This is a genomic window from Rhizobium sp. 16-488-2b, assembly GCF_017741815.1.
Taxonomy (GTDB): domain Bacteria; phylum Pseudomonadota; class Alphaproteobacteria; order Rhizobiales; family Rhizobiaceae; genus Rhizobium.
Window position 1 is genome coordinate 55,772 of the sequence record NZ_JAGHMF010000016.1, and the last position, 56,195, is coordinate 111,966.

At 62.7% G+C, this 56,195-nt stretch carries 57 protein-coding genes, 1 tRNA gene and 1 pseudogene (2 of these 59 running past the window's edge); 27 read left to right on the forward strand and 32 right to left on the reverse strand.

Annotated features, from left to right (window positions below):
• The 3 genes from xdhA to xdhC form a co-directional block, all read left to right on the forward strand.
• Positions 1-1,239, forward strand: the 3' portion of a protein-coding gene (gene xdhA, locus J5286_RS16020; protein WP_209191256.1) for a xanthine dehydrogenase small subunit. It extends 228 nt beyond the left edge of the window; only the last 1,239 of its 1,467 coding nucleotides appear in the window; its start codon lies off the left edge, out of view; it ends in the stop codon at positions 1,237-1,239.
• A 217-nt stretch (positions 1,240-1,456) separates the two neighbouring features.
• On the forward strand, positions 1,457-3,796 hold the full coding sequence (gene xdhB, locus J5286_RS16025; RefSeq protein ID WP_209191257.1) for a xanthine dehydrogenase molybdopterin binding subunit: 2,340 nt from the start codon (positions 1,457-1,459) through the stop codon (positions 3,794-3,796).
• 292 nt (positions 3,797-4,088) lie between these two features.
• Positions 4,089-4,907, forward strand: coding sequence for a xanthine dehydrogenase accessory protein XdhC (xdhC, locus tag J5286_RS16030; protein WP_209191258.1), 819 nt, complete (start codon positions 4,089-4,091; stop codon positions 4,905-4,907).
• On the opposite strand, the gene J5286_RS16035 is transcribed toward xdhC, so the two are convergent.
• The gene (locus J5286_RS16035) at positions 4,880-5,071 is read right to left on the reverse strand and encodes a hypothetical protein (protein ID WP_209191317.1); all 192 of its coding nucleotides are present in this window, start codon (positions 5,069-5,071) and stop codon (positions 4,880-4,882) included. The genes xdhC and J5286_RS16035 overlap by 28 nt on opposite strands.
• A 125-nt stretch (positions 5,072-5,196) precedes the next feature.
• Between J5286_RS16035 and J5286_RS16040 the strand changes: the two genes are divergently transcribed.
• Positions 5,197-6,102 (forward strand): LysR substrate-binding domain-containing protein, encoded by a 906-nt coding sequence (locus J5286_RS16040; RefSeq protein WP_209191259.1) that lies wholly within the window; start codon positions 5,197-5,199, stop codon positions 6,100-6,102.
• Here J5286_RS16040 and J5286_RS16045 read toward each other — a convergent pair.
• Positions 6,096-6,457 (reverse strand): annotated as a pseudogene (locus J5286_RS16045) (hypothetical protein). The gene J5286_RS16040 and the pseudogene J5286_RS16045 sit on opposite strands and share 7 nt — an antisense overlap.
• Before the next feature lie 201 nt (positions 6,458-6,658).
• Here J5286_RS16045 and J5286_RS16050 point away from each other — a divergent pair.
• The 4 genes from J5286_RS16050 (at position 6,659) to guaD (ending at position 10,281) form a co-directional block, all read left to right on the forward strand.
• Positions 6,659-7,135: a hypothetical protein gene (locus J5286_RS16050; RefSeq protein ID WP_209191260.1), complete on the forward strand. Its 477-nt coding sequence runs from the start codon at positions 6,659-6,661 to the stop codon at positions 7,133-7,135.
• Positions 7,136-7,203: 68 nt separating this feature from the next.
• The gene (puuD, locus tag J5286_RS16055) at positions 7,204-8,448 is read left to right on the forward strand and encodes a urate hydroxylase PuuD (protein WP_209191261.1); all 1,245 of its coding nucleotides are present in this window, start codon (positions 7,204-7,206) and stop codon (positions 8,446-8,448) included.
• Positions 8,445-8,930, forward strand: coding sequence for a hypothetical protein (locus tag J5286_RS16060; RefSeq protein WP_209191262.1), 486 nt, complete (start codon positions 8,445-8,447; stop codon positions 8,928-8,930). Before puuD ends, J5286_RS16060 begins: the two co-directional genes overlap by 4 nt.
• Before the next feature lie 43 nt (positions 8,931-8,973).
• Positions 8,974-10,281 (forward strand): guanine deaminase, encoded by a 1,308-nt coding sequence (gene guaD / locus J5286_RS16065; RefSeq protein ID WP_209191263.1) that lies wholly within the window; start codon positions 8,974-8,976, stop codon positions 10,279-10,281.
• On the opposite strand, the gene J5286_RS16070 is transcribed toward guaD, so the two are convergent.
• On the reverse strand, positions 10,278-10,874 hold the full coding sequence (locus tag J5286_RS16070; protein WP_209191264.1) for a dihydrofolate reductase family protein: 597 nt from the start codon (positions 10,872-10,874) through the stop codon (positions 10,278-10,280). The two genes, guaD and J5286_RS16070, sit on opposite strands and share 4 nt — an antisense overlap.
• A gap of 98 nt (positions 10,875-10,972) precedes the next feature.
• Positions 10,973-11,809 carry a LysR family transcriptional regulator gene (locus J5286_RS16075; RefSeq protein WP_209191265.1) on the reverse strand — a complete coding sequence of 279 codons (837 nt, stop codon included), beginning with the start codon at positions 11,807-11,809 and terminating at the stop codon, positions 10,973-10,975.
• A 97-nt stretch (positions 11,810-11,906) separates the two neighbouring features.
• On the opposite strand from J5286_RS16075, the gene J5286_RS16080 reads away from it, so the two are divergent.
• The 4 genes from J5286_RS16080 (at position 11,907) to J5286_RS16095 (ending at position 14,750) form a co-directional block, all read left to right on the forward strand.
• Positions 11,907-12,875 carry a quinone oxidoreductase family protein gene (locus J5286_RS16080; protein WP_209191266.1) on the forward strand — a complete coding sequence of 323 codons (969 nt, stop codon included), beginning with the start codon at positions 11,907-11,909 and terminating at the stop codon, positions 12,873-12,875.
• A 93-nt stretch (positions 12,876-12,968) separates the two neighbouring features.
• Positions 12,969-14,111, forward strand: coding sequence for an alpha-hydroxy acid oxidase (locus J5286_RS16085; protein WP_209215361.1), 1,143 nt, complete (start codon positions 12,969-12,971; stop codon positions 14,109-14,111).
• A 43-nt stretch (positions 14,112-14,154) separates the two neighbouring features.
• Positions 14,155-14,343, forward strand: a complete 189-nt coding sequence (locus J5286_RS16090) for a type II toxin-antitoxin system HicA family toxin (RefSeq protein ID WP_209191268.1) — start codon at positions 14,155-14,157, stop codon at positions 14,341-14,343.
• A 2-nt stretch (positions 14,344-14,345) separates the two neighbouring features.
• Positions 14,346-14,750, forward strand: coding sequence for a type II toxin-antitoxin system HicB family antitoxin (locus J5286_RS16095; RefSeq protein WP_209191269.1), 405 nt, complete (start codon positions 14,346-14,348; stop codon positions 14,748-14,750).
• A 24-nt stretch (positions 14,751-14,774) separates the two neighbouring features.
• Here J5286_RS16095 and J5286_RS16100 read toward each other — a convergent pair whose 3' ends face one another.
• The 11 genes from J5286_RS16100 to J5286_RS16150 all read right to left on the reverse strand — a co-directional run bounded on the left by J5286_RS16100 (position 14,775) and on the right by J5286_RS16150 (position 21,470).
• Positions 14,775-15,053 carry a type II toxin-antitoxin system Phd/YefM family antitoxin gene (locus J5286_RS16100; RefSeq protein WP_209191270.1) on the reverse strand — a complete coding sequence of 93 codons (279 nt, stop codon included), beginning with the start codon at positions 15,051-15,053 and terminating at the stop codon, positions 14,775-14,777.
• An 83-nt stretch (positions 15,054-15,136) separates the two neighbouring features.
• Positions 15,137-15,877 carry a metallophosphoesterase family protein gene (locus J5286_RS16105; protein WP_209191271.1) on the reverse strand — a complete coding sequence of 247 codons (741 nt, stop codon included), beginning with the start codon at positions 15,875-15,877 and terminating at the stop codon, positions 15,137-15,139.
• A 3-nt stretch (positions 15,878-15,880) separates the two neighbouring features.
• A complete protein-coding gene (gene uraH / locus J5286_RS16110) occupies positions 15,881-16,237 on the reverse strand; it encodes a hydroxyisourate hydrolase (protein WP_047506311.1) in 357 nt (118 codons plus the stop codon).
• Positions 16,234-16,734 (reverse strand): ureidoglycolate lyase, encoded by a 501-nt coding sequence (locus tag J5286_RS16115; protein WP_209191272.1) that lies wholly within the window; start codon positions 16,732-16,734, stop codon positions 16,234-16,236. The genes uraH and J5286_RS16115 overlap by 4 nt, the downstream gene beginning before the upstream one ends.
• Position 16,735: 1 nt before the next feature.
• Complete coding sequence (locus tag J5286_RS16120; protein ID WP_209191273.1) at positions 16,736-17,098, reverse strand: HepT-like ribonuclease domain-containing protein; 363 nt, start codon at positions 17,096-17,098, stop codon at positions 16,736-16,738.
• Positions 17,095-17,388: a nucleotidyltransferase family protein gene (locus J5286_RS16125; protein ID WP_209191274.1), complete on the reverse strand. Its 294-nt coding sequence runs from the start codon at positions 17,386-17,388 to the stop codon at positions 17,095-17,097. Before J5286_RS16125 ends, J5286_RS16120 begins: the two co-directional genes overlap by 4 nt.
• Positions 17,389-17,478: 90 nt before the next feature.
• Complete coding sequence (locus J5286_RS16130; protein WP_209191275.1) at positions 17,479-17,769, reverse strand: nucleotidyltransferase family protein; 291 nt, start codon at positions 17,767-17,769, stop codon at positions 17,479-17,481.
• Positions 17,770-17,826: 57 nt separating this feature from the next.
• Positions 17,827-18,324: a 2-oxo-4-hydroxy-4-carboxy-5-ureidoimidazoline decarboxylase gene (uraD, locus tag J5286_RS16135; protein WP_111562964.1), complete on the reverse strand. Its 498-nt coding sequence runs from the start codon at positions 18,322-18,324 to the stop codon at positions 17,827-17,829.
• Positions 18,324-19,247 carry an allantoinase PuuE gene (gene puuE, locus J5286_RS16140; RefSeq protein ID WP_209191276.1) on the reverse strand — a complete coding sequence of 308 codons (924 nt, stop codon included), beginning with the start codon at positions 19,245-19,247 and terminating at the stop codon, positions 18,324-18,326. Before puuE ends, uraD begins: the two co-directional genes overlap by 1 nt.
• 98 nt (positions 19,248-19,345) lie before the next feature.
• Positions 19,346-20,068: a DUF1045 domain-containing protein gene (locus J5286_RS16145; protein ID WP_113012093.1), complete on the reverse strand. Its 723-nt coding sequence runs from the start codon at positions 20,066-20,068 to the stop codon at positions 19,346-19,348.
• Positions 20,069-20,291: 223 nt separating this feature from the next.
• Entirely contained in the window at positions 20,292-21,470 is a 1,179-nt protein-coding gene (locus J5286_RS16150) for an NAD(P)/FAD-dependent oxidoreductase (RefSeq protein ID WP_209191277.1), read from the reverse strand.
• Here J5286_RS16150 and mnmC2 point away from each other — a divergent pair.
• The gene (gene mnmC2, locus J5286_RS16155; RefSeq protein ID WP_209191278.1) at positions 21,469-22,209 is read left to right on the forward strand and encodes a tRNA (5-methylaminomethyl-2-thiouridine)(34)-methyltransferase MnmC2; all 741 of its coding nucleotides are present in this window, start codon (positions 21,469-21,471) and stop codon (positions 22,207-22,209) included. The genes J5286_RS16150 and mnmC2 overlap by 2 nt on opposite strands.
• Positions 22,210-22,222: 13 nt before the next feature.
• Here the strand turns inward: mnmC2 and J5286_RS16160 are convergent, their stop codons facing one another.
• Complete coding sequence (locus J5286_RS16160) at positions 22,223-25,441, reverse strand: response regulator (protein ID WP_209191318.1); 3,219 nt, start codon at positions 25,439-25,441, stop codon at positions 22,223-22,225.
• A gap of 278 nt (positions 25,442-25,719) precedes the next feature.
• Here J5286_RS16160 and J5286_RS16165 point away from each other — a divergent pair, with 278 nt between their 5' ends.
• Positions 25,720-26,091 carry a hypothetical protein gene (locus J5286_RS16165; protein ID WP_209191279.1) on the forward strand — a complete coding sequence of 124 codons (372 nt, stop codon included), beginning with the start codon at positions 25,720-25,722 and terminating at the stop codon, positions 26,089-26,091.
• Between the two features lie 353 nt (positions 26,092-26,444).
• Positions 26,445-28,127 (forward strand): DEAD/DEAH box helicase, encoded by a 1,683-nt coding sequence (locus tag J5286_RS16170; RefSeq protein WP_209191280.1) that lies wholly within the window; start codon positions 26,445-26,447, stop codon positions 28,125-28,127.
• A gap of 71 nt (positions 28,128-28,198) precedes the next feature.
• Here the strand turns inward: J5286_RS16170 and J5286_RS16175 are convergent, their stop codons facing one another.
• Entirely contained in the window at positions 28,199-29,098 is a 900-nt protein-coding gene (locus tag J5286_RS16175; protein WP_209191281.1) for a DMT family transporter, read from the reverse strand.
• 355 nt (positions 29,099-29,453) lie between these two features.
• Between J5286_RS16175 and J5286_RS16180 the strand changes: the two genes are divergently transcribed.
• The 3 genes from J5286_RS16180 to J5286_RS16190 are packed head-to-tail and all read left to right on the forward strand — an operon-like array spanning position 29,454 to position 32,646.
• A complete protein-coding gene (locus J5286_RS16180) occupies positions 29,454-30,863 on the forward strand; it encodes a circularly permuted type 2 ATP-grasp protein (protein WP_018897244.1) in 1,410 nt (469 codons plus the stop codon).
• Between the two features lie 4 nt (positions 30,864-30,867).
• Positions 30,868-31,809 carry an alpha-E domain-containing protein gene (locus tag J5286_RS16185; protein WP_112943882.1) on the forward strand — a complete coding sequence of 314 codons (942 nt, stop codon included), beginning with the start codon at positions 30,868-30,870 and terminating at the stop codon, positions 31,807-31,809.
• Between the two features lie 12 nt (positions 31,810-31,821).
• The gene (locus J5286_RS16190) at positions 31,822-32,646 is read left to right on the forward strand and encodes a transglutaminase family protein (protein ID WP_112982974.1); all 825 of its coding nucleotides are present in this window, start codon (positions 31,822-31,824) and stop codon (positions 32,644-32,646) included.
• Here the strand turns inward: J5286_RS16190 and J5286_RS16195 are convergent.
• The 11 genes from J5286_RS16195 to chvE form a co-directional block, all read right to left on the reverse strand.
• Positions 32,600-33,511 carry a transglutaminase-like domain-containing protein gene (locus J5286_RS16195; RefSeq protein WP_209191282.1) on the reverse strand — a complete coding sequence of 304 codons (912 nt, stop codon included), beginning with the start codon at positions 33,509-33,511 and terminating at the stop codon, positions 32,600-32,602. The two genes, J5286_RS16190 and J5286_RS16195, sit on opposite strands and share 47 nt — an antisense overlap.
• 99 nt (positions 33,512-33,610) lie before the next feature.
• Positions 33,611-34,486, reverse strand: a complete 876-nt coding sequence (locus J5286_RS16200) for a transglutaminase family protein (protein ID WP_209191283.1) — start codon at positions 34,484-34,486, stop codon at positions 33,611-33,613.
• Positions 34,487-34,551: 65 nt separating this feature from the next.
• Positions 34,552-34,770 carry a hypothetical protein gene (locus J5286_RS16205; protein WP_296434711.1) on the reverse strand — a complete coding sequence of 73 codons (219 nt, stop codon included), beginning with the start codon at positions 34,768-34,770 and terminating at the stop codon, positions 34,552-34,554.
• 121 nt (positions 34,771-34,891) lie between these two features.
• A complete protein-coding gene (locus tag J5286_RS16210) occupies positions 34,892-35,365 on the reverse strand; it encodes a VOC family protein (protein ID WP_018897240.1) in 474 nt (157 codons plus the stop codon).
• A 102-nt stretch (positions 35,366-35,467) separates the two neighbouring features.
• On the reverse strand, positions 35,468-35,722 hold the full coding sequence (locus J5286_RS16215) for a hypothetical protein (RefSeq protein ID WP_209191284.1): 255 nt from the start codon (positions 35,720-35,722) through the stop codon (positions 35,468-35,470).
• 168 nt (positions 35,723-35,890) lie between these two features.
• A complete protein-coding gene (gene araD / locus J5286_RS16220; protein WP_209191285.1) occupies positions 35,891-37,630 on the reverse strand; it encodes an L-arabinonate dehydratase in 1,740 nt (579 codons plus the stop codon).
• Between the two features lie 63 nt (positions 37,631-37,693).
• Entirely contained in the window at positions 37,694-39,127 is a 1,434-nt protein-coding gene (locus J5286_RS16225; protein ID WP_209191286.1) for an aldehyde dehydrogenase family protein, read from the reverse strand.
• Between the two features lie 83 nt (positions 39,128-39,210).
• A complete protein-coding gene (araD1, locus tag J5286_RS16230) occupies positions 39,211-40,206 on the reverse strand; it encodes an AraD1 family protein (protein ID WP_209191319.1) in 996 nt (331 codons plus the stop codon).
• Between the two features lie 126 nt (positions 40,207-40,332).
• Positions 40,333-41,541: a multiple monosaccharide ABC transporter permease gene (gene mmsB / locus J5286_RS16235; protein WP_209191287.1), complete on the reverse strand. Its 1,209-nt coding sequence runs from the start codon at positions 41,539-41,541 to the stop codon at positions 40,333-40,335.
• Positions 41,538-43,076 carry a multiple monosaccharide ABC transporter ATP-binding protein gene (mmsA, locus tag J5286_RS16240; RefSeq protein WP_209191288.1) on the reverse strand — a complete coding sequence of 513 codons (1,539 nt, stop codon included), beginning with the start codon at positions 43,074-43,076 and terminating at the stop codon, positions 41,538-41,540. Before mmsA ends, mmsB begins: the two co-directional genes overlap by 4 nt.
• 100 nt (positions 43,077-43,176) lie before the next feature.
• A complete protein-coding gene (gene chvE / locus J5286_RS16245) occupies positions 43,177-44,241 on the reverse strand; it encodes a multiple monosaccharide ABC transporter substrate-binding protein (protein ID WP_018897233.1) in 1,065 nt (354 codons plus the stop codon).
• A gap of 243 nt (positions 44,242-44,484) precedes the next feature.
• Here chvE and J5286_RS16250 point away from each other — a divergent pair, with 243 nt between their 5' ends.
• Positions 44,485-45,516, forward strand: coding sequence for a LysR family transcriptional regulator (locus tag J5286_RS16250; protein WP_449090016.1), 1,032 nt, complete (start codon positions 44,485-44,487; stop codon positions 45,514-45,516).
• A 74-nt stretch (positions 45,517-45,590) separates the two neighbouring features.
• Positions 45,591-46,118, forward strand: coding sequence for a hypothetical protein (locus tag J5286_RS16255; protein WP_209191289.1), 528 nt, complete (start codon positions 45,591-45,593; stop codon positions 46,116-46,118).
• On the opposite strand, the gene J5286_RS16260 is transcribed toward J5286_RS16255, so the two are convergent.
• Positions 46,119-46,385 (reverse strand): hypothetical protein, encoded by a 267-nt coding sequence (locus J5286_RS16260; protein WP_209191290.1) that lies wholly within the window; start codon positions 46,383-46,385, stop codon positions 46,119-46,121.
• A gap of 167 nt (positions 46,386-46,552) precedes the next feature.
• On the opposite strand from J5286_RS16260, the gene iolG reads away from it, so the two are divergent.
• Positions 46,553-47,545, forward strand: a complete 993-nt coding sequence (gene iolG / locus J5286_RS16265; RefSeq protein ID WP_209191291.1) for an inositol 2-dehydrogenase — start codon at positions 46,553-46,555, stop codon at positions 47,543-47,545.
• Positions 47,546-47,840: 295 nt separating this feature from the next.
• Positions 47,841-48,986 (forward strand): acyltransferase family protein, encoded by a 1,146-nt coding sequence (locus tag J5286_RS16270; RefSeq protein WP_209191292.1) that lies wholly within the window; start codon positions 47,841-47,843, stop codon positions 48,984-48,986.
• On the opposite strand, the gene J5286_RS16275 is transcribed toward J5286_RS16270, so the two are convergent.
• Positions 48,983-50,197, reverse strand: coding sequence for an ROK family transcriptional regulator (locus tag J5286_RS16275; protein ID WP_209191293.1), 1,215 nt, complete (start codon positions 50,195-50,197; stop codon positions 48,983-48,985). The genes J5286_RS16270 and J5286_RS16275 overlap by 4 nt on opposite strands.
• 229 nt (positions 50,198-50,426) lie before the next feature.
• Between J5286_RS16275 and xylF the strand changes: the two genes are divergently transcribed.
• The 3 genes from xylF to J5286_RS16290 all read left to right on the forward strand — a co-directional run bounded on the left by xylF (position 50,427) and on the right by J5286_RS16290 (position 53,844).
• Complete coding sequence (xylF, locus tag J5286_RS16280; RefSeq protein ID WP_018897226.1) at positions 50,427-51,467, forward strand: D-xylose ABC transporter substrate-binding protein; 1,041 nt, start codon at positions 50,427-50,429, stop codon at positions 51,465-51,467.
• Positions 51,468-51,719: 252 nt separating this feature from the next.
• Entirely contained in the window at positions 51,720-53,030 is a 1,311-nt protein-coding gene (locus J5286_RS16285; RefSeq protein ID WP_018897225.1) for a sugar ABC transporter permease, read from the forward strand.
• Positions 53,031-53,043: 13 nt separating this feature from the next.
• Entirely contained in the window at positions 53,044-53,844 is an 801-nt protein-coding gene (locus J5286_RS16290) for an ATP-binding cassette domain-containing protein (protein ID WP_026282772.1), read from the forward strand.
• A gap of 58 nt (positions 53,845-53,902) precedes the next feature.
• Here J5286_RS16290 and J5286_RS16295 read toward each other — a convergent pair whose 3' ends face one another.
• Positions 53,903-54,664: a tetratricopeptide repeat protein gene (locus tag J5286_RS16295; protein WP_209191294.1), complete on the reverse strand. Its 762-nt coding sequence runs from the start codon at positions 54,662-54,664 to the stop codon at positions 53,903-53,905.
• A gap of 171 nt (positions 54,665-54,835) precedes the next feature.
• On the opposite strand from J5286_RS16295, the gene J5286_RS16300 reads away from it, so the two are divergent.
• A tRNA-Arg gene (locus tag J5286_RS16300) sits at positions 54,836-54,912 on the forward strand.
• A 51-nt stretch (positions 54,913-54,963) separates the two neighbouring features.
• Positions 54,964-55,461, forward strand: coding sequence for a hypothetical protein (locus tag J5286_RS16305; protein WP_209191295.1), 498 nt, complete (start codon positions 54,964-54,966; stop codon positions 55,459-55,461).
• Here J5286_RS16305 and J5286_RS16310 read toward each other — a convergent pair.
• Positions 55,395-56,195, reverse strand: the 3' portion of a protein-coding gene (locus J5286_RS16310) for a DUF1254 domain-containing protein (RefSeq protein ID WP_209191296.1). It continues 714 nt past the right edge of the window; 801 of the gene's 1,515 nt are visible here — the last part of the coding sequence; its start codon lies beyond the right edge, outside the window — the gene reads right to left on this strand; its stop codon occupies positions 55,395-55,397. The genes J5286_RS16305 and J5286_RS16310 overlap by 67 nt on opposite strands.

The window sequence follows — 56,195 nt, forward strand, 5'->3', positions numbered from 1 at the left end:
CTGAACGCCACCCATGTCGTCAGCGTCGAGCATCTGGCCGCGAAAGACGGTACGCTGCATCCGGTGCAGCAGGCGATGGTCGACTGTCACGGCTCGCAATGCGGCTTCTGCACGCCCGGCTTCGTCATGTCGATGTATGGATTGTGGCTCGCAAACAGCAATCCCGACCGTGCCGAGATCGAAAAGGCGCTGCAGGGCAATCTCTGTCGCTGCACCGGCTACGAGCCAATCGTCAAGGCCGCCGAACAGGTGGCGAGGACGCGGCCGAGCGCGCTGTTCGACCCGCTGGAACGCACCCGCTCCGACATCGTCGCAAGACTGTGGGCGATGCAGGGATCAGGCACCATCTCGATCACCTCCGGCGAGGACCGTCTGCTGGTGCCAGGCTCGCTGGAAGCGCTGGCACGCATTCTGGCCGACGAGCCGAAGGCAACCATCGTTGCCGGCTCGACCGATGTCGGGCTTTGGGTGACCAAGCAGATGCGGGCGCTGAACCCCGTGGTCTTCATCAATCATCTCCAGGAATTGCAGACGATCACCTCTGGCGAAGGCGGCATCACAATCGGCGCCGGCGTGACCTACACCCGCGCCTTCGAGACTATCGCCAGCAAGGTCCCGACGCTCGGCCGGCTGATCACCCGCATCGGCGGCGAGCAGGTGCGCAACATGGGTACGATCGGCGGCAACATTGCCAACGGTTCGCCGATCGGCGACAGCCCGCCGCCGCTGATCGCGCTCGGCGCCACCGTCAAGCTGCGCTCGACGGAGGGCACGCGCATGCTGCGGCTGGAGGATTATTTCATCGACTACGGCAAGCAGGACCGTCGCCCCGGCGAGTTCGTCGAAAGCCTCTTCGTGCCCTACCCGGCCGAGGACACGCATTTCGCCGTCTACAAGATCACCAAGCGCCGCGACGAAGACATCACCGCCGTGCTCGGCGCCTTCTATCTGACGCTCGACGAGCAGGGCGACGTCAACGATGTGAGAATAGCCTTCGGCGGCATGGCCGGCACGCCGAAGCGCGCCCGCGCCGTCGAAAACGAACTGATCGGCCGCCCGTGGAATGAGGAGACGATCGAGGCGGTGAGAGACGCCTTCGACAGCGACTTCCAGCCGCTTTCGGATTGGCGCGCGACGTCGGAGTATCGGCAGATGACGGCGAAGAATTTGCTGACGCGGTTCTATCTGGAGACGACGGGCACGCCGGCCGAGCTGCGGCGGTTCGAGGAGGTGGCGTGATGGGGTATGATTTGTACCGTTGTGCCGTGCAGCCCCCTCATCCGACCCTTCGGGCCACCTTCTCCCCTATGGGGCGAAGGGAAGATGGAGCGAGCGCCCGGCCACGAGTCTCTTCTCCCCAACGGGGAGAAGGTGCCGGCAGGCGGATGAGGGGGCCACTCGGCACAACATCAACCCCCATCCTCACATCAACACCCACCACAGGAGGCAACCCCTGATGGACAAGTCTGCCTTCCCCGACCCCACCTTCATCATATCCGGCCCGATGCACGCCTCGCGCCGCCATGACAGCGCCCACAAGCACGTCACCGGCATGGCCGATTACATCGACGACCTTCCGGAACCATCCGGCCTGCTCCACGGCGCGCTCGGCCTGTCGGACCGGGCGCATGCCGAGATCGTCAGCATGGACCTTTCCGAGGTCGCCGCCACCCCCGGCGTCGTCTGGGTCTTCACCGGCAAGGACGTGCCTGGGATCAACGACGTCAGCTCCAACGGCAGCCACGACGAGCCGCTGCTGGCCGAAACCAAGGTCGAGTTCCACCAGCAGCCGATCTTCGCCGTGATCGCCGAGACCCGCGATATCGCGCGCCGCGCCGCCCGCAAGGCGAAGATCGAATATCGCGATCTCGCCCACTGGAGCGACATCGACGGCGCTCTGGAAAACGGCGGCGCGCTGGTCACCAGTCCGATGACGCTGAGCCGCGGCGAAGCGAAGAAAGAGATGGCAAACGCCGCCCGCCGGCTGAAGGGCCAGATGCGGATCGGCGGCCAAGAGCACTTCTACCTCGAAGGCCAGATCGCCATGGCCATTCCCGGCGAGGACGACGAGGTCGCGGTCTGGTCCTCGACGCAGCACCCGAGCGAGATCCAGCACATCGTCGGCCATGTGCTCAACATCCCCTCCAACGCCGTGACGGTGAACGTGCGCCGCATGGGCGGCGGCTTCGGCGGCAAGGAAACGCAGGGCAACCAGTTCGCGGCACTCGCCGCCATCGCCGCCAAGAAGCTGAAACGATCAATCAAATTCCGCCCCGACCGCGACGAGGACATGGCGGCCACAGGCAAGCGCCACGACTTCATGGTCGATTACGAACTCGGCTTCGACGAGGAAGGCCGCATCCACGCGGTCGACGCCACCTATGCGGCCCGCTGCGGCTTTTCTTCGGACCTGTCAGGCCCGGTTACCGATCGCGCGCTGTTTCATGCCGACTCAAGCTATTTCTATCCGCATGTGCACCTGACCTCGAAGCCGCTCAAGACCCACACCGTCTCCAACACCGCCTTTCGCGGCTTCGGTGGGCCGCAGGGCATGCTGGGCGCCGAGCGCTTCATCGAGGAAATCGCCTATGCCGTCGGCAAGGACCCGCTTGATATCAGAAAACTGAATTTCTACGGCCAGCCCGGCTCCGGCCGCACGCTGACGCCCTATCACCAGGAGGTCGAGGACAGCATTCTGGACCGGATCGTCGGCGAGCTCGAGGAGAGCGCCGATTATCAGGCGCGACGCCGAGAGATCATCGAGTTCAACCGCGACAGCCGCTACATCAAAAAGGGCATCGCGCTGACGCCGGTAAAGTTCGGCATCTCCTTCACGCTCACCGCCTTCAACCAGGCCGGCGCCCTCGTCCATGTCTACCAGGACGGCTCGATCCACCTGAACCATGGTGGCACCGAGATGGGCCAGGGCCTCTACACCAAGGTGGCGCAGGTTCTGGCCGACAGCTTCCAGGTCGATATCGAGCATGTGAAGATCACCGCGACGACGACGGGCAAGGTGCCCAATACGTCGGCGACCGCCGCCTCCTCCGGCACCGATCTCAACGGCATGGCGGCCTATGACGCCGCCCGCCAGATCAAGGAACGCCTCGTCGCCTTCGCTGCCGAGAAATGGGACGTCCCGGTCTCCGACATCGCCTTCCTGCCCAACCGGGTGCGCGTGGGCAACCAGGAAATCCCCTTCCCCGACTTCATCCGCCAGGCCTATTTCGCCCGCGTCCAGCTGTCGGCGGCCGGCTTCTACAAGACCCCGAAGATCCACTGGGACCGCGCCGCCGGAAAGGGCACGCCGTTCTATTACTACTCCTACGGCGCCTCCTGCACCGAGGTCTCGATCGACACGCTGACCGGCGAATACCTGATCGACCGCACCGATATCCTCCACGACGTCGGCCGCTCGCTGAACCCGGCCATCGACATCGGCCAGGTCGAGGGCGCTTTCGTGCAAGGCATGGGCTGGCTGACGACGGAAGAGCTCTGGTGGGACGCCAAGGGGCGCCTGCGCACCCACGCCCCCTCCACCTACAAGATCCCACTCGCCTCCGACCGGCCGAAGATCTTCAACGTCAAGCTGGCCGAATGGTCCGAAAACGCCGAACAGACCATCGGCCGCTCCAAGGCCGTCGGCGAACCACCCTTCATGCTGGCGATCTCGGTGCTCGAAGCGCTGTCGATGGCTGTGGCGAGTGTGGCGGATTACAAGGTCTGCCCGAGGCTGGACGCGCCGGCGACGCCGGAGCGGGTGTTGATGGCGGTCGAGCGGATGAAGGCGGTATGACTGGGAATGCGGGGTTTGGTGGGTTTGCTGGGCTCGCAGGATTTGCTGGCCTTGCGGGCGTGGCACACCCCCCTCTGCCCTGCCGGGCATCTCCCCCACAAGGGGGGAGATCGACTCGTGGCAATGCTTTCGCAGACGTTGAGGGTAGAGCGAGCGGCCGCCCCCAGCCAATCTCCCCACCTGTGGGGGAGATGCCCGGCAGGGCAGAGGGGGGTATCACACCCACAAACCTAACCTTCATAAACTCCGCCCAGACCAGCCTCACCCCGACAATCCCCCCGGTCATCCCACAATGACCACCCTCCCCCAATTCCTCGCCACCCACCCCGACACCATCCTGATCGACATCACCGGCACCCAGGGCTCCACCCCGCGCGAGACCGGCACCTTCATGATCGTCTCAGCCGACACCATCTGGGGCACCATCGGCGGAGGCCAGTTCGAGTTCATGGCGATCACCAACGCCCGCAAGCTTCTGGAGGGTGCCGACGGCCGCGAGATGATGGACATCCCGCTCGGCCCGGAGATCGGCCAGTGCTGCGGCGGGCGCACGCAGCTCAGGTTTCGCCGCGTGACGGATGCCGTGATCCGCGAGCTGGAGGAACGGCGCAGCGATGAGGCGGAGCGGCGGCCGGAGGTGTGGCTGTTCGGCGCCGGCCATGTCGGGCGCGCGCTCGCGACAGCGCTTTCGCCGCTGCCGCTTGATGTCACCGTGATCGAGACCCGCGAGGAGGAACTCGCGCATCTGCCTGATGGTATCAACGCCCGCCTCGTCGCCATGCCCGAAGCGCTGGTGCAGGAGATGCGCGCGGGCGCCGTCGTCGTCATCCTCACGCATGACCATGCGCTCGATTTTTTAATCGCCCGCGAGGCGCTCGCCCGCGCCGATCTCGCCTATACCGGCATGATCGGCTCGGCCACCAAGCGCGCTACCTTCTCAAGCTGGCTGCAGCGCGAGGCGGGTGGCGAGAGAGCGTGGATGGAGCGGTTGACGCTGCCGATCGGCGGTCAACAGGTGCGCGACAAGCGGCCGGAAGTGATCGCCGCCATGACCGCGGCCGAAATCCTGACCGCGCTCGCCGCCTACCGTGTCCGCGCATCCTCGATATAGGGATCGCGCCCGTCCATGAAGCCGAGGTCGCGCTTGACGCGATCCGGCATGCCCTCAAGATCCAGCCGGTCCGGCCGCGCCAGACGCACGGCAAGCGCTCGCAACAGATGCGCCAGCCGCTCGAAAGCCCTGACATGGGTCGGTTCGGCCACCTGTTGGGCCATATGTTCGTTGGTTACGCAAGCCATGACATCACCTCGATAATCTGATCTGATGACTTGCAGATTGCGCCGATTAATGCTGCAATTCCAATCGAACAACCGTCTGCATGCATAAAGAGAACTTATCCATGAAGCTGTCCAAGCAGGTTCCGCTGAATGCGCTGCGCGTCTTCGAGGCCGTGGCAAGGCTCGGCAGCTTCACCAAGGCCGGCGATGAGCTCGGCATGACGCAGACGGCCGTCAGCTATCAGGTGAAACTGTTGGAGGAGAATATCGGCGAGCCGCTGTTTTTGCGCCGCCCGCGCCAGATCAGCCTGACGGACACCGGCGAACTGCTGCTCCCGAAAGTGTCCGACGCCTTCGTGCTTTTGAACGAGGCGATGGCCGAGGCGCGCGGCGAGATCGAATCGACGCTGCTGATCAACACCATCGCCACCTTCGCCTCGCACTGGCTGGCGCGAAGGCTGGGCACCTTCCAGCTCAGGCATCCCGCGATCGCGGTGCGGCTATCGACATCGGAAGCGCTGATCGATTTCACCCGCGAATCCGTCGACGTCGCCATCCGCTCGGGCGACGGCAACTGGCGCGGGCTGATCGCGGACAAGCTGCTCGATGTCGACTTCACCCCGATGCTGAGCCCGAAACTGGCGGAAAGCGTCGGCGGCATCCACAAGCCCGAGGACCTGATGAAACTGCCGATCATCGGCGCCACCGATCCCTGGTGGCAAATCTGGTTCAAGGCGGCAGGCCTGACCGATCTCGGCCTGGAATCGCGCCCGCGCAGCCAGTATGGCTCGCAGACCTTCGAGGCGAGTGCGGCCATGGCCGGCCAGGGCGTCGCCATCCTGACGCCTGCTTTCTATGGCGACGAACTCGCCCAGGGCCGCCTCTACCAGCCCTTCGAGATGACCCGCAGCGACGATCGCGGCTATTGGCTGGTCTACGCCGAAAACCGCCGCAACGTCCCGAAGATCAAGGCCTTCCGCAGCTGGATCCTCGAAGAGATCGCTCGCGACAAAGAGAGCGCTCAGTAGCCCATTTCAGGCGCATAGAAGCAGCGTGGCGTATCCTCGTTGGGAAACAGGCAGAGATGATAGTCGCCATCGCCCGATTTCATCGCCCGGCCCATCGGCAGCAGGAAGACGTGGGCATGGGTGACGAGCCGGTGGTCCCCCGGCAGAAGCGTCACCCGATAGCCGTTCGGCGTGATCGCGACGCTCTTCGGCGGGATCATCTGGCAATCGCCCGTCTCGTTGTCGCCGTTGCAACAATAGGGCTCGTACGCCCAGCCGGATGGGGCGTCATGGGCCTGGCGCCATTGGTCTGGACGCCGGGGATTTGGACACAGGACGAAAAGGCAATCATCACAACCACAAGAATACTGCGCATCAGCATCTTCTCCGTCGATGAATGCGCCGCCACGCCGATGCGGTTTCCCCTCGTCTCGGCGGCTTTGCATAAAACTGTAATGAAGTCTTGGCATTTCAATGGCGGACAAATTTTCAGGTCTGGGTGCAGAAATAGATCTTGCAACCAAGCGGATAGCCACCGCACTATGCTGCACTGCCAACTCCGGCATGGAGGCTGACCGTGCTCAATTCCGTTACAAGGATTATCGCGTTGCTGGCGACCATCGTGATGGCAAGCAATGCCGGCCATGCGGCGCAAATCGAGTTCGCCAGCCTCAAGCCTGGTGCCGTGCAGCCGGCAACGTCATCTGTGGCTCAAGATTTCGACCATATCTGCGTGTTGACGCCCTATCAGAACACGCTCACCGACGACGTGCCGTACCGTGATCGCGTGAACGAACATCTGGCGAAGATCAAATACCAGGGCGACGAGGGAGACTTGGCGATCGTTCTCGTAAGCGCCGCCAAGGTGAACGTTCTGCATTTCACTCGATCGGATCAGTTTGACATGGACGGATCGATGTTGGCGTCGCCACATATTGCCGGATTGCCCACCCAGTTCCAACCAGCGCGCTGCGCGGATCGCGCCGATGCCAGTTTTGGCAAAATTGAAACACACGGCAGGACCTACATCATTCTGGGGAAGTTGGCCGATTGATGCCTCCCCCCTTTTCTCCCGCCCAAACATTCTGCACACTGCTGAATCGGAGAGAATAGGGGAACTGAATGTATGAATACGCCATAGCGTGGGAATGGCTGGCCTTTGCGGCTCGCTGGTTCCACGTCATCACCGCCGTTGCCTGGATCGGCTCGTCCTTTTATTTCATCGCGCTCGATCTCGGCCTGGTGAAGCGTCCGCATCTGCCCGTCGGCGCCTATGGCGAGGAGTGGCAGGTGCATGGCGGCGGGTTCTACCATATCCAGAAATATCTGGTGGCGCCGGCGCAGATGCCCGAGCACCTGACCTGGTTCAAATACGAGAGCTATTTCACCTGGCTCTCCGGCTTCCTGATGCTCTGTATCGTCTATTACGGCGGCGCCGATCTGTTCCTGATCGATCGCCACGTGCTCGATGTCAGCGCCCCCGTGGCGATTGCCATCTCGCTCGCCTCGCTCGCCGTCGGCTGGATCGTCTACGACCTGCTCTGCAAGTCGCCGATCGGCAAAAACACCTGGGGCCTGATGGTGGTGCTCTATGCGGTGCTGGTCTTCATGGCCTGGGGCTACACGCAGCTTTTCACCGGCCGCGCCGCCTTCCTGCATCTCGGCGCCTTCACCGCAACGATCATGTCGGCCAACGTCTTCATGATCATCATCCCCAACCAGAAGATCGTCGTGGCGGATCTCATCGCCGGCCGCACGCCGGATGCGAAATATGGCGCGATCGCCAAGCAGCGCTCGCTGCACAACAACTATCTGACGCTCCCCGTCATCTTCTTCATGCTGTCGAACCACTATCCGCTGGCCTTCGGCACGGCCTACAACTGGGTGATCGCGGCGCTGGTCTTCCTGATGGGCGTCACCATCCGCCACTGGTTCAACACTACGCATGCCCGCAAGGGCCGCCCGACCTGGACGTGGCTGGCGACCGTGATCCTGTTCATCCTGATCATGTGGCTTTCCACCGTCCCCAAGGTGCTGACCGGCGAGAAGGACGCGGCCGCAGAAGCCGTCGCGCCAGCCTTCCAGCAGTTCGCCGGTGATCCGCACTTTCCCGCCGTCAAGCAGCTTGTCGGCACGCGCTGTTCCATGTGCCATGCCGCCGAGCCGGTCTATGAAGGCCTGGCGCGGCCACCGAAGAACGTGATCCTCGAAAACGACGCCGAGATCGCGGCCCACGCCCGCGAGATCTATATCCAGGCCGGCCGCAGCCACGCCATGCCGCCGGGGAACGTCACCGACATCACGCCCGATGAGCGCAAGCTGCTCGTCGCCTGGTTCGAAAGCGCTGTCGAGGGCAAACGCGAATGATCAAAGGCCTCCGCCCCCTGCTTCTGGCCAATCTTATCGCCCTCTCAGGGCAGGCATGGACGGAAGCGCGGGCCGAAGAGGCCATTGCAAAACAGGAAGAGGTGAAGACGACAGGCACCGTGCCTCCAAACATCTCTGGCGACATCACCGCCCCCACCGATCTCTGGGGCGAGGTCAATGTGCTGGGCACCGGCCCCTTCTGGGCGCTCAGCATCCGCGAGGGTCAGATCACCTTCAGCCGCGCAGGCAAGAACGACGTCATCACCGTAAACCCCGGCCCGATGGCGATGACTGAAGACAGCGCCACATGGACCATCACTCACCCGCCGCAGCACTACACGCTGACAGTCACCAAAGAGACCTGCGTCGACGGCGCATCCGCGAAGCGCTACGATCTCGCGGCAAAGCTGGTATTTCAGGGCAGGACGTTATACGGCTGCGCCGCATCGGTGGCGGCCCTCCCCGCCAAGCCGGGGCCTTGAGCCCACTCTGACGACGACACGCAATCGATAAAGGCGAACGCCCATGACCCAAACCCTCCTCCGCGGCCGCCTGCTCTCCTTCGTAAGCGAACCTCAGAGCCTGACAGACAGCGAAAGCTATCGCTACGAGACCGACGGTGGCCTGTTGATGGACAACGGCGTCATCGTCGAAAGCGGCCCCTATGCCGAGGTCAAGGCCAAGGCCGCAGCCGATGCGGTCGAGATCGACCACCGCCCGCATCTGATCATGCCGGGGTTCATCGACATGCACCTGCATTTTCCCCAGATGCAGGTGATCGCCTCCTATGCCGCCAATCTTCTCGAATGGCTGAACACCTACACCTTCCCCGAGGAATGCCGCTTCGTCGAAAGCGCCCATGCTCAGCGTATTGCCACGCATTTCTACGACGAACTGATCCGCCACGGCACGACGACGGCGGTCGCCTACTGCTCCGTCCACAAGACCTCCGCCGACGCCTTCTTCGCGGAAGCCATGAGGCGCAACATGCGCATGATCGGCGGCAAGGTGATGATGGACCGCAACGCCCCGCAGGGCCTGCTCGACACACCCCAGATGGGCTATGACGAAACCCGAGAGATCATCGCCGAGTGGCACGGCAAGGGCCGGAACCACGTCGCCATCACCCCGCGCTTCGCCATCACCTCGACGCCCGCCCAGATGGAAGCGACGCAGGCGCTCGCCCGCGAATTCCCCGACCTGCACATCCAGACGCATCTCTCCGAGAACCACGACGAGATCAAGTTCACCTGCGAGCTCTATCCCGACGCGATCGACTACACCGATATCTACGCCCGCTACGGCCTGCTCGGCGACAAGACCCTTTTCGGCCACTGCATCCACCTGTCGGAGCGCGAGGCGGACGCGATGAGCGAGGCCGGCGCAATCGCCGTCCACTGCCCGACCTCCAACCTCTTCCTCGGCTCCGGCCTTTTCCCGCTGAAGGCGCTGATGCGCCGCGACAAGCCGGTCCGCATCGGCGTCGCCACCGATATCGGCGGCGGCTCGAGCTATTCCATGCTGCGCACCATGGACGAGGCCTACAAGATCCAGCAGCTGCTCGGCGAGCGCCTGAACCCGCTGGAAAGCTACTACCTGATGACGCTCGGCAACGCCCAATCCCTCTCGCTTTCCGACCGCATCGGCACGCTCGACAAGGGCACCGATGCCGACGTGGTAATCCTCAACGCCGCCGCGACACCGGCCATGGCGCTGAAGATGGAAGTGGTGAAAACGCTACCGGAAGAACTCTTCCTGCTGCAGACCATGGGCGACGACCGCGCCATCGTCGAGACCTATGTCGCCGGCGTGGCGGCGAAGGCGGTGCTTTAGACCCGCCGATAGACCTGCGCGATGGCGCCCTTGGGAAACACGCGCGTGCTCATCAGCTGCAGCTTCCTCGGCTGCGCCAGATCGGAGAAGATCGGCTGGCCGCGACCGAGCGCCAGCGGATAGACCATCAGCATGTATTGATCGACCAGATCATGGGCGATGAGGCTGCGCGCGAAGGTGGCGCCGCCATGGGCGATGATCGGCTTGCCGTCTTCCGCCTTCAGCCTGGCGATTTCCTCGGCGAGATCGCCGCTCGCCAAGTAGGCTTTGCTCCAGCTATCGGCGCCGGGTTGCAGCTCGCCTGATGGCGCCGCGTCGATCGCCTTCGGCAGGATCGCCGCGCCCTTCTTCGAAAACACCGCCTTGGGGATCTGGTTCATCGCGGGTGCGAAGATGTTGGTCGATGTCGGCCAGAAGCGCGCCATTCCCTCGAAGGTGCGGCTGCCCATGATGTGCAGGCTGGCATTTGAGGCGTTCTCGACCTTCCAGGCGATCGCTTCCTCGTCGCCGGTGAAAACCCATTCGGTCTCACCCTCGGGGCCGCTGACAAAACCGTCGAGCGTCATCGCCATGGCCAGGATCAACTCTCGCATTGCTTCCTCCTCTTGTGTTCTCCCCAAGGACGGCGACAGCCTAGCTATTCCGACATCCGCCGAACCGGAAATGCACATTTGCCAGCCAACGATCATCGTCAACGCTCGCGCAGCGCATCCATCACCGCCCGCACCAGCGGCACATCCTTGATGTCGCTATGGACGACAAGCCACAGATCGCGCGTGATATCGGCGCCATCGAGATCAAGCCGCGCCAACCCCTGGCCTTCTGCCATGAAATCGGGCAGCAGCGCCACGCCGCCGCCGGCCTTGACCGCCGCCACCTGAAACTCCAGCGTCGAGGCCCGGATCGCGACCGGCCGACCGGCGGCGATCTCCGCCAGCCGCTCCTCCTGCGGCGACGACGCCATCCCCTCATCATAGCCGATGAACGTCCAGTCGCGCGCGTTAACCGCCTCGGCATAGCCTGATGCCGCGTAGGCATGGAAACCCACTTCACCGATCTTGGAGACAGTCAGATCGCCGCTCTCAGGCCGATTGAGGCGCACGGCGATATCGGCCTCCCGTCGCCCGAGCGAGGCATAGCGCGTTTCGCCGATGAGCGTGACGCGGATACCGGGATGACGCGCTCTCAGCCGCACCAAAGGCGGCGCCAGAACCGCGCCCGCATAGGCTGGCGGCGCGCTGATGCGGACCTCGCCGACATGGCTTTGATCGGCACCAATACCGCCGCGCGCGATCGTCATGGCATCGGCGCTCATGCGCTCGGCGATCGCGGCAACACGCACGCCCTCCGCCGTTAGCAGAATTCGCCGCCCGCGCCGGTCAACCAGCTTGGCGCCGATCTCGCGCTCCAGATGCGCCACGCGCCGCGATACCGTCGCATGCTCGACCCCAAGCGCCCGCGCGGCCGCCGATAAGGTTCCAAGTTGCGACAGCGCCAGCAGATGGCGCAGATCTTCCCAATCCAACATTGATCATTTTTTCCCAACTGATGTGAGATCATAGGGAATTTTCAATCACGCAGCCATCCCCCATCTTCGGCGCCAGACAGGCACAGGAGATCGGAATATGGATATCGCAATCACCCTCACGACCCCTGGCGGCATCGAGCAACTGACGGTTACCCCGCAAGAACCGCAGGCGCCGGGGCCAAACGAGATACGCATCCGCCACGACGCCATCGGCGTCAACTTCCTGGATATCTATCATCGCAAGGGCCTCTATCCGCTCCCCACCTACCCCGCCGTCATCGGCGCCGAGGGTGCTGGCGTGGTCGAGGCGGTCGGCCCCGAGGTGACGGCGGTCTCTCCCGGCGACCGCGTCGTCTATATGGGCGCGCCCGTCGGCGCCTACGCCTCGACGCGCCTGCTACCGGCCCATCGCGCCATCCGACTGCCCGATGATGTCGGCTCGAAACAGGCTGCCGCCATGATGCTCAAGGGCATGACGGCCTATATGCTGCTCCACCGGATCCACACGGTGACGCCTGAAAGCACGATCCTGGTGCACGCCGCCGCCGGCGGTCTCGGCACGCTTCTGGTGTGCTGGGCCAAGCACCTCGGCGCCACTGTCATCGGCACGGTGAGCAATCAGGAGAAAGCGGCACTGGCCAGAGAGAACGGCGCCGACCATCTGGTGATTGGCCGCGAGGCCGATCTGGTCGCAGACGTCATGGCGCTGACATCAGGGCGCGGTGTCGATGTCGGCTATGATGGTATAGGCGGCGCGATGCTGGCGAAGACCATCCAGTGCATCCGCCCTTTCGGCATGGCCGCGGGCTTTGGCCAGGCAGCGGGGCCGATACCGCCTGTGGCGATCGAGGCGCTGCGCCCGAACAAGTCATTGTCGCACCCGAGCATCATGGCGGCGAGCACCGATCCGGACTTCTACCTGGAGGCGGCCACGGCGACGATCGAGGCTATCCGGCTCGGCATTCTCACGCTTCCCACCCGCGAATTCGCCCTTTCCGATGCCGCCGCGGCCCACACCGAACTGGAGGCCGGACGGAGCAGCGGCAGCCTGTTGCTGATCCCGTAAACGGGCTTCGACGCGGGCGAGAAAGATACCGTTTCGGATGTAAATTATATGTGATATGGCCGGTTGCATTATTCAGATGTGAAAGTCTTATCCATGACCAAACCTCTCACCATTGCCGATCTGAAATCGCTCGCCCAGCGCCGTGTCCCCAAGATGTTCTTCGACTACGCCGATTCCGGCGCCTGGACGGAACAGACCTACCGCGCCAACGAGAGCGATTTCGCCAAGATCGGCCTGCGTCAGCGCGTGCTCGTCGACATGACGAACCGCACGCTCGAGACGACGATGGTGGGCCAGAAGGTCTCGATGCCGGTCGCTCTCGCTCCGACGGGCATGACCGGCATGCAGCACGCCGACGGCGAGATGCTGGCGGCGCAGGCGGCCGAAGAGGCGGGCGTTCCCTTCACGCTGTCGACCATGAGCATCTGCTCGATCGAGGATGTCGCCTCGGTGACGACCAAGCCCTTCTGGTTCCAGCTTTATGTCATGAAGGACAAGGACTTCGTGCTGAGCCTGATCAACCGCGCCAAGGCCGCCAAGTGCTCGGCTCTGGTCTTGACCGCCGACCTGCAGATCCTCGGCCAGCGCCACAAGGACCTGCGCAACGGCCTTTCGGCGCCGCCGAAATTCACGCCCAAGCACATCTGGCAGATGGCGACGCGGCCCTTCTGGTGCCTCGACATGCTGCAGACCAAGCGCCGCGGCTTCGGCAACATCGTTGGCCACGCCAAGAACGTCTCCGATCTCTCCTCGCTCTCCGTCTGGACGGCGGAGCAGTTCGACCCTCAGCTCTCCTGGGCCGATGTTTCTTGGATCAAGGAACAGTGGGGCGGCCCGCTGATCATCAAGGGCATCTGCGACGTCGAGGATGCGAAGGCGGCTGCCGACACCGGCGCCGACGCCATCATCGTCTCCAACCACGGCGGCCGCCAGCTCGACGGCGCCCCCTCTTCGATCAGCATGCTGCCCGGTATAGTCGACGCCGTCGGCGACAGGATCGAAGTGCACCTCGACGGCGGCATCCGCTCCGGCCAGGACGTGCTGAAGGCCGTGGCGCTCGGTGCCAAAGGCACCTACATCGGCCGCCCGTTCCTCTATGGCCTCGGCGCCATGGGCAAGGAAGGCGTTTCGCTTACGCTCAACATCCTGCGCAAGGAGATGGACGTGACCATGGCGCTCTGCGGCAAGCGCGACATCAAGGACGTGAACTCGTCGATCATCGCGGGACGGCAGTAGGCGCGATTTGAATTATACACATCATTGTGTATAATTCAGCCCGATGAAGAGCGCCGACGTCATTGCCCTGCTGCTGAAAGCCGGCTGGTTTGAGGTCGGCCATAGGGGCAGCCATGCCCAGTTCAAACATGCGGACAAGCCAGGCCGCGTGACGGTGCCGCATCCCAAGCGGGACATTCCGATCGGGACGCTGCGCAGCATCGAGAGGCAGTCGGGCCTGAAGTTGAGGTGATCATGCGCAACTATATCGGACTGATCCACAAGGACGCGGAAAGCGACTACGGCGTCTCGTTTCCGGATTTTCCCGGCGCCATCACGGCCGGCTCGACGCTGGACGAGGCGCGTGAAATGGCCGAGGAAGCCTTGGCTTTTCACGTTGAGGGATTGATCGAGGACGGCGAGACGCTTCCACAACCCTCCTCGCTCGAAACCGTCATGGCCAACCCGGAGAACAAGGACGGCGTTGCCATCCTCGTCTCGCTGAAAGCCGCCTCAAGCAGGGCCGTGCGCATCAATGTGACTCTGCCGGAAGACGTTCTGGCCCGTATCGACGCCGTCGCTGCCGCTGCCGGCCTGTCACGCTCGGCCTTTCTCGCCAAGGCCGCGAAGCGCGAAATCGAACGCAACGCGGCGGCTTAGCTCAGCGCCGACCGGCTGACGCCTTTAATGAGCGCCCCTGACGAAGTCCTCAGGCTCGATGAGATCATGCTCTTCGTAGCGGCCGTTCTTGACTTCCTCGAACGCCTCCATCAACCGCACGGCATTGGCCGGCGTGGAAAGGAGATGCAGCGTCACCATCATCCCCTCATACTCGTGCTTGTCCATCAGGATCGCCGAGGGCTTGCCGCGGCGAACGATCTCCACGACGACGCCGTGCTGCGAGACTTCGTCAAGAAGGCTGGCGAGGCCGTTTCTGGCTTCTGAAAACGTGACGGTGCGCATGATGATCCCCCGCAACGACTGTACGATGTACCACATAAGCCGTTGCGGATGTCAATTTGAGCAACGGCCCTGGCGCAGAACGCTTACCGCACCCACCCCGTCGCCAGCGCACCGGCCCAATCCGGCCGCCCGTTCTCCCGCGCCAGCCGCGACATCGCCATGTGGTCATAGGCGACGGTCCGAAACTGCGGCACGAAGCCGGACGCGGTCTTCTCGACGATGCAATAGGACGCCAGCGGATGCCCCGCCTCGACCTTGTGCTCATAGGGCGTGTCGTCGCTGTAGCCGGGGCAGCCGACGCTGCCGGGATTGACGATCAGGCGCCCGTCGCTGAGCCGGACCATGCGCGGCACATGGCTGTGGCCGCAGAGGATCAGCGGCTGTTCGACCCCCTCGGCCAGCGCCTCGATCTCTTCGAGAGGCTTCAGGAAGACATGCCCATCAGGCGAGACGGATTCCAGCCAATATGTTTCGTCGTGCCCAGGCGTGGCGTGGCAGAGATAGACCTCGTCGCGGTAGACGGCGCTGAACGGCAGGCTTCGCAGCCAGCCGAGATGCGCTGCCGAAAGCTGCCCATAAGCATGTTGCTCCCACGAAGGCATCGCGTCGGCGGGGCTTTCGATCAGGTAGCGGTCGTGATTGCCGCGCACCGTCAGCGCATTGAGCGACATCAGCCTGTCCGCCGCCCTGCCCGCTTCGAGCGGCCCGCTCAGGCAATCGCCGAGATTGACGATCTCGGAAATCCCAAGCGCTTCGATATCGGCAAGCACGGCCTCCAGCGCCAGATGGTTGCCATGCACGTCGGCGATCGCGGCAAAACGCATCGCTCAGCTCCCGCGGTAGGTCGAATAGCCATAGGGCGAGATCAGGAGCGGCACGTGATAATGCGCGCTCTCGTCGGCGATGCCGAAGCGGATCGGCACGAGATCGAGGAAGGCGGGATGCGGGAGTGCTGCACCCGTGCCGCGCAGATAATCGCCGGCATGAAACAGAAGCTCATAGGTCCCGGCCTTGAAACTCTCGCCGACAAGGATCGGCCCGCCATCGACGCGGCCATCGGCATTGGTGACGACGGTCTTCACATGCCGGCGAACCTCGGCCTCGATATGAAACAGCTCGATCTTCAACCCCTCGGCCGGCTTGCCGGAGGCGGTGTCGAGGACATGGGTGGTCAATCCGGTCATGAAATGGGCTCGCTGATGACAAAGGGAGTGTCGAAAAAATATTCTTCCAGATTGTTGCCCGGCCCGTCGCGATCGACAACCAGGAAATCGCTGGCTGCGCCAAGCGACATCAGGGGATGATGCCAGACATTGCGCCCATAATTCACGCCCTGATCGCCGCGCGCCAGGAACACCTGCGGACGCCCCGGCTTGCCGCCCTCGTCCTCCGACACCACGACCAGAAACGGCCGGCCGGAGATCGGCGAGAAGCTCTGGCTGCCGAAAGGATGCCGCTCCATCATGCCGACTTCACAGGGGAAATCGCGTGGCTGCCCGCGAAACAGGTTGATGATCACTCGAGCGCCCTCGCCCACCACGTCGACCGCAGCCAGCGCATGAAACCGCTCTGTGGTGCCGTTGTTGATATACCGCATCGTCGCCGGATCGGCTTCGATGACCTCGCCGAAGGGCGCGAAGGCGGCTTTGGTCAGCGGCTGGATATCGAGGAAGTCTGTCACGTCATTCGCCTTGTATGCGCCAGTGGCGTAGCATGTGGAGTGTATCGATCAGCTCGGGAATATTGTTCGTCGCCGTGTCCCAGACCGTCTCGAGGTCGATATTGAAATAGCCGTGCGCGATCCTGTTTCGCATTCCGCGCATCTTTGTCCAGGGCACTTCCGGATGCGCCGCGACGACCTCCGGAAACTCCTCGGACAATCGCGTGACGACCTCGCCGATCATCAGCAGATTCATGCCGATGGCACGCTGCTTCATCACATCTTGAAGAAACGCTTCCTTGGACGTTCCCTTCACGAAATCGCCGATCTCGTGGGCAACCTGTTCCATCTGATCGAGATAGGATCGCAGCCAATCCGAATTCATATCGGCTTAGCCTCGCTGAGAACGCGCGCGCGCACTCTTTCAGGGAAATCTCCGGGAACCATGAGATGGATATCCGTCCCCTGCATGATGTCCTTCAACTCTTCCAGCAGGCCACCGAGATCAAACAACGACGTTCCCGGCAGCGTATCGACGAGAATATCGAGGTCACTATCCGCCCGATCCTCGCCCCGCGCCACCGAGCCAAAGACACGCGGGTTCGCCGCGTTGAAGCGTATCGTCGCCTCGCGAATCGCCTGCCTGTTTTGCTCCAGCACCTCGGATGGTCTCATCGTCTTCGCTCCTCAGCGGCGACTATAAGCGGCGGGTTAAAAAGAGAAAAGCACGTCCACGTAGCTCAGGAAAGAGCGAACGTGGCATCCTCATATAGCAAGGACATTCTGAAGAACACGCTCGCGAATGTTTTCCGGCAAACCGCCCGGTGTCACCAGATCCACCTTCACCCCCAGAATATCTTTCAACTCTTCCAGCAGCCCGCCGAGATCGAACAGAGACGTCCCCGGCAACGCATCCACCAGAATATCCAGATCGCTATCCGCCCGATCCTCGCCCCGCGCCACCGAACCGAACACACGCGGGTTCGCCGCATTGAAGCGCTTCGTCGCCTCGCGGATCGCCTGCCTGTTTTGCTCCAGCACTTCCGATGGTCTCATCGCACTCGCTCCCTCTCGACGACTATAAGCGGCGGACGGACAAGAGAAAAGTGTCGCTTAGCGCGAAGGCAGCAGCGCCTCGAGCCTCAGGAGCGCAATGCGCTCCACCTGTGCGGTCGCCGTTTCGAATTCCGCGTCGCGGCTGTTGTCGATGCGCTTTTCGAAGGCGGCGAGGATCGCCTGCTTGTCGAGGCCCTTCACCGCGATGATGAAGGGAAAGCCGAATTTTTCGACATAGGCCCGGTTGAGTTCGGTGAAGCGCTGATGCTCCTCCGGGCTCAGCCGGTCGAGCCCGGCGCCGGCCTGTTCCTTTTTGCTGTCCTCTGTGAGCTCACCGGCGATCGCCAGGCGGCCTGCGAGGTCGGGGTGGGCGCGCAGAACGCCGAGGCGCTCCTCCGGGCTCGCGGCGCGGAAGATCGCCACCAGCGCCGTGTGCACGCGGTCGACATCAAGCGTCTCGCCGACGAAACCGTCGTCGAAGGCCCGCTCGGCGATGAAGGGCGAGTGTTCGAAGACGCCGCCGAAGCGGGAGATGAATTCGTCGCGTGCGATCATCAGATGGCCTCCGGCTTGTGGTGCTTGTGCCAATGCTCGGCGATCTCGATGCGGCGGGGGATCCACACCTTCTCGTGGTCGAGCACATATTGCATGAAGCGCTTCAGCGCCGCCGCGCGGCCCGGGCGGCCGACAAGCCGGCAATGCAGGCCGATCGACATCATCTTCGGGCTGCCCGCCTCACCCTCTTCATAGAGCGTGTCGAAGGCATCCTTGAGATAGGTGAAGAACTGGTCGCCCGAATTGAAGCCCTGCGGCGTGGCAAAGCGCATGTCGTTGGTTTCGAGCGTATAGGGGATGATCAGGAACGGCTTGTCGTCGACGCCCTTCACCCAGAAAGGCAGATCGTCGGCATAGCTGTCCGACGAATAGAGGAAGCCGCCCTCTTCCTGCACCAGCCGCAGCGTATTGTCGGATGGCTTGCCCTGGTACATGCCGTAGGGCCGCTCGCCTGTTAGTTCGGTATGCAGCCGCACGGCTTCGAGGATATGCTTGCGCTCCAGCTCTTCCTGGAAATCCTTGTATTCCAACCAGCGGTAGCCGTGGCTGGCGATTTCCCAGCCGGCTTCCTTCATCGCCGCCACCGCCTCGGGGTTGCGCGCCATGGCCTGCGTCACGCCGTAGACGGTCGCCTGCACCTTGAGATCGGTGAACATCCGCCACAGCCGCCAGAAACCGGCCCGCGAGCCGTATTCGTAGATCGATTCCATGTTGAGATTGCGCTGGCCGGGCCAGGCGGCTGCGCCGACGATCTCCGACAGCAGGTTTTCCGAGGCCGCGTCGCCATCCAGAATGCAGCTCTCGCCGCCCTCTTCGTAATTGATGACGAACTGCACGGCGATATTGGCGCCGCCGGGCCATTTCGGGTCGGGGGTGTTGCGGCCATAGCCGACGAGATTGCGCGGGTAAGTCTCGGATACCATGAAATCACCTTCCAGAAAGTCGGCGAACGGTAACACCTCAAGAGCGAATGTCGAGACGGAAACTGCGCAACAGAGTTTTGCCTTTATGGCACAATCGCTTAGGCCGGAACGGGAACCCGCTCGCGCCGCGCGCTGACCTTGCCCATCGGATGCAGCGAATGCACCCGGAACGGCCCGCCATTGCCCTCTTCGACCATCAGCGCCACGTTCGATATCTTCACCGGATCGACGAGAACCGGCTCGAAGACGCTGCGCAGCGAACGCTCGATGCGCGACATGTCGATCAGGCTGACCGGACCGGTCAACGGCATGTGGAAGCGGAATTCGTCCATCACATAGGGGCATCCCCAACGATGCAGATTGGCGAACTGCGCCGCTGAAAGCCCATCCGGATCGCTGCGCTCGATATCCGCATCGCTGAGCGGCGCGCGGAACTGGTCGAATTGCTGCACGATCGAGGAGGCCAGATACTGGACGTTGTCGCAGGGCAGCGACGGCACCAGGCTGAAGATGCTACCGGTGCGCGCGACCTCGAGCCGCGGAATGGAAAACGGCGTGAGCGTGCCGCAGAAGCGCATCAGCTCCCGCAGTAGTTGTGGCTCCGACATGTCGGTCGCAAGCCGGAAGGGTGCCTTCAGCGCGCCGTGAAAACCATAGCGCCGCGGCACCGCCGTGTGAAAGGCAACCTCGTGAATGCTGAGCCCGCGGATCGCCGTGGGCTCCACCATTTCGCCGGAAAACACGTTTCGGCCAAGCCAATTGGCAGCCGCATGCGACAGCGGGTCATTCGCGGCGGGCGTGAAGCAGATGGCGTATCGCATGCAATTATCTCCGTCGGCACCAGGCGCGACTCGTCAGCGCGCCGCCGTTTTGCAAGCAGATAGGCGATTTGCATGACAGATTGACGAAGGACAGCGAGTGCTAATTCACGTTTAACGTGAATTGCCAAATATCTCGCGAAAGTGGCTGCTGATTTCAGGATTAAACAGCGGAAAACGGAAAAGCGTAGGCGAAACGAGAGAGTTCAAGCGATCGCGAGGCACTTTAGCGTGAAGCGACGTGAATATGATTGATCAGGTGAAAGCTCTCCGGCACCGCAAACGGTATCGTGCTGCCCGCTGCCATATGCACAACCGCTTCGGCCAGCCGGTGCGCGAGGCCGAAGCTGACCTTGAAGCCACCAGTCAGCGCCAGCAATCTCTCATGTTCGGGATGCGGACCGATCATCGGGTCGCGGTCGATCGCCTTGGGGCGCAGCCCGGCCCAACGCTCGATAACGGGCGCATCGCGCAGCAAAGGCACCAGCGCCCGCGCCTTCTCGACCAGAACATCCAGCTGCCCGTCGGTCGCAAAGGGCGCGGCGAAACGGTTCTCGCTGGTGCTGCCGATCGCGACATGCCCGCCCTCATGCGCCACCACATAGAGCCCGTCGCGGAAGATGGTCGGGAGGCCAGGATCGATATCCGCCTTCAAAAGCGCCGACTGCCCCTTCACCGGCTGGCCGAGCGGCTGCGTCAGCCCTGCCGTGTCGCGCGCCAGAAGCGGAAACGACTGGTAACCGGCCGCAATGATGCAATGTCCGAAGGCGATCGCCCCGGCATCGGTCTCGGCGACCCCGCGCTCGGCATCGATGCCGCGAACGGCTGAATTCTCGATGATGCGGATGTGTTTGGCGCGGCGGAGGAACGCTGTCAGCACACCCGTCAGCGATCGTGGCGCCACCCGACCGGCCAGCGTGTCATGCACGAAGCCGCCTTCCATTTGAGAAGCGTCCGGCCAGCCGGATACTGCGGGCGTATCGATCACATTCCAATGAAAGCGGTGCTCTCCAGCGCGCCAATGGCTGTCGGCATCGGCGGAATGGCCGAGCGCGATATCGCGCAGATGCGGCTTGGGCAGCGGGATCAGGCGGCCGGAGCGACGGTAGCCGGTCGATAGGCCCGTCTCCGCCTCCAGCCACGTCACCTCGGCCTCCAGCGCCACCAGCGCATCGAACTGAAACTGCTTCTTCGGGTTCCATTTATCCGGCATGTGCGGCATCAGCGCGCCCAGCAACCCGCCGCTCGCCCCTCCTCCGAGCACGCCGGAATCGATCAGCACCGCGTCGATCCCCATGCGTTCGGCGTGAACGGCCGCCCAGAGCCCCATGATGCCGCCGCCGACGATCAACAGTTCAGTGGACGATTGACCCGAGGGCAAGGCCGGACTATCGGCTGTTGACATGACAGACATCGATCCCGATCAGATTAATTTGGCACAGGCTGAGATGGCGAACCGGCCGCTTGAATGGCGCGACGGCGATATGCCCTATTCGCCGGCCTTTGGCGACCATTTTTATTGCCAGACCGACGGCCGCCTCGAATGCGGCCATGTCTTCCTCGCCGGAAACGGCCTGCCCGAGCGATGGGCCGAGGCACAAAACTTCCTGATCGGCGAGCTCGGTTTCGGCACCGGCCTGAACTTCGCCGAGACCTTCAGGAACTGGAAGCTGAGGCGCGCGGAAGGACAGCATCTGCACTTCATGTCCTTCGAGCTCTACCCGATGCGGCGAGACGAAATCGACCGCGCGCTGTCACACTGGCCGGAGATCGACGCCGAGCGCATCGCGCTCACCGCCGCATGGCCGGATCAGCCGGAGGGCACCGTGTCCCTGAAGCTCGACAAGCAGACCACGCTCAGCGTCGTCTGCGGCCGGGCGCTCGATGGCGTGGCGGCCGCCGAAGCGGGTTTCGATGCCTGGTATCTGGATGGCTTTGCGCCCTCGCGAAATGCCGACATGTGGTCGCAGGAGCTGATGACGCTTGTCTGTGAGAAGACCGTTTCCGGCGGCACCTTCGCGACCTACGCCGCCGCCGGTTTCGTCCGCCGCAATCTGGGCGCCGCGGGCTTCGCGGTCGAGCGCCGTCCCGGTTTCGCCGGCAAGCGCGAAATGCTCTGCGGCGTCAAGCACGCCGAGATTTAGGTCGATATCCGGATCAGCTCAGCGAAATCCCGCTCGCGCGGCCTTCCTTGCCGAGCCAGAGCGCGATCTTTTCTTCCAGCAGTTCCGGGCTGATCGGCTTGGCCATGTAGTCGTCCATGCCGGCATCGAGGCAGAGATCGCGGTCGGCGTCGAGCGCGTGCGCCGTGACACCGATGATCGGCACCCGGTGCCCCTGCCCGCGCTCAAGCTCGCGGATGCGCCGCGCCGCGTCGTGGCCGTTCATGACGGGCATCGACACATCCATCATGATGATGCGCGGCGTATAGGCCTCCCAGGCCTCGACGGCCTCTTCGCCATTTTTGACGACGAGGAAGTTCAGCCCCGTCGCCTGCAGGATCTGCGTAAAGACGATCTGGTTGACCTCGTTGTCCTCGGCGACGAGCACGTCGATGAAGGACGGCGGCAGTCTTTCGCTGAGAGGTTCCGGCAAAAGCTCGGGCTCTAACGGCGGCGCCTCGATGACGGGGCGCAGCGTCGGCGCCAGCCTGATCCGGTTGGTCCGAACGACATCGACGATGGTGTTGCGCAGCACGTTGGCCCGGGCCGGCTTCATCAGATGCGCCTGGCCGTTCAGCGCCGCGAATTCCTTCTCGGTGCCCGAGATATCCATCGAGGTCAGGAATACGATCGGCAGCTCGGCGAAGCGTTCGTCGGCGCGCAGCAGGCGGGCGATATCGGCGCCGTTCATGCCGGGGATCTGGTAGTCGAGCACCAGCGCATCGATAGAAACGCCGAGCGCGAAGGCTTCCTCGAGAATGGCGAGCCCCTCGACGCCGTCCTCGGCGGCCGCGCCGTCGAAACCCCATTGCGTGAGTTGCTCGGTCAGGATCTGGCGGTTGACGGCGTTGTCGTCAATGACAAGCACGCGCGCGCCGCGCACATTGACCGGCAGCGGCCGCGGCTCGGCCCGCTTGGCGCCGACGGCAAACGGCAGGGTGACGGTGAAGACCGAGCCTTCGCCAACAGCGCTGTCGACTTCGATATAGCCGCCGAACAGATCGACGAGACCCGCCGTGATCGCCAACCCCAGTCCGGTGCCTTCGTGACGCCGCGTCGAGGAAGAATCGATCTGCGAGAACTTGCCGAAGATCTGGTCGAGCCGGTCCTTCGGCATGCCGATCCCGGTATCCTCGATGCGCAGCGTCGCCATGATCTCGTCGGCCGCACCCGCGACATAGCCGAGCTCAACCAGCACATGTCCCCGCTCGGTGAACTTGACGGCGTTACCCACAAGATTGGTGACGATCTGCCGGAAACGCCCGGCATCGCCGATGATCGCCGCAGGCAGGCCTGGCATGACGCGCACCAGAAGCTCGATGCTCTTTTCCGCCGCAAGCGACGACAAGAGCGTCACCACGTCCTCGACGGCCTCGATCGGATCGAAGGTCACGCGCCGCAGCGTCATCTGCCCGGAATCGATCTTCGAGAAGTCGAGAATGTCGTTGATGATGGTCATCAGCGCATTACCGGACTTGGTGATGATATCGACGAAGGTCTTCTGGCGCGTATCGAGATTGGTCTTCGACAGCAGCTCCGCCATGCCGAGAACACCGTTCATCGGCGTGCGGATTTCATGGCTCATATTGGCGAGGAACTCCGACTTCACCCGATCGGCGACTTCGGCGCGTTCAAGCAGGCTTTCGAGATCGCCTTCGCGGATCTTCATCGCCGAAATGTCGGTGAACAGCACCACCCAGTGCCGGCGCGCGCTGACCATGACGTCCATCTGCACCCAGCGGCCATCCGGCACGCGAAACAGATGCGACGCCGGCTGGCCGTCGGCAAGCGCCTGGCCGATATCGTTGAGCAGGTGATCGGAATCCTCCGAGAAATCACCGCGCTTGCCGCAGAAGGCCAGCATCTCGCGCCAGTTGCGCCCGACCGCGACGTGCTCGCAGGCAAGATCCAGCATCCCGGCCAGCGCATCGTTGCTGAGCAGGATTTCGCCATCCTGCAGCACGAGCAGCCCCTGCGACATCGCATGTGTCGCGTCACCCATCAGCTCGCCGAGGTTTTCGAGCTCTTCGCGGGCGGCGTGGATTTCGCGCTCATGCCGGCGCACGGCCGACACGTCGGCATAGGTCAGCAGGATGCGATCCGTCGAGATCTTGCGGCTGTCGACCAGGAGAAACTTTTCGCCCCAGTTGATCTCGGCTGCAGCCGGCTGGTCGGAGCGGAACTGATCGGTGCGCCGCGCAAGGATTTCCTCGGCGGTCACGCCCGGCGGATAGCGCCCCAGCGTGTGGTTGTACTCGACAAGCTCGGCGAAGCCCTTGCCGTCAAACAGGCCCTCTGGCAGCTCGGAGATCGTGTAGAAGGCATGGTTGCCATAACGGATCGTCAGATCGCTCTCGAGAATGAGAACGCCGACCGGCAGCGAATTCAGCACGCGCGCCATGTCGCGATGGAGAATTTCGGTGTGCGCCTGCGCGGCGATGAGCGCGCTTTCGCGCTCCTTCAACAGCGAGACATCCGAGTAGGACCCGACCGTATAGTGCCGGCCGTCGCCGCCATCGATCCGGTTGATCTGCGCGAGGATAGGATAGACCCCGCCATCCGCACGAGGAACCAGGCTCTCGATATCGCGCGCCTCTCCCTTGGCCAGCGCCTGCACATTGCCGCGGCTCACCATGTCGCCGGACGCCGTGCCGAACATCTCGCGTTCGGTCTTGCCCAGCGACTCGGCGCGCGGCAGCCCCGTCAGCTGTTCGTAAGATGCGTTGGCATAAACCAGCCGGTGATCCTGATCGCGCACGAAGGCGGCAACCGGAAGCGCCTCGATCACATCGCGCAGGAAGTCGGTATCCGTCCTGTTGTCACTTTGCGCCCGCGTCGCCGGCCATTTCGGCCGCGCCGCCTTGCGCGCCTCTTCGAACATGCCGAGCACGTAGATCCGTTCCTCCGACAGCGCAAAGCTCTCGATCCGCACGCGGTCATGGAGATCGCCTGTCGCGTCGAAGCAGAGCGCGCTTTCCTCGCTGCCGAACACCAGCGCGCGCCGTTCCTTGTCCTCGCGGTCCTGCTCGTCGGGGCGATCGAACAGCTCGCGGCTGCGCCGGCCGATAAAATCGGAAATCTCCTTGCCGAAGAAATCCGCATAGGCCTGGTTGACCGCGACATAGCGCAGCTCGCTGTTCTTGACATAGGCAGGGTTGTCCAGATCCGCGATCCGGCCGCATGCCAGTTCGAGAATGTCCCCGTTCGGTCCCAAAAACACCTGCTCCACCATGAAAACACTAGGCAAATTGCTACGTCATCGACCATAGCCGAGAGGCGTTTAACAACGAATTAACCATGACCCGGCGAAACAAAAATAACGCTGCAAATTGAGAAGAGTAGAAGAAGAGCATGCGTGGTTGCAGCGACTGATGCTCCTGTCATCGCCAAGCAAAACCTCGAAAACCGTGCTAAAATCGCAGCCATTTCTTAGGCCGCCGCGATATTCTGCTGCCGGCCTCAAGAACAACTCTTCCGCTATAGGAGGCGAACATGTCCGTACTTCATAAAAGCATGGCGACCGGCTCTATCCTTCTCACGCTGACAGTGGCGACGCTGACATCGGCCTCGCCGGCGATGGCGCATGAACATTACGCCTGGGGCGGCGCCGCTGCCGGCTTCGTCGGCGGCGTGCTGCTGTCGCAGGCGCTGCGCCCCTACCCATACACATATGGCTATCCCGACGGCTACGGCTATCCTTATGCCTATGGCTATCGCTACGGATATCCCTATCGGGCATATCGCCCCTACCGCGCCTATCCGGTCTACCGCACGCATTATGTCCAGCCCTATCGCACCTGCCATCTCGAATGGCGGCGCAACGGATGGGGCGAAACCTACCGCGTTCGCGTCTGCCCGTACTGACATTTCAGCCGATCGCCCGACCACGGCGCGCGATACGCCTCCCGCGCCGTGACCCCGCGAGGCCTTTTGCGCCCCTCCCCTTGACTTTCCGGCCGAACTAGACCAAATGCAGGCCAGCTTTCACCTTCCGGCCGCCGCGTGAGCGTGCCCCTGCCAGCAAATAGGATGCAGGAAGAAGGACAAAAGCGCATTTCGAATGGACCGCATCCCAAGGGACGCGGCAGAAGCGCTGGAAAGCTTTTTCCAACAAGACAAGTTCCCACTTCACGCGGGGTTCTTGACGCCAGAGTAACACCGGACCGCAAACCCGCGTTCCGGCGGTATTGTTTTGGCGCCCCTGAAAAGGTTATGACTTGACCAATTTTGAATCGCTTGGTGTCTCCAAGCCGATCGTCGCCACACTGTTCCAGCTCGGTATTGAAACGCCGACCCCCATCCAGGAAAAGGCGATCCCGCTTCTTCTCGAAGGCCGCGACCTGATCGGCCTCGCCCAGACCGGCACCGGCAAGACGGCCGCCTTCGGCCTGCCGCTGATCGAAAAGCTGATCCCGGAAGAACGCCGCCCCGACAACCGTACCACCCGTACGCTGATCCTGGCGCCGACCCGCGAGCTGGTGAACCAGATCGCCCAGAACCTGAAGAACTTCCTGCGCAAGTCGCATCTGCGCATCAACGTCGTCGTCGGCGGCGTTTCGATCAACAAGCAGCAGCTGCAGCTTGAAAAGGGCACCGACATCCTGGTCGCCACCCCCGGCCGCCTGCTCGATCTCGTCGCCCGTCGCGCCATCGGCCTCACCGCCGTGCGCTACCTCGTGCTCGACGAAGCCGACCAGATGCTCGACCTGGGCTTCGTGCATGATCTCCGTAAGATCTCCAAGATGGTGCCGAAGCGTCGCCAGACGATGCTCTTCTCCGCCACCATGCCGAAGGCGATCGCCGATCTTGCCGCCGACTTCCTGACCGATCCGGTCAAGGTCGAAGTGACGCCTCCGGGCAAGGCTGCCGACAAGGTCGAGCAGTATGTCCACTTCGTCAACGGCAAGAACGACAAGACCGATCTCCTGAAGAAGTCGCTCTCCGAGAACCCCGATGGCCGCGCCATCGTCTTCCTGCGCACCAAGCACGGCGCCGAGAAGCTGATGAAGCATCTCGAGCACGTCGGCTACTCCGTCGCCTCGATCCACGGCAACAAGAGCCAGGGTCAGCGCGAGCGCGCGCTGAAGGCCTTCAAGGACGGCGATATCAAGACGCTGATCGCGACCGACGTCGCGGCGCGCGGCATCGACATCCCGGCTGTCAGCCACGTCTACAACTACGATCTGCCTGAAGTGCCCGACGCCTACGTCCACCGTATCGGCCGTACGGCGCGTGCCGGCCGCGATGGCATCGCGATCGCTTTCTGCGCACCGGACGAGACACGTCTGCTGCGCGATATCGAGCGCTTGATGAACATCTCGATCGCGGTAGCCAGCGGCGAAGCCCCGGCCAACATGAACGCAGCGCCGAAGCGCGGCAGCGGCAATGGCCACCGTGGCCAGGGCCAGGGTCGTGGCGGTGAAGGCCGTGGCAACGCCCGCGCCGGTCGCCCCGAGCGCCGCCCGCGCCCGGAAGCTGGCGAGGAAGTGCGCGCCAACGAGGAACGCCGCGAGCGTCGTCCCCGTCCGGAACGCCAGACGCAGCGCAACGAGGATTTCCGCGGCCAGCGTCGCGGCGAAGTCGCGCCGGTCACGGCAGGCCCTGACAACGACCTCGCCTCGACCTCGGATTTCCGTGGCGCAGGCCAGGCCCGCAAGCAGCAGCGCCCGCAGCACGGCAACCACGCCCATGGCGACGCAAACCGTCACCAGCCCGGCGGCGGCGCCCGCAACGCGCCTCGCAACGGCCAGGGCCGTCCGGCCCGCAAGCATGGCGAAGACCGTGGCGCACAGCAGAATGCCGGTGGCGAACGCGGCGAACGTCGCGAAGGCAACGGCGGCAACCGCCGCGGCGGCCCCTCGCGCGGCGGCAATGGCGGCCAGCGTCGCGAACGCGCGTAAGGTTTAAGCGCGATTGAATAACGAACGGCGGGGGAGATCCCGCCGTTTTTTATTGTGCCTGCTCGCTGAGCTTACTGCGCCTGCTCGCGCAGCGGCGCGGCCGCCTGCCGGTTCGTCAGATAGACGCCGGTGACGACCACGATGGTGCCGATGATGAGCGGCAGGGTCAGCGGTTCGCCGAAGGCGATGAAGGCCTCCAGCGCCACCGTCGGCGGCATCAGGTAGATCAGCGATGCCGCGCGCGACACCTGCCCGCGCCGGATCAGATAAAGAAGCAGCCCGACGCCACCCATCGACAGGCCGAAGACCGACCAGACGAGGGCTGCGACCGCCGTTACCGACCCGTCGAAATGCATGCGCTCGAAGCTGAGCATCAGCGGCACGCTGACGATGAGCGCGCCGACATATTGCAGCGTCGCGATTGCCGGCAGATTGCCGGCCTGCAGGTGTTTCTTCTGGTAGAGCGTTCCGTAGGTGACCGACGCCATCGCCAGGAGGTTGATGGCGAGCGGCACGAGGGCATGGGCGAGATTGGCGTTGGCGGGATCGAAGAGTTTCGGCGAGATGGCGATCGCGATCCCCACGAAGCCGAGCGCGAGCCCGGCCTTCTGCACCGGCTGCAGCCTTTCGCCGATCAGAAGCGGCGCGGCCATTGCCGTCAGAAGCGGCTGCAGCGCCGCGATGATACCGGAGATACCCGCCGGCACCCCATTGGCGATCGCCCACCACAGGCCACCGAGATAAAAGCCGTGCAGGAACAGCCCCGAGTAGATCGCTTTCCACATGACCGCCCTACCGGGCCACTGAACCCTGAGCACGAGACAGAGCGCCAGGAAGGCCAGCGCCGACAGCACGAAGCGAATGGCGAGAAAGGTGAAGGGCTCGGAATGGATGGCCGCGTATTTCGCCACCACCCAGCCGGTGGACCACAGGAGAACGAAGATGGCGGGTGCGAGGCGATCGAGCGACATGGGCGGCCTTGGAAAACGGAAATGGGCCGAGATAGCCGCTGCGGGTGTCGGCAGTCAAAGGCGAAGCGTTGATGCTTATTGTAAGTTTCATTGAAGCCGCCGAAAAACGGCTCCGACATCGCGATCGCCCGAAAATGAATCGCGCCGCGCGTGGAAAATAATCACATGCTCATGTTTTAAGCGACGAGATGCAATTGCTCTTTGTCGGCCCGACGCTACCTTCCCGGAAATGCTCAGTTTTTCGGCTATTTTCGCCGATAGCTATGATTTTATGAATCTTCCGTTTGAACTGAGCATGGTTCTTGCATTGCTTTCTCCGTTGTACTCAAATGAAGAAAAAAGGGGAGCCACACCTTTGGCATTTGATGAAATGATCACCGGGGACGAAAGCCCTCGACAGCCATATGAAAAATACTTTGAGTGGTACAATAATCAGGATCGCGCTCATCTGATCGCCAAATCCCGCGATGCGGAAAACATCTTCCGCAAGACCGGCATCACCTTCGCCGTCTATGGCCACGCCGACAGTTCCGAAAAGCTCATCCCCTTCGATATCATCCCCCGCGTCATCTCCGGCCGCGAATGGCGCAAGCTGGCGCAGGGCATCGAGCAGCGCGTCATCGCGCTCAACGCCTTTCTCGACGACATCTATCACAAGCAGGAGATCATCCGCGCCGGCCGCATTCCGCGCGAGCTGATCGAGAAGAACGACGCCTTCCTGCCCGAGATGATCGGCTTCCGCCCGCCCGGCGGCGTCTATACCCACATTGTCGGCACCGACATCGTGCGCACCGGCGAGGACCAGTTCTACGTTCTGGAAGACAATGCCCGCACGCCCTCGGGGGTCAGCTACATGCTGGAAAACCGCGAGACGATGATGCACATGTTCCCGGAGCTGTTCCACGAGAACAAGGTGCGCCCGGTGGAGGATTACCCCTATCTGCTGCGCCAGTCGCTCGCCTCGCTTGCGCCTCCCGGCTGCAAGGGCAAGCCGCGCGTCGCGGTACTGACACCAGGCATCTACAACTCCGCCTATTACGAGCACTCGTTCCTGGCCGACACCATGGGCGTCGAGCTGGTCGAAGGCTCGGATCTGCGCGTCATCGACGGCAAGGTGAAGATGCGCACCACGCGCGGCTACGAGGCGATCGACGTGCTCTACCGCCGCGTCGACGACGACTTCCTCGATCCCTTGACCTTCCGCCCGGATTCCGCCCTCGGCATCCCCGGGATCATGGACGTCTACCGCTCCGGCAACATCACCATCGCCAACGCGCCGGGTACCGGCATCTGCGACGACAAGGCGATCTATTCCTACATGCCTGAAATCGTCGAGTTCTACACCGGCCGCAAGGCGCTTCTGGAAAACGTGCCGACCTGGCGCTGTTCGGAGGCCTCCAGCCTGAAATACGTGCTGGAGCACCTGGAAGAACTCGTCGTCAAGGAAGTGCACGGCTCCGGCGGCTACGGCATGCTGGTCGGCCCGACCGCGTCGAAGAAGGAGCGTGCCGATTTCGCCGAGAAGCTGCGCGCCAAGCCGAGCAACTACATCGCTCAGCCGACGCTCTCGCTGTCGACGGTGCCGATCCTCGTCAACAAGGGGATTGCGCCGCGCCACGTCGACCTGCGCCCCTACGTGCTGGTCTCCGACAAGGTGCAGATCATTCCCGGTGGCCTCACCCGCGTGGCGCTGAAGCAGGGCTCGCTGGTGGTCAATTCCAGCCAGGGCGGCGGCACCAAAGACACCTGGGTATTGGAGGATTGATCTGATGCTCGGAAGAACCGCAAACGGCCTCTACTGGATGTTCCGTTACTTCGAGCGCGCCGAAAACATCGCGCGCCTCATCGATGCCGGCATCCGCATGTCGCTCACCAGAAGCAGCGGCAGCGACGACAACTGGGACGGCGTGCTGCAGAGCGCCGGCGTCCGCGAAGCCTATGACGAGGGCCATTCGAAGCTGACCGGCCCTGATGCCATCGACTACCTGCTGCGCGACCGCACCAACCTGTCGAGCGTCATGTCCTGCGTCGATTTCGGCCGCAACAACGCCCGCATGGTGCGCACGGCGCTGACCCGCGAAACGTGGGAAGCGACCAACGAGTTCTGGATCGAGCTCAAGGAGCTTCTGTCGAAGCGGCTGAAGCCGGCCGACCTGCCGCAGGCGATCGACGTCATCAAGCACCGCGCCGGCCTGATCCGCGGCGCGCTGCACGGCTCCATGCTGCGCAACGAGCTCTACAACTTCGCCCGCATCGGCACCTTCATCGAGCGCGCCGACAACACCAGCCGCATCCTCGACGTGAAATATTACGTGCTGCTGCCGGCGGTGTCTGCCGTCGGCACCTCGATCGACAACGTCCAGTGGGAATCGATCCTGCGCTCCGTCTCCGCCCACCGCTCCTACAGCTGGGCCTATGACGGCGAATATCGCGCCACCAACATCGCCGACTTCTTGATCCTCAACGGCCAGATGCCGCGTTCGCTCGCTTATTGCTACGAGAAGATCACCAGCGAACTCGGCCACCTCGCCACCGATTACGGCGAGCGGCTGAAGGCGCACGACACCGCCGACGCCATCCGCCAGTCGCTGAAGAAGCAGGCGATCAAGGACATCATGGATCAGGGCCTGCACGAATTCCTCGAGGACTTCGTCTCACGCAACAACCAGCTCGGACAGGAAATTTCCGACGGTTACCGGTTCTACGCATAGGCGGGTCGCGACATGAAACTGAAGATTAGCCACGTCACCGAATACCGCTACGACGAACCCTCCGCCTTCTCGCTGCAGCGCCTGCGGCTGACCCCGCCGTCGGGCCCGGGCCAAAAGGTGCTGAGCTGGTCGCTGCATGTCGAGGGCGCCAAGCCTGAAGTCGAGTATGACGACCAGTTCGGCAATCACGTCAACTTGGTCTCGCTGGAGGGCGAGCAGCAGGTGACGCGCATCGTCGCCGAGGGCGAGGTCGAGACCGAGGATCTGAACGGCGTCACCGGCCCGCACACCGGCTTCTGCCCGCTCTGGCTCTTCCTGCGCGACACGCCGCGCACCAAGCCCGGCAAGCTGGTGAAGGAGCTGATCAAGGGCGTCAGCGGCGACAACGAGCTCGGCCGCATGCACGCGCTGATGGGCGCCATCCACGAAACGGTGAACTATCAGCCCGGCACCAGCGACGTCGAAACCACGGCCGAGCAGGCGCTGGAAAAGAAGACCGGCGTCTGCCAGGACCACGCCCACATCTTCGTCGCAGCCGCCCATGCGCTCGGCGTTCCCGCGCGCTATGTCTCGGGCTATCTGATGATGGAAGAAAAGATCGAGCAGGCTGCAACCCATGCCTGGGCGGAAGCGCATATTCCGGGTCTCGGCTGGGTCGGCTTCGATCCCGCCAACAAGATCTGCCCGGACGAGCGCTATGTCCGTATCGCCAGCGGCCTCTCCTACAAGGACGCGGCCCCCGTGTCAGGCATGCGCATCGGCACACCGGGCGAAAAGCTGCAGGTAATCGTCAAGGTCGCGGACCAGGGACAATCTCAGAGTCAGTCCCAGAGCTAGGCAGAGCATCGGAGTTGAGCGGCATTGGCGGCACGGTGCTGTCCGTGTTGATCTCGCCAGTCACGATCTCATCGGTAACGACCTCGAACTGCGCCAGCCGCGCCGGGCCGAACGCTGTTGAGATCGCTACGTCGGTGGCATCGCGGCCGGTCGCCATCAGGATGCGGCCGATGCGCGGCGTGTTGTGGCGGGCATCCACCGTATGCCAGTGACCGCCGAGATAGACCTCGAACCAGGCGCTGAAATCCATCGGCGCCGGGTCCTTGGGAACCCCGATATCGCCGAGATAGCCGGTGCAGTAGCGCGCCGGAATGTTCATGCAGCGGCAGAGCGTGATCGCCAGATGCGCGAAATCCCGGCACACGCCGGTTCTGTCAGTGTAGCCGCCATGCGCGGTGCGCAGGAGATCCGCGTTCATGTAATCGAAGCGGATGTGCCCATGCACGAAATCGGTGATCGCCTGCACGCGGGTCCATCCGGGCGCGGTGGCCGAGAAGGTCTCCCAAGCGAAATCCGCGAGCCGGTCCGTGTCGCAGTAGCGGCTGCCGAGCAGGAAAACCAGGACTTCGTCGGGCAAGTCCTTGATCTCATGCTGTACGGCTTCGAGAGGCACCACATCAGGCTGGCCGCTGTCGTAGATGTCGAAGCTGGTCGAGATGGTGGTGATCCCCGCCGGCGCCACGATGCGGGTGCAGGCATTGCCGAAATCGTCGGTATATCCCCAGGCTTCGATCGGCTGGTCGAACTCCAGCACCTGCTCGGTCAAGAGATCGACCCGTCTTGAGGGATGGATGTTGAGGGTGAGAAGCATCGGTGTCGGTTGCACGCATTCATACCCTATCGTGAAACCGGCATTGATCTTCATGATCGTTCCTTCTCGAAAAGCGGCGCGGCGGCATTGGCGCGCTTTCAGGGAACGTCACCGGCAACGATCGGTTCCACGCGTGGCCGACGGATCACGGTATCATGTTTCGGTGGTCACATTGACCTGCACGACCATGTCGCCAAAGTCGTCGCTGCTGCCGTCATAGCTTCCCCAGAGCGGGATCGCCTGGCGCGGGTCGCGGGCGACGCCGACGCGGATGAGATCCTGATTGCCGACGATGCCGTTGGTCGGATCGAACTCCACCCAGCCCGCGCCCGGCAGATAGACCTGACACCAGGCATGCGTCGATCCACCGCCGAGCGTGCGCGATCCGTCGCGGTCAGGCACGTAGATGTAGCCGGTGACGAAACGCGCGGCGAAACCCAGAGACCGCGCCGCTTCCATCATCAGAAGCGCGAAATCCCGGCACGTCCCCTGCCGCCGCTGCAGCGTCTCGACAGGCGTTTGCGTGCCCCTCTCGACGCGGCGCGCATAGACGAAGCTCTGGCGGATGGAAAAGCACAGCGTCATCAGGATATGCCCCGTCTGCACCGAAGTCCCCGCGCCGGTGAACTGCCGCGCCCAATGCGCCACCGCGCCCTCCGGATCGTCATAGGAGCGGGCGATGGTGCAGCTCAGATCGGGAAGCTCGTCCTCTTCATAGGAGAAAGGATAGGTCAGCGCCTCGCTGTCCATCTCGAACTCGACGGGCACCTCGGGCGTATGATCCAGCCGGATATTGGTCTCGAAGCGCAGATGATCGGAGGCGCCGTCGAAATCCACCAGCGCGATGCAATTGCCGAACACGTCGTGGATCCAGCGCACCCGCGCGGGCTTCGGCTCGACCACCATCGTCGCGTCGAGCAGCCGCTGGTCGAAGCTGTCGCGCGGGCGAAACAGCACCCGGTGCTGGCCGAAGGTGACCGGGCGCTTGTAGCTGTATTGGGTGATGTGCCTGACGGAATATACGGTCATGCTGCCCTCGCCCGCCACGGTCCGGGCGGACGCCCTGCTACTCGAACTCTTCTAATCGAACGCGTCTAATCGAACTCCGGCACCTGCCCCGACTGGAAAAGAATGATCGAAGGTCCCTGCTCGCCGACCGCGACATTGGCCTCGCGGCACCAGACGACCACGCCGGCATAGTCGTTGACCATCGTTTCGGCGACATAGACAGCCGTGTCCTCGCCCTTCATCCGGCGCGGTTCGAACGCGTGCACCAGAGCGCCGCTGTCATCGATGTTGAACGCGCTCAGCACAATCAATTTCCGCACTCCTGGCATTGACGCTCTCCTGCGGCGATAACGGCAGGACGCCCGTTTCGTTCCTGAGAACGGGCGGTCTGGAGAAGAAATATGGCTGGGGTCGCCCAGCAATGGCTCAGCCCCTGCGGGCAGCCTCGATCGCCGCGACGTCGATCTTGCCCATGTCCATCATCGCATCGAATGCGCGCTTGGCCTCGGCGCCGCCGGCGTTCATCGCCTCCGTCAGCACGCGCGGCGTGATCTGCCATGATACGCCCCATTTGTCCTTGCACCAACCGCAGGCGCTCTCCTCGCCGCCATTGCCGACGATCGCGTTCCAGTAGCGGTCGGTCTCTTCCTGATCCTCGGTGGAGATCTGGAACGAGAAAGCCTCGTTGTGCTTGAAGACGGGGCCGCCATTGAGGCCGATACAGGCAACACCGGCGACGGTGAACTCGACGACGAGCACCTGCCCCTCCTTGCCCGAGGGATAATCTCCCGGCGCCCGCGTGATCTTCCCGACGGAGCTGTCGGGAAACGTCTTCGCGTAGAAGCGCGCTGCCTCCTCGGCATCCTTGTCGTACCATACGCAGATCGTGTTCTTTGCCATTGCGCGCTCCTCCCGCGTTCGTTGCCTATGTCAGGACACATAAGGCAGCGATATCAGTTGACCAGCACAATGGTCTCCTCGGAGCGGATCGTTAAGGCGGGCTCAGAGGCTCTCGTATTGCTCGGCCGTACGGCGGGTCGCCAGCGAATAGAGCCAGTAGAAGGGGATGAAGCAGACGAGGACGGCGATTTCGAGCACCGAATGGCGCGTCTCGCGAGCCTCTTCGACAACAGCAGGCGCCTCCGCCCTCACCTCACGCTGCGCGTTCTCGAGCAGACGGTTCACCAGCTGGCGATCGTCTTCGGTCTCGGTCCCGTCGGCATCGTGGTGAGTGGTCTTCGGCGCGGGTTTGCGCATGTCTGGCCTCGTCGTCATTTGCAGTGCGAGGTCAAGCTAACACGATTTTACTAAATCTTTAACTATAACTTCCCGGCTTCCCGCGCGCGGGGCGTGCGCTTCCCGGATACGGAAAAAGCGGAACTTTCGCCCCGCCTTCTCGTCAATTCATCCGATCGAAACGACCGATTAGTGGCTGTCCTTGCCAACCGCGCTGCCGCGACATCCCTTGAGGAAGTCGAGGTCGGCGCCGGTGTCGGCACCTTCGACGTGCTGCTGGTGCAGGAACGCGTAGCCCGAGGTCGGCAGCTCGTGCTGCGGCTTCCACTCGGCCAGGCGACGCGCCATCTCTTCCTCGGAGATATCGACATGCAGGCGACGGTTCGGCACGTCGAGCTCGATCATGTCGCCGTTCTTGATGACGGCGAGCGGACCGCCGACGGCGGCTTCCGGCGAGGTGTGCAGAACGACGGTGCCATAGGCGGTGCCGGACATGCGGGCATCCGAGATGCGCACCATGTCGGTGATGCCCTTCTTCAGCACCTTCGGCGGCAGACCCATGTTGCCGACTTCGGCCATGCCAGGGTAGCCCTTCGGACCACAGTTCTTCATGACCATGACGCAGCTCTCGTCGATGTCGAGATTGTCGTCGTTGATCTTGGCCTTGTAGTCGTCGATATCCTCGAACACCACGGCGCGGCCGCGATGCGTCAAGAGATGCGGCGAAGCAGCTGATGGCTTCAGAACGGCGCCCTTCGGCGCCATGTTGCCACGCAGAACGACGATACCGCCGGACTGCGTCAGCGCCTTTTCCGCCGGCAGGATGACGTCTTCGTTCCAGTTGACGACGTCCTTGACCTCTTCCCACATGGTCTCGCCCGAAACGGTAAGCGCATCCTTGTGCAGGAGGCCGGCTTCGCCGAGGCGCTTGATGACGACAGGCAGGCCGCCGGCATAGAAGAACTCTTCCATGAGGTACTTGCCCGATGGCATCAGGTTGACGATCGTCGGCACGTCGCGGCCGCAACGGTCCCAGTCGTCGAGCGTCAGGTCGATGCCGACGCGGCCGGCCATGGCCAGCAGATGGATGACGGCATTGGTCGAACCACCGATCGCCGCATTGGTGCGGATGGCGTTTTCGAAGGCCTGCTTGGTCATGATGTCGGAGGGCTTCAGGTCGTCCTTGACCATCTGCACGATGCGGCGGCCGGTGAGCTGCGCCATCACCTTGCGGCGACTATCAACGCCCGGGATCGCGGCATTGCCCGAAAGCGCCATGCCGAGCGCTTCGGCCATCGACGCCATCGTCGACGCGGTGCCCATCGTGTTGCAGGTGCCGGACGAACGGCTCATCGAAGCCTCGGCTTCTAGGAACTCGGCCTGCGTCATCTCGCCGGCCTTCACCATTTCGGAGAACTTCCAAAGATGCGTGCCGGAGCCGACGCGCTCGCCGCGGAAGTAGCCGTTCAGCATCGGGCCGCCGGTGACGACGATCGACGGCAGGTCGACGGAGGCGGCAGCCATCAGGAGCGACGGCGTGGTCTTGTCGCAACCGACCATCAGCACGCAGCCGTCCATCGGCTGGCCGCGAATGGTTTCCTCGATCGAGAGCGCCGCGAGGTTGCGGTACATCATCGCGGTCGGGCGGAAGGTGTTTTCGGAAGCCGAGAACACAGGAACTTCCATCGGGAAGCCGCCAGCCTCCCATATGCCCGCCTTCACCTTCTCCGCCAGTTCGCGCAGATGGCCGTTGCACGGCGTCATGTCCGACCAAGTGTTGAGAATGCCGATCACAGGGCGTCCGTCGAACAGGTCGTGCGGGTAACCCTGGTTCTTCATCCAGCCGCGGTGATAGATGACGTCACGGCTGGTGCCGCCGTACCATTCCTGCGATCGAAGCTTGCGCGGCCATTCCGCTTTTTTAAACATTGTCTTCTGCCTTTTGAGGGATGCCGAGCCGTCCTCGCGACGGCCCGTATCGCTATTTTGACGTCAGGCCAGCGTGTAGCTGGTCTTGACCGATGTGTAGAATTCGGCGGCGTACTTGCCCTGCTCGCGCGGGCCGTAGGAAGAGCCCTTGCGGCCGCCGAACGGAACGTGGAAATCGACACCCGCCGTCGGCAGGTTGACCATCACCATGCCGGCCTCGGCGTTGCGCTTGAAGTGCGTCGCATGCTTGAGGCTGGTCGTCGCGATGCCCGAGGACAGGCCGAACGGCGTGTCGTTGGCCGTCGCCAGCGCCTCTTCGTAATCCTTGACGCGGATGACCGAGACGACGGGTCCGAAGATCTCTTCGCGGGAAATGCGCATCTGGTTGGTTGCTTCGGTAAACAGCGTCGGCTGCAGATAGAAGCCGGGCGTGTCGCGCTTCAAAATCTCGCCGCCGAAGGCAAGCTTGGCGCCTTCCTTTTTGCCGATCTCGATATAGTCGGTGTCGGTCTTCAGCTGCTTCTCGTCGACCACGGGGCCGATATGCGTGCCGGACTTCATGGCGTTATCGACGATAAGCGTTTCGAGCTTGGCCGTCAGCGCTGCCACGAACTTGTCGTGAATACCTTCGGTGACGATCAGGCGCGAGGACGCCGTGCAGCGCTGACCGGTCGAGAAGAAGCCGGAATTGGCGGCGGCTTCGACGGCGACGTTGAGGTCGGCGTCGTCGAGAACGACCATCGGGTTCTTGCCGCCCATTTCCAGCTGGAACTTGCGGTTATGCTCAAGCGATGCGGCGGCGACGCGCTTGCCGGTGCCGGTGGAGCCGGTAAAGGTGATGCCCGCGACATCGGGGCTGTCGAGCATGGCCTGGCCAACGACCGAGCCCTTGCCCATGACGAGGTTCAGGACGCCCTTCGGCAGGCCGGCGCGGTGGAGGATATCGACGATCGCCCAGGAGCAGGCCGGAACCAGCTCGGCCGGCTTGAACACGATGGTGTTGCCGTAGCAGAGCGCCGGCGCGATCTTCCAGGCCGGAATGGCGATCGGGAAGTTCCAGGGCGTGATGATGCCGATGACGCCGAGCGGGTCGCGGGTGATCTCGACGCCGATGTTCGGACGCACCGACGGAATGGTCTCGCCGGCAAGGCGCAGCACTTCGCCTGCAAAGAATTCGAAGATCTGGCTGGCGCGGATGGTCTCGCCGATCGCCTCGGGAAGGGTCTTGCCCTCTTCGCGGGCAAGCAGCGCGCCGAGCTCGTCCTTGCGGGCCATGATCTCGTCGCCGGCCTTCTTCAGGATGACGTGGCGTTCCCAGATACCGGAGCGCGACCAGGCCGGGAAAGCGGCCTTGGCAGCGGCAATCGCGTTCTTCGTGTCTTCTGCCGAACCATCGGCATAGAGGCCAACGACTTCGTTCGTATCCGACGGGTTGATATTCTTGGTGGCGTCCGAGCCGATCCATTCGCCGGCGATCAGGTTCTGATAAATGGTCATGGGCCCTGCAAGCCTCCTTTACCGCTTATGAAAGACTGGCCCGACAGCCAATGCGCCGGGCCCTAGAAACCAGAGCTGAGAAATCAGAGCTGCTTGACGACGATCTCTTCTTCGGCGTCGATCTTCAGCGGATTGCGCAGCGGCAGGCCGAAGTCTGCGACCTCGATCTCGAACACGTCGCCCTCTTCCGTCTTGATGCCTTCGGCGAACGACAACGTCGCCGTGCCGAACATGTGGACGTGGACGTCGCCGGGGACGCGGAACAGGCCGTACTTGAAGTGGTGGTATTCGAGGTTGGCGAAGGTGTGCGACATGTTCGCCTCGCCCGACAGGAAGGGCTTCTCGAAGATCACCTTATCGCCGCGCTTGATGCGCGAAGTGCCGCGGATATCCTCAGGCGCCGCACCGATGCGGATCTCGGGGCCGAAGCTCGCCGGACGCAGCTTGGAGTGCGCGAGGTAGAGATAGTTCTGGCGCTCGGTGACGTGGTCGGAAAACTCGTTGGAGAGCGCGAAACCGATGCGGAACGGCGTGCCGTCCTCAGCGATCACATAGATGCCGGCCATCTCGGGCTCTTCGCCGCCGTCGAGCGCAAACGATGGGGAGACGAGTGCGGCGCCAGGAGCTGCGGCACCATAGCCGTTGCCCTTGTAGAACCACTCGGGCTGAACGCCCTTTTCGCCAGCCTTCGGCTTGCCGTTCTCGAGGCCCATCTTGAACATCTTCATAGAGTCCGTGAGCGTTTCTTCCGCGGCCTCGGAGGTCTTCTTGTGCATGCTGTCGCGCGTCGCGGCCGAGCCGAGATGCGTCAGGCCCGTGCCCGTCAGGTGCAGGTGCGCGGCGTCAGGATGCGTCATCGGCGGCAGGAAGCGACCTTCGGCATAAGCCTTTTCGAGGTCGACGGCTTCACCCAGGCCATGCGCCTCGATCACCGAAGCGAGCGACTTGCCGCCGTTTGCGGCTTCCATGGCGAGCGCATAGACGCTGCCGGCATTGTTGACGGCTTTCGCGGTACCGCCCGGCTCGCGCACGGCGACGACGATCTCTCCGTTCGAACCCTTGATCTGCGAAATAAGCACGGTCTTCATCCTTTTTTCCATTGCGCGGAATGTGCTCCGCCATTCCGGCTCCCGAGGGAGCCGGATTACAAGTTCATGTCACTGCGAATTCAAGTCACTGCAAATAGGTGGGCAGCGCCGAAGCGCTTAGCCCTTGTTCTTGTTGTAGACGTCGAAGAAGACGGCTGCGAGCAGCACGAGGCCCTTGACCATCTGCTGGAAGTCGATGCCGAGACCGACGATCGACATGCCGTTGTTCATGACGCCCATGATGAACGCGCCGATGACGGCACCGGTGATCTTGCCAACGCCGCCGGATGCCGAAGCACCGCCGATGAAGCAGGCCGCGATGACGTCGAGCTCGAAGCCGACGCCGGCCTTCGGCGTCGCCGAGTTCAGGCGAAGCGCCACGATCATGCCGGCGAGACCGGCGAGAACGCCCATGTTGACGAAGGTGAAGAAGCTCAGGCGCTCGGTGTTGATACCAGAGAGCTTGGTGGCCTTTTCATTGCCGCCCATGGCGTAGATGCGGCGACCAATCGTCGTGCGGCGCGTGACGAAAGCATAGGCTGCGATCAGCACCAGCATGACGACAAGCACATTCGGCAGACCGCGATAGGTCGACAGCAGATAGCCGAGCGCCACGATCGCCAGCGAAACGATGACGTTCTGCGCGATGAAGAAGCCCATCGGCTCGACGTCGATGCCGTGGCTTTCGTTCACCTTGCGGCGGCGCCATGCGAGGTAGAACAGGATGACCGGCAGGATGACGCTGAGCACCAGCGAGGTGATCTGCGTCGGCACGCCGAAGATGTCGACCATGTCGCCGGGCAGGAAGCCGGTGGAGATGATCTGGAATTCCTTCGGGAACGGACCGATGTTCTTGCCGCCGAGAACCGTCAGCGTCAGGCCGCGGAACACCAGCATGCCGGCAAGCGTCACGATGAAGGACGGAATGCGGTGATAGGCGATGAAATAGCCCTGCGCCGCGCCGATGACGCCGCCGATCGCGAGACAAAGCAAGGCCGCGAGCCAGAAATTCATGCCCCAGGAGACGGTGAAGATCGCCGCCAGCGCGCCGACGAAGGCAACGATAGAGCCGACCGAAAGGTCGATATGGCCGGCCACGATGACCAGCAGCATGCCGAGCGCCATGATGACGATGAACGAGTTCTGGAGAACGAGGTTGGTCAGGTTGACCGGCTTGAACAGGATGCCGCCGGTGTAAAACTGGAAGAACACCATGATCGCGACGAGCGCGATGAGCATGCCGTATTCACGAATGTTGCCGCGGATGTAATCGACGACGGAAACGACGTTGCTTTCCTCGTGGCTGGTCGGGTTGACAGGAGTCATTGTTTCTTCTCCCCAGAGCGCATGATGGCGCGCATGATGGTTTCTTGGCTCGCTTCACCCTTCGGCAGTTCAGCGACGATGCGACCTTCGTTCATCACATAGATGCGGTCGCAGTTGCCAAGCAGTTCCGGCATTTCCGACGAGATCATCAGAACGCCTTTTCCATCGGCAGCAAGCTGGTTGATGATAGTATAAATTTCGTATTTTGCACCCACGTCGATACCGCGGGTCGGCTCGTCGAGGATCAGCACGTCGGGATCGGAGAACAGCCACTTGGACAGAACCACCTTCTGCTGGTTCCCACCCGAGAGGTTGACCGTCTCCTGGTAGATGCCCGAGGAGCGGATGCGCAGCTTCGACCGATAGTCGGTCGCGACCCTGCTTTCCTTGATGCCGTCGATGACGGTGCTCTTCGAAATCCCCGTCAGATTGGCGAGCGACGTGTTGTGCATGATGTTGTCGGCGAGCACGAGACCGAGGTGCTTGCGGTCTTCGGTCACGTAGGCGAGACCCGCATCGATCGCCTTGCGAACGGTGCTGGTGTCCACCTGCTTGCCGTCGACATAGACTTCGCCGGTGATCTTGTGGCCATAGGCCTTGCCGAACACGCTCATCGCGAACTCGGTACGGCCGGCACCCATCAGGCCGGCGATGCCGACCACCTCGCCCTTGCGGACGTTGATGTTGATATCGTGCAGAACCTGGCGGTCGCGATGCTGCTGGTGAAACGCGTTCCAGTTCTTCACTTCGAAGATGGTTTCGCCGATCGGCACCGAGCGTGGCGGATAGCGGTCTTCGAGATCGCGGCCCACCATGTTTCTGATGATGGTGTCCTCGCTGATCTCTTCCTTGTGACAGTCCATCGTCTTGACGGTCATGCCGTCGCGCAGAACGGTGATCTGGTCGGCGACCTTGCGGATCTCGTTGAGCTTGTGCGAGATGATGATCGACGTGATGCCCTGCTTGCGGAACTCCATCAGGAGGTTCAGCAGCGCATCGGAATCGCTTTCGTTGAGCGACGCGGTCGGTTCATCGAGAATGAGCAGCTTGACGCTCTTGGACAGAGCCTTGGCGATTTCGACGAGCTGCTGCTTGCCGACGCCGATGTCGGTCACGAGCGTGTTCGGAGATTCGCGCAGGCCCACCTTGGCGAGCAGCTGCTTGGTGCGGTTGAAGGTGGTTTCCCAGCTGATGACGCCGCTCTTCGCATTCTCGTTGCCGAGGAAGATGTTTTCCCCGATCGAGAGCAGCGGTACGAGCGCCAATTCCTGGTGAATGATGACGATGCCGATTTCTTCGGAGTCCTTCAGGACTTTGAAATTGCGGACGTCGCCGTCGTAGAAGATCTCCCCATCATAGGTGCCCGAGGGATAGACACCGGAAAGAACCTTCATCAGGGTCGACTTGCCGGCCCCGTTTTCCCCCACAACTGCGTGTATCTCACCCTGGCGAACCTTGAGGTTCACATTCTCGAGCGCTTTTACGCCCGGGAACGTCTTGGTGATGTTCCGCATTTCGAGGAGTGTATTTTCCATGATCAAAATTCCAGCGCCGTGGCCGTAAGATCGGCCTGGCGTTCTAAAAATCGGAAACCGGAACCCGCGCGCATAGGCGCGGATTCCGGCGTTCGTCAGATTACTTCAGCTGGTCTTCTTTGTAGTAGCCGCTGTCGACGAGAACGGTCTTGTAGTTCTCCTTGGTGACGGCAACCGGCTTCAGCAGGTAGGACGGAACGACCTTTACGCCGTTGTCGTAGGTCTTGGTGTCGTTGACTTCAGGCTCCTTGCCGGACATGACGGCATCAACCATGGCAACGGTAACCTTCGCCAGTTCGCGGGTATCCTTGAAGATCGTGGAATACTGCTCGCCTGCGATGATCGACTTGACGGAAGGAACTTCCGAGTCCTGGCCGGAAACGACCGGCAGCGGCTGATCGCCAGAACCATAGCCTACGCCCTTGAGCGAGGAGATGATGCCGATGGACAGACCATCGTAAGGCGACAGAACGGCGTCAACCTTGGCGTCGGTGTAGTTAGCCGACAGCAGGTTGTCCATGCGAGCCTGGGCCGTTGCCGGGTCCCAACGCAGCGTGCCGACCTTGTCCATGCCGGTCTGGCCGGACTTTACGACGAGCTTGCCCGAGTCGATGTAAGGCTGCAGGACGGACATTGCGCCATCGTAGAAGAAGAAGGCGTTGTTATCGTCAGGCGAACCACCGAAGAGCTCGATGTTGAACGGGCCCTTGCCATCCTTGAGGCCGAGCTTGTCGACGATCGTGCCGGCCTGAAGAACGCCGACCTGGAAGTTGTCGAAGGTTGCGTAGTAGCTGACGTTGGCCGAATCGCGGATCAGGCGGTCGTAAGCGATGACCTTGATACCGGCGTCAGCAGCCTTCTGCAGCACGTCCGACAGCGTGGTGCCGTCGATCGAAGCGATGACGAGAACCTTCGCGCCCTTCGTGACCATGTTCTCGATCTGAGACAGCTGGTTCGGAATGTCGTCGTCAGCATACTGCAGGTCGGTCGTGTAACCGGCGTCCTGGAGCTGCTTGACGATGTTGTTGCCGTCGTCGATCCAGCGAGCGGACGACTTGGTCGGCATGGCAATACCGACGAGACCCTTGTCAGCGGCAACAGCCGGCATAACGAACGAAGCAACGCCGAACGCGGCAGCTGCCATCAATGAGATAATGGATTTCATCTCTCTCTCCCTAAGTTAATAAATGCGCGGGCGATCTCCTCGCCCACCCCGAACTGTGGCGGGTTTCGTATTGGATAATACTTCAATAGCGAGAAACGAAGTAGGTCTCCTCCACGCTCTCACACGTGTTGAGTGCCAACCAGCACACGGCGGCAAACTGGTATGGATTCCTATAACTGTCAAATAGAATAAGTGGCAAAAGGCATAACAAATTTGGTATATCGTTAAAAAGTATTACTTTTGATGGAGAGCAATGGGGAGGCTGCAACCATGTCGAGCAATTCAGGGCATGTGGCATTAGAGAACGTGGATATACAGACAGAGATTTTTGGGGATGACGGCCTTCTGCGGGCGGGACTCAAGCTGAATCACCTGCGGATGATCGTCGCAATCGAAGATAGCGGCCAGATTTCGGCGGCTGCCGAAGCACTTAACATTTCACAGCCCGCCGCATCGCGAATGCTGTCGGAAATGGAGACCATTGTTAAGACTCCGCTTTATGAGCGCGTAGCCCGTGGCGTGGTGCTGACCACCTTCGGCGAGGCACTCGCAAGGCGTGCGCGTAAGATCATGTTGGAACTTAGAGAGGCAAGCCGCGAGATCGCCGAGCTCAGATCCGGCAAGGGCGGATCGGTCTTCATCGGCGCCGTGACGGCGCCCGCCATGAGCCTCGTCGTCCCCGCCATCAAGCAGATCCGCACGGCGCTTCCCGGCATCGAGGTCAACATCCAGGTCGAGACCAGCAACGTGCTTGCCCGCGAGCTTCTGGCCGCCCGCCACGACTTCGTCATCAGCCGCATCCCGGATGATCTCAACCCCCGGCTTTTCGAGGTCCAGGAGATCGGCGTCGAACGCGCCTGCCTGATCGTGCGCAGCGGCCACCCTCTGTTGCAGAAGGGCGTGGCCACCATGGCCGACCTGACGGACTACGACTGGGTCTTCCAGCCGCCCGGCACATTATTGAGACGCACGATCGAGGACATGTTCCTGTCGCGCGGCGTTGCCGTGCCAGAGAATATCGTCAACACCTCGTCGCTGCTGCTCACCTGCGCGATCATCTGCCAGACCGACGCGATCGCCCCGATCGCCATCGACGTCGCCCACTTCCTGGCGGCGCAGCGCTCGCGCGCCTCCGATGTTCGTGTGCTGCCGATCGATTTCGAGATCAACGTCCGGCCCTACAGCCTGATCACCGCAAGGGAACGCGCCCTGCCCCCGAGCGCGCGGCTGCTTTACGATCTTGTGTTGGCGGAGAGCCGCAAGGGCGGGACCTGACTGTTTGGATGGGGCCTCACAAGCCCCACGCCATCTTGGTCGCGTTCTATGCGCATTCGCGCAAGGGAGGCTCCATGCTATTCGGACAATCGCTGTTCCAGTCAGTGCTCGATCGGCTGAAGGAGGAGGATGGCGAGTCTGTGGAAGAGGCCGCTCCCGTCTCACACCGCATGCCGGGCTTCACGACGGGCCTCGCCTTCGACGTGATGGAGGGCGTATCCGCACCCTCGGCGCAGCCCGGCCAGGCCTACTTCGACAATCTCGAATTCGAAACGCCGCGAGAGACGACCAACGACGCCCCTCCGGCTGAGCCCTCACCCGCGCCGGTGGCCGAGCCACTCCCCGAGATCGAGCCCGAGCCCGAGCCGGTCATGCCGGAGCACCTCGCCCGCACGGCGCTGCCTGAAATCGCCGCCGAACTGGCGATCTCGGCGAACGACACAGTCCAGAGCCTCAGCGACAAGCGACGCGGCTTCGCCAAGGCCAATCATCCCGACCGCGTCCACCCGCTGTTTCGCGACAACGCCACCAAGCGCATGACGATCGCCAATCAGCTGATTGACGAAGCGATCCGCCGCAAGACGAGAAGCGCCAGGCGCTGATTACGCGTCGTTCTTGGGAGCGTCCTGCGTTTCAGCAGGCTCAGCCGTCTTGTCCTCGACAGCCACTTTTTCCACGGTAGGGTCTGCCGGCTTGTAGGACCAGAGGAGCACGTAGGCGGCATAGGCCCCGGCGCCGGCCGCCAGCACCGCCCAGAAGGGATCGCCCCATAAGGCCTCGATCCCGGTCCAGCCGAAGCAGACCGCGACGATGAGAACGCGCACCCACAGCGCGCGGTAGGCCGGATGGTTTGGATCGATCAGCTGCATCTCATTCCCACATATGAACTGTTACGTGTCTTTAAGATGGTTTCTTGAAATGTGAAAGGCCCACGGCCTTGACGACGCGCGGATAAAATGGAATGAAAATTCCACAAGGAGATAAATTCGGCCCATCCATTCCGCGAGAAGGCAAGCCGAATTCAAGGGAGGAAGTCATGACAGTCAGATTTGGTCTTCTCGGCGCCGGTCGTATCGGCAAGGTTCACGCCAAGGCGGTCAGCGCCGACGCGAACGCCACGCTCGTGGCCGTCGCGGACGCCTTTCCGGAGGCCGCCAACGCTATTGCATCCGCTTACGGCTGCGAAGTCCGCACCATCGAGGCGATCGAAGCCGCGAGCGATATCGACGCCGTCGTCATCTGCACGCCGACCGACACCCACGCCGACCTGATCGAGCGCTTCGCCCGATCAGGCAAGGCGATCTTCTGCGAGAAGCCGGTCGATCTCTCCGTCGAGCGCGTCAAGGCCTGCATCAAGGTCGTGGAAGAGACCAAGGGCAAGCTGATGGTCGGCTTCAACCGCCGCTTCGACCCGCACTTCATGGCCGTGCGCAGCGCGATCGACGACGGCCGTATCGGCGACGTCGAGATGGTGACGATCACCTCGCGCGATCCGGGCGCCCCGCCGGTCGACTATATCAAGCGTTCCGGCGGCATCTTCCGCGACATGACGATCCACGATTTCGACATGGCCCGCTTCCTGCTCGGCGAAGAGCCGGTCGCCGTCACAGCAACGGCCGCCGTGCTTGTCGACAAGGCGATCGGTGAGGCCGGCGACTACGACAGCGTCTCGGTCATCCTGCAGACCAAGTCGGGCAAGCAGGCGATCATCTCAAACTCGCGCCGCGCCACCTACGGCTACGACCAGCGCATCGAGGTGCACGGCTCCAAGGGCATGGTCTCGGCCGAAAACCAGCGCGCCGTCTCGATCGAAGTCGCCAATGGCGAAGGCTATACCCGCCCGCCGCTGCACGACTTCTTCATGACCCGCTACACCGAAGCCTATGCCAACGAGATCGCGAGCTTCATCGCCGCCATCGAAAAGGGCGCCAAGATCTCCCCCTCGGGCGCCGATGGCCTCGCCGCTCTGGTGCTCGCAGACGCTGCCGTCCAGTCCGTCAAGGAAGGCAAGCTGATCAAGATCGGCTGACGGTTTTCTCCCGACCGAAAGCCACATAGGAGATGGCCGGGGCCCGACCCGGCCATTTCTCGTTTTTGCCGCTGGCGCCGCATCTACGCTCTAACGCCGCATGTAACAATCGAGTGGTCCGATCACAAAACGCCCCCTGGCGCGGCCCTCGCAAGTGCATTGCCTGCCTTTGTATATTAGCAAATTTTCCGCACGTCCGACGTTTGTTACAGCGCCTATAGTCTCTGATTAGCCATTGGTTTCCTTCAATTCTCGGGCCATTCATGTCACCTCCGACGAACTGGGTGACCAATAGATGGCGGAAATTTCGGGCTCTTCCGGGCGAATTGGCAGCCTCGATGGCTTGCGTGGCATTGCCGCTTTATGGGTGCTGATCGGGCACGCGATGCTGCTCACCGGATGGCATCTGCCGCTGATCGGCGACCCCGATCTCGGCGTCGATCTCTTCATCATGCTCTCAGGCTTCCTGATGGTGTTTCACTATCAGCTGCGCCAGGAAAAGGAGCCGTGGTCGGAGATCTCGACATGGTCGAATTTCTGGACCCGCCGCTTCTTCCGCATCGCCCCGCTCTATTACGTGATGCTGGCCATCGCCATCGCGCTTGGCCCGGTCATCTTCAACAGCCGCATGGTGATCGACCACTTCCTTGGCGTGATTCCGCAGCTGCCCGAACGCTATCTCGACGGGAGCCTCGAGAACGTGCTGCTGCATGTGAGCTTCCTCTTCGGCCTGTCGCCGGCACACGCGTTCCGCACGCCGCTGCCGGATTGGAGCATCAGCCTCGAGATGCAGTTCTACGCCGCCCTGCCCTTCCTGATGCTCTTAATCCATCGGCTCGGATGGCTGCGCGGGAGCATCGGCGTGGTTGTCGCCGGCGTCGCGATCTCCATGGCGCTGCGCCTTGTCGGCATCAATTTCCCGATGCCCGCCTTCCTGCCCTTGAAGATGCACGTCTTCGCATCAGGGATGCTGCTCGCCGGCGCGCTCAATGCCCGAAGCGGAAGAGCCTTCGTCCACTTCCTCCTGGCGCTGGCCTTCGTGGCGATCCCGATCGGCGGCGGCATGACCGTCATGCGCGAAGTCGTGCGCCTCATGCTTGTCGTGGCCTTCTTCGCGCTGATCTTCCACACGCATCTGCCGCGCCCGCTGGCAAACCCGCTGAACAGGATTTCCGATTTCATGGGCAACAGGTTCTGCCACGAACTCGGCGAACTCTCCTTCGGCGCCTATCTGATCCACCTCTTGGTCATGCAGCCCGTCATCGCCTATCTGATCAAGGCGCATGGCCACGATATCAGCAACTTCCAGCGATTTCTGCTGTCGATCGCGATCACCATCCCGATCGTCTATGCGCTCTCGGCCGTCGGGCACAGGTTCATCGAGATGCAGGGACAGAAGATCGGCAGGACGCTCACGCGGCGCCGGGCGTCGACGGCTTAGCCGAACCCACCCTGGACGATATCGCCGTCGATGACCGACAGCGCCCGGTTGAGATGCCCCTCGAACACCAGGAGCGGCTCGTCGAAGACGACCCGCAACTCGGGCATGCCCTGCATCCTGACCATGTGCGACTGGGCAAGCCCCTCCTCGATGCCGGGCCTCAGCAGATCGTAATAGCGCGTACCGGGCCCGGTGATCGCGACCGGCATCCGTTCGGTGAGACTGAGCAGCCGCGACAGCCCGTTTCCGAGCGCCAGGCCCGCCTGCCGGAATGCGAAGGCCGACATCCGGTGGCCCTGGCGCGCCCGCGCCGCGATCTTGTCCAGCTCGCCGACGGGCACGAACTTCGCCGGGATCGTATCGTCAGGGACTTCGAAGGCCATGCGCAGGATCGCGTAGAACCCGGCATAGGCCTCGATGCACCCCCTGCTCCCGCAACGACAAAGCCCGCCATTGGCCACATGCAGCATATGCCCGAAATTGGGCGCCGAAATCTCCCGTTCGGCCGGCCCCGCATTGCGGACGATCCCGAGCCCGATACTGTGCCCCAGCGACAGCGCCGCCAGCGACCGCAGCCCGTCAGGATTGCCCGCATCCTCGCGCGCGCCAAGCGCCGCGGCAACCAGCAGCGTCTCGTTGTCGAGAATGATCTTCGCCTGCCATGCGGGCCTCAGCGCCGCCTCGAAATCGATCCGGTCGCTGCCGAAGATCGGTGACCACAACAGCACCGCATCATCCGAGCTCACCAGCCCCTTGCTGCTGATCGAGATCAGCTTGATCTTGTCGCGCGACAGCCGCGAGCGCTCGAGCAGCCGCTCCAGCCCCTCACCAACAGCATCCGCGAATCGAGCCGCGCCATCGGGATCATGCGAGCGGTCCTCGCCAAACCGGTCGATCAGCGTGCCGGCATAATCCACCAGCGAATATTGCACGCCATCCGACGAAATGATGACGACGATCAGATAGCCGCTGTCGCGTCGCGGCCGAAACTGCACGCGCGGCCGCCCCCGACCGCTCGCCGCCTGCTGCTCGGACTTCTCGATCACCTCGCCCTTCTCGAGATCGGCGGTGATCGCCGAAATGGTGGCGGAGGAAAGTCCGGTGAAATCAGCTATTTCGGTATGGGACAGCGCGCCGTGACGCCTCAGCGCTGCAAGCACCAGTACGCTGTTGCGCTGGCGCACCAGTTCCGTGCTCGATCTGGTCAGCATGAAGGCCGCCCTATTCCCGCGTGCATTCCACCCCTCGTTCACACCGTATCTCCAACAACCTCCACGTGAGAGATCATTCACAGGTAGTGCGGTGTTGACAGTTGAAAAAATCTCTGACACTTAATTTCTCGACTGTCGAGAAAATAATGAAAACCTTTCCCGACAGCACATCGCGGCGGCCGGAGGAACCACTGGCTGGGGCTGGCCGCATTCTATTCGGGAGGATATTATGAAGCATGTTTTGAAGCTGATGGCAGGTGCTGCCATCCTCGTATCGGTGCATACCGCCGCAATGGCAGCAGACCTCGTGGTCGGCGTGTCGTGGTCCAACTTCCAGGAAGAGCGTTGGAAGACCGACGAAGCCGCCATCAAGAAGGCACTCGAAGCCAAGGGCGCCAAGTACATCTCCGCAGACGCCCAGTCGTCCGCAGCAAAGCAGCTGACCGACGTTGAATCGCTGATCTCGCAGGGTGCCAACGCCCTCATCGTTCTCGCTCAAGACTCGGACGCAATCGGCCCGGCCATCGAAAAGGCCGCCGCTGAAGGCATTCCGGTCGTCGGCTACGACCGCCTGATCGAAAACCCGGCTGCCTTCTACATCACCTTCGACAACAAGGAAGTCGGCCGCCTGCAGGCTGAAGGCGTGTTCAAGGTCAAGCCGGAAGGCAACTACGTCTTCATCAAGGGCTCGTCTTCCGACCCGAACGCGGACTTCCTGTTCGCCGGCCAGATGGAAGTGCTGAAGGCTGCCGTTGACGCGGGCAAGATCAAGAACGTCGGCGAAGCCTACACCGACGGCTGGCTGCCGCAGAATGCCCAGCGCAACATGGAACAGTTCCTGACCGCCAACAACAACAAGGTCGACGCCGTTGTTGCTTCCAACGACGGCACGGCCGGCGGCGCGGTTGCTGCTCTCGACGCACAGGGCATGGCAGGCACCGTTCCGGTGTCCGGTCAGGATGCCGACAAGGCTGCGCTCAACCGCATCGCGCTCGGCACCCAGACGGTTTCCGTCTGGAAGGACAGCCGCGAACTCGGCAAGCGCGCTGCTGAAATCGCGCTCGACCTCGCCGGCGGCAAGACCATGGACAAGATCGACGGCGTAACCGCCTTCGAAGGCGGTCCGAAGAAGGTGAAGATGCAGTCCATCTTCCTGAAGCCGCAGGCAATCACCAAGGACAACCTGAACGTGGTCATTGATGCAGGCTGGATTACCAAGGCTGAAGCTTGCCAGGGCGTAAAGGCCGGCAGCGTCAAGGCTTGCGACTAATCCTCGCTGGCTGAACCCACACACCGGCGCCGTGGCGATCTCGCCGCGGCGCCGGATGCGGATGGAGCCTAACTGAAGCGCTCCCCGCCTCGCAACGCACCGCGAACGCTTTGATTCCCTGCCGCAACGATGCCGCGCCCCACGCGGCCGCTTCGGAAGTCTCTCGGTGGTCGATTTGAAGAACAGGGCACCTCGGCAAGGGCTTTCGGGCGCCCGCGCCAGAGCCCAAACAATGGGGGAAACGGCAAACCCATGGCAAACATCACGCAATCCTCATCGAGCCATCCGCGCTCGGCGGAGGGTAACCCTTTCACGCGCTTCCTGCGCGCAACCGAGATCGACACGCGCCTGCTCGGCATGGTCGCAGCACTTCTGGTCATCTGGATCGGCTTTCATCTCTATACCGGCGGGCTGTTTCTGACGCCGCGCAACCTCTGGAACCTCTCGGTCCAGACCACCGAGATCGCGGTTCTCGCGACCGGCATGGTGCTCGTCATCGTCACCCGCAACATCGACCTGTCGATCGGCTCGATGCTCGGCCTCGTCGCCATGATCATGGGCGTCGTCCAGGCGAAGTTCCTGCCGCAATATCTCGGCTTCGACAATTCCTGGACCTGGCTGATCACGCTCATCTGCGGCCTGATCGCCGGCACGCTGATCGGCCTCTTCCAGGGCGTCATCATCGCCTTCCTCGGCGTCCCCTCCTTCATCGTCACGCTCGGCGGCTTCCTCGCCTGGCGCGGCCTTGCCTGGTACGTCACATCGGGCCAGACGGTCGCCCCCCTCGACACCACCTTCCGCATCATGGGCGGCGGTGCCGAAGGCTCCGTCGGCGCCACGTGGAGCTGGATCATCGGGCTGATCGCCTGCGTGCTGATCATCGTCGGCATCATCAGCTCGCGCCACCAGCGCAAGCGCTTCAACTTCCCGCGTCGGCCGCTCTGGGCCGAATATTTCCTGGTTGTTCTCGGCTGCGCCCTGGTGCTCGGCGCCATCTGGGTCTCGACCATCTATTACTGGCCGGTGGCGATCGCCAAGAAATACGCCGAAGCCAACGCCATCGCCTGGCCGGAAACGGGGCTCTTCATCTCCTACGGCATCGCCGTGCCGGTGCTGATCGCCGTTCTCGTCGGCATCGTCATGACCTTCATCGCCACCCGCCTGCGCTTCGGCCGCTATGTCTTCGCGATCGGCGGCAACCCTGAAGCAGCCGAACTCGCCGGCATCAAGACCCGCTGGGTCACGGTGCGCATCTTCGCGCTGATGGGCTTCCTGGCAGCCGTCGCCGCGGCGATCTCCACCGCCCGCCTCAACGCCGCCGCCAACTCGCAAGGCACGACCTACGAGCTCTACACCATCGCGGCGGCCGTCATCGGCGGCACGTCGCTTGCCGGCGGCACCGGCACGATCGCCGGCGCCATGCTCGGCGCGCTCGTCATGCAGTCGCTGCAGTCGGGCATGGGTCTCGCAAACGTCGATACCCCCATACAGAACGTCGTCGTGGGCGCGGTTCTCGTCGTTGCCGTCTGGCTCGACACCGTCTATCGCTCGCGGTCGAAGTAAGAGGAGCCTGGATATGACTGATCAACGCACTTCCCCAAGCCCGAACACTCCTCTCGTGGAACTGAAGAACATCTCGATCTCGTTTGGCGGCATCCACGCCGTGGACAATGCCTCGGTCGATCTCTACCCCGGCGAGGTCGTCGCCCTTCTCGGCCATAACGGCGCCGGCAAGTCGACGCTCATCAAGATCCTCTCGGGCGCCTACAAGCGCGACAGCGGCGAGATCATGATCGACGGCGAACCCGCCGATATCAAGAACCCGCGCGACGCCAAGAAATACGGCATCGAGACGATCTACCAGACACTCGCCGTCGCCGACAACGTCGACGCCGCCGCCAACCTCTATCTGGGCCGCGAGATCCGCACCAAGTGGGGCACGCTCGACGACGTCGCCATGGAAGCCTCGACGCGCGAGGTGATGGGCCGCCTCAACCCCAACTTCCGCCGCTTCAAGGAGCCGGTGAAGGCGCTCTCGGGCGGCCAGAGGCAATCGGTTGCTATCGCCCGCGCCATCCTCTTCAACGCCCGCATCCTGATCATGGACGAGCCGACGGCAGCGCTTGGGCCGCAGGAGACCGCGCAGGTGGGCGAGCTGATCAAGCAGTTGAAGAAGGAAGGCATCGGCATCTTCCTGATCAGCCATGACATCCACGACGTCTTCGACCTCGCCGACCGCGTCTCCGTCATGAAGAACGGCCAGGTGGTGGGCCACGCCCGCACCGAGGACGTGACCAAGGACGAAGTGCTCGGCATGATCATCCTCGGCAAGGTCCCGCCAAAGGCCATCCCCGGCCCCGGCGCCATGCAGGTGTGATCGCCAGAGAAATAGAAGCAGAAAGCCCGTCGAACGAAAGTCCGGCGGGCTTTTACTTTCAGGGCGACGCAATACCGGCCAAGACCGCCAACCGCTCAAGCCTTGCCGGCTCTTCGCGAGACATAGCGGGATTGCCGGCAAGAAGGGCATGGGCACGCCTGGCAAACGCCCTGCTCGCCTCGGCATTGCCGCTCGCGGCATGGCACTCGGCAAGCTCCTCGCAGACGAAGGGCGCCTGATCGTTGGCGGCATCGGCAAGCGCGACCACCTGCTCGCCAAGCGCGATTGCCTCTGCGTAGCGGCGCAAGGCACGAAGGGTGCGGATCACCGCGTACCGCGCAACCTTCAGCGTCTGGGCCGTGCCCGCCGCCTCACGCACGGCCTCGTCACGACGAAAGCATGCAAGCGCGTCATCGAAACGCTCGGCCTCGAAATATGTCCAGCCGAGATTGTGGTGCAGCATGCCGGCCCAATGCGCACTCGCGTCGCCGGCGGCAACGCGCGCAAGCCCCACCTGCGTCCAATGCTCGGCTCCCGCCAGATCGGATGCGATCGCCATCATGTGGGCCGCGTCGACGCCAAGGTTATGATCGCCGGCGCCCTCCGCCAATTCCCAAGCATTGAAAAAGTAAGGAAGCGCATCCTGCCGCGATCCCGCGGAGTTGTGCAGCCGCCCCCGCTCGATCGCAATCGACGCGTGCCCAGCAGGATCGGCGCCCACCAGCGCCTGTGCCTGGTCCAGAATCTCGTGTCCCTGCAGAAAATTGCCGGAAAGCCCCGCCATGCGCGCCCGGCGCGCCAAATCCCTCACCTCACTCATCAAATCCCCCAAAGAAACATGAATGAATAGAGAAGCTTTAAGCCAGCACCGAAAAAAAGAAACCGCCGCATCGCGACACGCCGAAGAAATTCGACAGAGAGAGATTGAAGGACGCGCCGAGCTAGGCTAAGAACCTCGCATCGGACAGGCGATTCAAACCGCCTCAGGCATGCACCCGTAGCTCAGCTGGATAGAGTGTTGGATTCCGATTCCAAAGGTCACAGGTTCGAATCCTGTCGGGTGCGCCACCTCCCTCGAAGTCGATTCCCGATCACATCCCCGCACAAGGACATGCCGACGTGAGCAATGACAACTCCGATCTGGAGAAGCTGGCGCGGCGGTTCTATCGGGATCACAAGAAGGTGCTGGATCTCGTCTCCGAGCACAGTCCCGGCTGGGGTTTTGTCGAAGCCGTGCGCCGGGTGTTCGGCGCTGGGCCGCGGCCTGGAAAGGCTGTGCGGATCGGCAACCGCAACTTCATTTTTTTGTCGCAGGCCGACACTCTAGTGAGTTTTTTGCCGGCCCGCTGGCGCGATGCTTTGGACGGCGCCAAGGGTCGGTTTCCCGGTTGCGAGAAGTGGTGGGCGGGCTATCCATTCATCACCTGGGTCGAGGTGCGCGCCAACAATGACGGGAGGACGCGAGCAGCGCCGCCAGCACGGCAGCACGGCAGCCGTGACGATGCGGTTCTTCATCTCTTTCTCCGGTTTTCGGCTACGACGGGTTCAGCTCACTTCGCCTCGACGAAGTCCTCAAGCTTCCACGACTTGTCGAACCAGGGCTCAAGCGGTCCGTAGAGCCGGAAGATCGTGAACCACGACTTGCCGGGTATCGTCTGAACCCAGTTCGTGGTGTCGGCGGGCTTTTCGGGGGAGAAGACTATGTCGGTCGAGCCGTCGGCGTTCTTCTTCAGGTCCTTCTCACTCGAGAGGCTTGGAAACTGCTGATCCGTTTGCAGCATGGAGCGGGTCTGGGTGTCGTAGATGACAATCGACCAGAAATCCTTGGCCGGCACCTTCGCAGGCACATGCAGCCGGTAGGTTTTCGCGCCGTCAAATGGCTTGCCTTCGGCATCCAGATTGACTGACGCGTATTGCGAACCGATCCCGGGCATAGCCACCGTCATGGCGGGCGTATTGACCGTCGCGGCATAGAAGAACATCGTCCGCGCATCGAAATTGCGGGCGCCGCCCGGCGTCAGCCATTGATAGCTCCCGCCGATGAAGGGCGTGTTCCAGTGCCTGTCAGAATAGATCGACGCGTCCTCAGCGCGACCGCGGAAGTCGATCGCGCGCGCCGTCGCATTGCCGACGGCCACGGCGTCGGTGAGGATCGCCTTCATGCGCTCGTCCGGCGCAAATGGCTTGCCCTTGACCATGCCGATGGCGTTGAAGAGCCCCATCATGTCAGGCCCGTAGGAATCCTCCGGCTCCTCCTGGACGATCTGGTTCAGCTCCTCGTAAAACCGGAAGTCATTGGCATGCACGGTATTCACCTCGTGGCCGGAAAGATCCACGAACTTTGCCGCATG

Excerpts from the sequence above, each read along its gene's own strand:
- xdhB (WP_209191257.1), top strand. The coding sequence starts at position 1,457 with ATGGACAAGTCTGCCTTCCCCGACCCCACCTTCATCATATCCGGCCCG.
- xdhC (WP_209191258.1), top strand. The coding sequence starts at position 4,089 with ATGACCACCCTCCCCCAATTCCTCGCCACCCACCCCGACACCATCCTG.
- J5286_RS16035 (WP_209191317.1), bottom strand. The coding sequence starts at position 5,071 with ATGGCCCAACAGGTGGCCGAACCGACCCATGTCAGGGCTTTCGAGCGG.
- J5286_RS16040 (WP_209191259.1), top strand. The coding sequence starts at position 5,197 with ATGAAGCTGTCCAAGCAGGTTCCGCTGAATGCGCTGCGCGTCTTCGAG.
- puuD (WP_209191261.1), top strand. The coding sequence starts at position 7,204 with ATGTATGAATACGCCATAGCGTGGGAATGGCTGGCCTTTGCGGCTCGC.
- J5286_RS16060 (WP_209191262.1), top strand. The coding sequence starts at position 8,445 with ATGATCAAAGGCCTCCGCCCCCTGCTTCTGGCCAATCTTATCGCCCTC.
- guaD (WP_209191263.1), top strand. The coding sequence starts at position 8,974 with ATGACCCAAACCCTCCTCCGCGGCCGCCTGCTCTCCTTCGTAAGCGAA.
- J5286_RS16070 (WP_209191264.1), bottom strand. The coding sequence starts at position 10,874 with ATGCGAGAGTTGATCCTGGCCATGGCGATGACGCTCGACGGTTTTGTC.
- J5286_RS16075 (WP_209191265.1), bottom strand. The coding sequence starts at position 11,809 with ATGTTGGATTGGGAAGATCTGCGCCATCTGCTGGCGCTGTCGCAACTT.
- J5286_RS16080 (WP_209191266.1), top strand. The coding sequence starts at position 11,907 with ATGGATATCGCAATCACCCTCACGACCCCTGGCGGCATCGAGCAACTG.
- J5286_RS16085 (WP_209215361.1), top strand. The coding sequence starts at position 12,969 with ATGACCAAACCTCTCACCATTGCCGATCTGAAATCGCTCGCCCAGCGC.
- J5286_RS16090 (WP_209191268.1), top strand. The coding sequence starts at position 14,155 with ATGAAGAGCGCCGACGTCATTGCCCTGCTGCTGAAAGCCGGCTGGTTT.
- J5286_RS16095 (WP_209191269.1), top strand. The coding sequence starts at position 14,346 with ATGCGCAACTATATCGGACTGATCCACAAGGACGCGGAAAGCGACTAC.
- J5286_RS16100 (WP_209191270.1), bottom strand. The coding sequence starts at position 15,053 with ATGCGCACCGTCACGTTTTCAGAAGCCAGAAACGGCCTCGCCAGCCTT.
- J5286_RS16105 (WP_209191271.1), bottom strand. The coding sequence starts at position 15,877 with ATGCGTTTTGCCGCGATCGCCGACGTGCATGGCAACCATCTGGCGCTG.
- uraH (WP_047506311.1), bottom strand. The coding sequence starts at position 16,237 with ATGACCGGATTGACCACCCATGTCCTCGACACCGCCTCCGGCAAGCCG.
- J5286_RS16120 (WP_209191273.1), bottom strand. The coding sequence starts at position 17,098 with ATGAATTCGGATTGGCTGCGATCCTATCTCGATCAGATGGAACAGGTT.
- J5286_RS16125 (WP_209191274.1), bottom strand. The coding sequence starts at position 17,388 with ATGAGACCATCCGAGGTGCTGGAGCAAAACAGGCAGGCGATTCGCGAG.
- J5286_RS16130 (WP_209191275.1), bottom strand. The coding sequence starts at position 17,769 with ATGAGACCATCGGAAGTGCTGGAGCAAAACAGGCAGGCGATCCGCGAG.
- uraD (WP_111562964.1), bottom strand. The coding sequence starts at position 18,324 with ATGATCGCACGCGACGAATTCATCTCCCGCTTCGGCGGCGTCTTCGAA.
- puuE (WP_209191276.1), bottom strand. The coding sequence starts at position 19,247 with ATGGTATCCGAGACTTACCCGCGCAATCTCGTCGGCTATGGCCGCAAC.
- J5286_RS16145 (WP_113012093.1), bottom strand. The coding sequence starts at position 20,068 with ATGCGATACGCCATCTGCTTCACGCCCGCCGCGAATGACCCGCTGTCG.
- mnmC2 (WP_209191278.1), top strand. The coding sequence starts at position 21,469 with ATGACAGACATCGATCCCGATCAGATTAATTTGGCACAGGCTGAGATG.
- J5286_RS16150 (WP_209191277.1), bottom strand. The coding sequence starts at position 21,470 with ATGTCAACAGCCGATAGTCCGGCCTTGCCCTCGGGTCAATCGTCCACT.
- J5286_RS16165 (WP_209191279.1), top strand. The coding sequence starts at position 25,720 with ATGTCCGTACTTCATAAAAGCATGGCGACCGGCTCTATCCTTCTCACG.
- J5286_RS16175 (WP_209191281.1), bottom strand. The coding sequence starts at position 29,098 with ATGTCGCTCGATCGCCTCGCACCCGCCATCTTCGTTCTCCTGTGGTCC.
- J5286_RS16185 (WP_112943882.1), top strand. The coding sequence starts at position 30,868 with ATGCTCGGAAGAACCGCAAACGGCCTCTACTGGATGTTCCGTTACTTC.
- J5286_RS16190 (WP_112982974.1), top strand. The coding sequence starts at position 31,822 with ATGAAACTGAAGATTAGCCACGTCACCGAATACCGCTACGACGAACCC.
- J5286_RS16195 (WP_209191282.1), bottom strand. The coding sequence starts at position 33,511 with ATGAAGATCAATGCCGGTTTCACGATAGGGTATGAATGCGTGCAACCG.
- J5286_RS16200 (WP_209191283.1), bottom strand. The coding sequence starts at position 34,486 with ATGACCGTATATTCCGTCAGGCACATCACCCAATACAGCTACAAGCGC.
- J5286_RS16210 (WP_018897240.1), bottom strand. The coding sequence starts at position 35,365 with ATGGCAAAGAACACGATCTGCGTATGGTACGACAAGGATGCCGAGGAG.
- J5286_RS16215 (WP_209191284.1), bottom strand. The coding sequence starts at position 35,722 with ATGCGCAAACCCGCGCCGAAGACCACTCACCACGATGCCGACGGGACC.
- araD (WP_209191285.1), bottom strand. The coding sequence starts at position 37,630 with ATGTTTAAAAAAGCGGAATGGCCGCGCAAGCTTCGATCGCAGGAATGG.
- J5286_RS16225 (WP_209191286.1), bottom strand. The coding sequence starts at position 39,127 with ATGACCATTTATCAGAACCTGATCGCCGGCGAATGGATCGGCTCGGAC.
- mmsB (WP_209191287.1), bottom strand. The coding sequence starts at position 41,541 with ATGACTCCTGTCAACCCGACCAGCCACGAGGAAAGCAACGTCGTTTCC.
- mmsA (WP_209191288.1), bottom strand. The coding sequence starts at position 43,076 with ATGGAAAATACACTCCTCGAAATGCGGAACATCACCAAGACGTTCCCG.
- chvE (WP_018897233.1), bottom strand. The coding sequence starts at position 44,241 with ATGAAATCCATTATCTCATTGATGGCAGCTGCCGCGTTCGGCGTTGCT.
- J5286_RS16250 (WP_449090016.1), top strand. The coding sequence starts at position 44,485 with ATGGAGAGCAATGGGGAGGCTGCAACCATGTCGAGCAATTCAGGGCAT.
- J5286_RS16255 (WP_209191289.1), top strand. The coding sequence starts at position 45,591 with ATGCTATTCGGACAATCGCTGTTCCAGTCAGTGCTCGATCGGCTGAAG.
- J5286_RS16260 (WP_209191290.1), bottom strand. The coding sequence starts at position 46,385 with ATGCAGCTGATCGATCCAAACCATCCGGCCTACCGCGCGCTGTGGGTG.
- iolG (WP_209191291.1), top strand. The coding sequence starts at position 46,553 with ATGACAGTCAGATTTGGTCTTCTCGGCGCCGGTCGTATCGGCAAGGTT.
- J5286_RS16270 (WP_209191292.1), top strand. The coding sequence starts at position 47,841 with ATGGCGGAAATTTCGGGCTCTTCCGGGCGAATTGGCAGCCTCGATGGC.
- J5286_RS16275 (WP_209191293.1), bottom strand. The coding sequence starts at position 50,197 with ATGCTGACCAGATCGAGCACGGAACTGGTGCGCCAGCGCAACAGCGTA.
- xylF (WP_018897226.1), top strand. The coding sequence starts at position 50,427 with ATGAAGCATGTTTTGAAGCTGATGGCAGGTGCTGCCATCCTCGTATCG.
- J5286_RS16285 (WP_018897225.1), top strand. The coding sequence starts at position 51,720 with ATGGCAAACATCACGCAATCCTCATCGAGCCATCCGCGCTCGGCGGAG.
- J5286_RS16290 (WP_026282772.1), top strand. The coding sequence starts at position 53,044 with ATGACTGATCAACGCACTTCCCCAAGCCCGAACACTCCTCTCGTGGAA.
- J5286_RS16295 (WP_209191294.1), bottom strand. The coding sequence starts at position 54,664 with ATGAGTGAGGTGAGGGATTTGGCGCGCCGGGCGCGCATGGCGGGGCTT.